This is a genomic window from Pontibacter sp. LHS1 (assembly GCF_058932855.1).
In genome coordinates, this window is record NZ_JBZYWF010000001.1 from 979,026 (window position 1) to 1,036,196 (window position 57,171).

Annotated in this window: 39 protein-coding genes; 26 read left to right on the top strand and 13 right to left on the bottom strand. The window is 51.1% G+C overall.

Annotation, left to right across the window (positions count from 1 at the left end; all coding sequences use genetic code 11):
- Positions 1-233: 233 nt before the first annotated feature.
- The 3 genes from AC5FXQ_RS04175 to AC5FXQ_RS04185 all read right to left on the bottom strand — a co-directional run bounded on the left by AC5FXQ_RS04175 (position 234) and on the right by AC5FXQ_RS04185 (position 3,375).
- Complete coding sequence (locus tag AC5FXQ_RS04175) at positions 234-995, bottom strand: YiaD family glycine zipper/OmpA-like lipoprotein (RefSeq protein WP_493601229.1); 762 nt, start codon at positions 993-995, stop codon at positions 234-236.
- 249 nt (positions 996-1,244) lie between these two features.
- Positions 1,245-2,144 (bottom strand): acetyl-CoA carboxylase, carboxyltransferase subunit beta, encoded by a 900-nt coding sequence (gene accD / locus AC5FXQ_RS04180; RefSeq protein WP_493601273.1) that lies wholly within the window; start codon positions 2,142-2,144, stop codon positions 1,245-1,247.
- 172 nt (positions 2,145-2,316) lie between these two features.
- Entirely contained in the window at positions 2,317-3,375 is a 1,059-nt protein-coding gene (locus AC5FXQ_RS04185) for a class I fructose-bisphosphate aldolase (protein WP_299987808.1), read from the bottom strand.
- A 293-nt stretch (positions 3,376-3,668) separates the two neighbouring features.
- Between AC5FXQ_RS04185 and AC5FXQ_RS04190 the strand changes: the two genes are divergently transcribed.
- On the top strand, positions 3,669-4,334 hold the full coding sequence (locus tag AC5FXQ_RS04190; RefSeq protein WP_493601230.1) for a hypothetical protein: 666 nt from the start codon (positions 3,669-3,671) through the stop codon (positions 4,332-4,334).
- A 47-nt stretch (positions 4,335-4,381) separates the two neighbouring features.
- Here AC5FXQ_RS04190 and AC5FXQ_RS04195 read toward each other — a convergent pair whose 3' ends face one another.
- The 3 genes from AC5FXQ_RS04195 to AC5FXQ_RS04205 form a co-directional block, all read right to left on the bottom strand.
- Positions 4,382-5,395, bottom strand: coding sequence for a M28 family peptidase (locus AC5FXQ_RS04195; RefSeq protein WP_493601231.1), 1,014 nt, complete (start codon positions 5,393-5,395; stop codon positions 4,382-4,384).
- Positions 5,385-6,875, bottom strand: a complete 1,491-nt coding sequence (gene cysS / locus AC5FXQ_RS04200) for a cysteine--tRNA ligase (protein ID WP_493601232.1) — start codon at positions 6,873-6,875, stop codon at positions 5,385-5,387. Before cysS ends, AC5FXQ_RS04195 begins: the two co-directional genes overlap by 11 nt.
- A gap of 114 nt (positions 6,876-6,989) precedes the next feature.
- A complete protein-coding gene (locus AC5FXQ_RS04205; protein WP_493601233.1) occupies positions 6,990-8,120 on the bottom strand; it encodes an endonuclease/exonuclease/phosphatase family protein in 1,131 nt (376 codons plus the stop codon).
- A gap of 308 nt (positions 8,121-8,428) precedes the next feature.
- Between AC5FXQ_RS04205 and rimP the strand changes: the two genes are divergently transcribed.
- The 3 genes from rimP (at position 8,429) to infB (ending at position 13,366) form a co-directional block, all read left to right on the top strand.
- A complete protein-coding gene (rimP, locus tag AC5FXQ_RS04210) occupies positions 8,429-8,902 on the top strand; it encodes a ribosome maturation factor RimP (RefSeq protein ID WP_237717832.1) in 474 nt (157 codons plus the stop codon).
- 7 nt (positions 8,903-8,909) lie between these two features.
- Complete coding sequence (nusA, locus tag AC5FXQ_RS04215) at positions 8,910-10,163, top strand: transcription termination factor NusA (RefSeq protein WP_007657162.1); 1,254 nt, start codon at positions 8,910-8,912, stop codon at positions 10,161-10,163.
- Between the two features lie 119 nt (positions 10,164-10,282).
- On the top strand, positions 10,283-13,366 hold the full coding sequence (infB, locus tag AC5FXQ_RS04220) for a translation initiation factor IF-2 (RefSeq protein WP_493601234.1): 3,084 nt from the start codon (positions 10,283-10,285) through the stop codon (positions 13,364-13,366).
- Positions 13,367-13,683: 317 nt separating this feature from the next.
- On the opposite strand, the gene AC5FXQ_RS04225 is transcribed toward infB, so the two are convergent.
- Positions 13,684-14,028 carry a hypothetical protein gene (locus AC5FXQ_RS04225; RefSeq protein ID WP_493601235.1) on the bottom strand — a complete coding sequence of 115 codons (345 nt, stop codon included), beginning with the start codon at positions 14,026-14,028 and terminating at the stop codon, positions 13,684-13,686.
- Between the two features lie 93 nt (positions 14,029-14,121).
- Positions 14,122-15,081, bottom strand: a complete 960-nt coding sequence (locus AC5FXQ_RS04230) for a DUF3078 domain-containing protein (RefSeq protein ID WP_493601236.1) — start codon at positions 15,079-15,081, stop codon at positions 14,122-14,124.
- Positions 15,082-15,281: 200 nt separating this feature from the next.
- Here AC5FXQ_RS04230 and AC5FXQ_RS04235 point away from each other — a divergent pair, with 200 nt between their 5' ends.
- From AC5FXQ_RS04235 to AC5FXQ_RS04315, 17 genes are all read left to right on the top strand, one after another.
- Positions 15,282-16,064, top strand: coding sequence for an enoyl-CoA hydratase/isomerase family protein (locus AC5FXQ_RS04235; protein ID WP_493601237.1), 783 nt, complete (start codon positions 15,282-15,284; stop codon positions 16,062-16,064).
- A 102-nt stretch (positions 16,065-16,166) separates the two neighbouring features.
- The gene (locus tag AC5FXQ_RS04240) at positions 16,167-17,660 is read left to right on the top strand and encodes a lipopolysaccharide biosynthesis protein (protein WP_493601238.1); all 1,494 of its coding nucleotides are present in this window, start codon (positions 16,167-16,169) and stop codon (positions 17,658-17,660) included.
- Between the two features lie 16 nt (positions 17,661-17,676).
- The gene (gene dut, locus AC5FXQ_RS04245) at positions 17,677-18,126 is read left to right on the top strand and encodes a dUTP diphosphatase (RefSeq protein WP_196117097.1); all 450 of its coding nucleotides are present in this window, start codon (positions 17,677-17,679) and stop codon (positions 18,124-18,126) included.
- Between the two features lie 142 nt (positions 18,127-18,268).
- Positions 18,269-19,276: a sugar phosphate nucleotidyltransferase gene (locus tag AC5FXQ_RS04250; RefSeq protein ID WP_493601239.1), complete on the top strand. Its 1,008-nt coding sequence runs from the start codon at positions 18,269-18,271 to the stop codon at positions 19,274-19,276.
- Positions 19,277-19,288: 12 nt separating this feature from the next.
- The gene (locus AC5FXQ_RS04255) at positions 19,289-21,058 is read left to right on the top strand and encodes a tetratricopeptide repeat protein (protein WP_493601240.1); all 1,770 of its coding nucleotides are present in this window, start codon (positions 19,289-19,291) and stop codon (positions 21,056-21,058) included.
- Entirely contained in the window at positions 21,051-21,794 is a 744-nt protein-coding gene (gene lolB1 / locus AC5FXQ_RS04260) for a lipoprotein insertase outer membrane protein LolB1 (protein ID WP_493601241.1), read from the top strand. The genes AC5FXQ_RS04255 and lolB1 overlap by 8 nt, the downstream gene beginning before the upstream one ends.
- A gap of 83 nt (positions 21,795-21,877) precedes the next feature.
- On the top strand, positions 21,878-23,113 hold the full coding sequence (locus AC5FXQ_RS04265) for a murein hydrolase activator EnvC family protein (RefSeq protein ID WP_493601242.1): 1,236 nt from the start codon (positions 21,878-21,880) through the stop codon (positions 23,111-23,113).
- 730 nt (positions 23,114-23,843) lie between these two features.
- Positions 23,844-24,053: a Sec-independent protein translocase subunit TatA/TatB gene (locus AC5FXQ_RS04270; RefSeq protein ID WP_007654419.1), complete on the top strand. Its 210-nt coding sequence runs from the start codon at positions 23,844-23,846 to the stop codon at positions 24,051-24,053.
- 18 nt (positions 24,054-24,071) lie between these two features.
- The gene (locus tag AC5FXQ_RS04275; RefSeq protein ID WP_007654420.1) at positions 24,072-24,284 is read left to right on the top strand and encodes a twin-arginine translocase TatA/TatE family subunit; all 213 of its coding nucleotides are present in this window, start codon (positions 24,072-24,074) and stop codon (positions 24,282-24,284) included.
- A 1-nt stretch (position 24,285) separates the two neighbouring features.
- Positions 24,286-25,722 (top strand): Asp-tRNA(Asn)/Glu-tRNA(Gln) amidotransferase subunit GatA, encoded by a 1,437-nt coding sequence (gatA, locus tag AC5FXQ_RS04280; protein WP_493601243.1) that lies wholly within the window; start codon positions 24,286-24,288, stop codon positions 25,720-25,722.
- Positions 25,723-25,728: 6 nt separating this feature from the next.
- Positions 25,729-27,234: a lytic transglycosylase domain-containing protein gene (locus AC5FXQ_RS04285; RefSeq protein ID WP_493601244.1), complete on the top strand. Its 1,506-nt coding sequence runs from the start codon at positions 25,729-25,731 to the stop codon at positions 27,232-27,234.
- A 295-nt stretch (positions 27,235-27,529) separates the two neighbouring features.
- Positions 27,530-29,803, top strand: coding sequence for an NADP-dependent malic enzyme (locus AC5FXQ_RS04290; RefSeq protein WP_493601245.1), 2,274 nt, complete (start codon positions 27,530-27,532; stop codon positions 29,801-29,803).
- Positions 29,804-30,397: a Holliday junction branch migration protein RuvA gene (gene ruvA / locus AC5FXQ_RS04295; RefSeq protein ID WP_493601246.1), complete on the top strand. Its 594-nt coding sequence runs from the start codon at positions 29,804-29,806 to the stop codon at positions 30,395-30,397.
- A gap of 72 nt (positions 30,398-30,469) precedes the next feature.
- The gene (gene sov, locus AC5FXQ_RS04300) at positions 30,470-37,600 is read left to right on the top strand and encodes a T9SS outer membrane translocon Sov/SprA (RefSeq protein ID WP_493601247.1); all 7,131 of its coding nucleotides are present in this window, start codon (positions 30,470-30,472) and stop codon (positions 37,598-37,600) included.
- Positions 37,601-37,658: 58 nt separating this feature from the next.
- Positions 37,659-38,039: a glycine cleavage system protein GcvH gene (gene gcvH, locus AC5FXQ_RS04305; RefSeq protein ID WP_007655448.1), complete on the top strand. Its 381-nt coding sequence runs from the start codon at positions 37,659-37,661 to the stop codon at positions 38,037-38,039.
- Positions 38,040-38,109: 70 nt separating this feature from the next.
- Positions 38,110-38,436, top strand: a complete 327-nt coding sequence (locus AC5FXQ_RS04310; protein ID WP_493601248.1) for a VanZ family protein — start codon at positions 38,110-38,112, stop codon at positions 38,434-38,436.
- Between the two features lie 369 nt (positions 38,437-38,805).
- On the top strand, positions 38,806-41,457 hold the full coding sequence (locus AC5FXQ_RS04315) for a S8 family serine peptidase (RefSeq protein ID WP_493601249.1): 2,652 nt from the start codon (positions 38,806-38,808) through the stop codon (positions 41,455-41,457).
- Between the two features lie 204 nt (positions 41,458-41,661).
- On the opposite strand, the gene AC5FXQ_RS04320 is transcribed toward AC5FXQ_RS04315, so the two are convergent.
- The 5 genes from AC5FXQ_RS04320 to AC5FXQ_RS04340 form a co-directional block, all read right to left on the bottom strand.
- Positions 41,662-42,465, bottom strand: coding sequence for a M57 family metalloprotease (locus AC5FXQ_RS04320; RefSeq protein WP_493601250.1), 804 nt, complete (start codon positions 42,463-42,465; stop codon positions 41,662-41,664).
- Positions 42,466-42,822: 357 nt separating this feature from the next.
- Positions 42,823-43,704, bottom strand: coding sequence for a YicC/YloC family endoribonuclease (locus tag AC5FXQ_RS04325; RefSeq protein WP_493601251.1), 882 nt, complete (start codon positions 43,702-43,704; stop codon positions 42,823-42,825).
- 156 nt (positions 43,705-43,860) lie between these two features.
- Complete coding sequence (locus AC5FXQ_RS04330) at positions 43,861-45,012, bottom strand: serine hydrolase domain-containing protein (RefSeq protein ID WP_493601252.1); 1,152 nt, start codon at positions 45,010-45,012, stop codon at positions 43,861-43,863.
- A gap of 7 nt (positions 45,013-45,019) precedes the next feature.
- The gene (locus AC5FXQ_RS04335; RefSeq protein WP_493601253.1) at positions 45,020-48,163 is read right to left on the bottom strand and encodes a hypothetical protein; all 3,144 of its coding nucleotides are present in this window, start codon (positions 48,161-48,163) and stop codon (positions 45,020-45,022) included.
- 67 nt (positions 48,164-48,230) lie between these two features.
- Positions 48,231-49,322, bottom strand: coding sequence for an NAD(P)/FAD-dependent oxidoreductase (locus AC5FXQ_RS04340; RefSeq protein WP_493601254.1), 1,092 nt, complete (start codon positions 49,320-49,322; stop codon positions 48,231-48,233).
- Positions 49,323-49,380: 58 nt separating this feature from the next.
- Here AC5FXQ_RS04340 and AC5FXQ_RS04345 point away from each other — a divergent pair, with 58 nt between their 5' ends.
- The 5 genes from AC5FXQ_RS04345 (at position 49,381) to AC5FXQ_RS04365 (ending at position 56,990) form a co-directional block, all read left to right on the top strand.
- The gene (locus AC5FXQ_RS04345) at positions 49,381-50,043 is read left to right on the top strand and encodes an MBL fold metallo-hydrolase (RefSeq protein WP_493601255.1); all 663 of its coding nucleotides are present in this window, start codon (positions 49,381-49,383) and stop codon (positions 50,041-50,043) included.
- 9 nt (positions 50,044-50,052) lie between these two features.
- Positions 50,053-50,757 carry a CDP-diacylglycerol--serine O-phosphatidyltransferase gene (gene pssA / locus AC5FXQ_RS04350; RefSeq protein WP_493601256.1) on the top strand — a complete coding sequence of 235 codons (705 nt, stop codon included), beginning with the start codon at positions 50,053-50,055 and terminating at the stop codon, positions 50,755-50,757.
- A gap of 208 nt (positions 50,758-50,965) precedes the next feature.
- Positions 50,966-54,520 carry a type IX secretion system sortase PorU gene (porU, locus tag AC5FXQ_RS04355; protein WP_493601257.1) on the top strand — a complete coding sequence of 1,185 codons (3,555 nt, stop codon included), beginning with the start codon at positions 50,966-50,968 and terminating at the stop codon, positions 54,518-54,520.
- A 49-nt stretch (positions 54,521-54,569) separates the two neighbouring features.
- Complete coding sequence (gene porV, locus AC5FXQ_RS04360) at positions 54,570-55,694, top strand: type IX secretion system outer membrane channel protein PorV (RefSeq protein WP_493601258.1); 1,125 nt, start codon at positions 54,570-54,572, stop codon at positions 55,692-55,694.
- A 15-nt stretch (positions 55,695-55,709) separates the two neighbouring features.
- The gene (locus AC5FXQ_RS04365) at positions 55,710-56,990 is read left to right on the top strand and encodes a M16 family metallopeptidase (protein WP_493601259.1); all 1,281 of its coding nucleotides are present in this window, start codon (positions 55,710-55,712) and stop codon (positions 56,988-56,990) included.
- The last annotated feature ends 181 nt before the right edge of the window (positions 56,991-57,171 follow it).

Here is a 57,171-nt window from a genome sequence, read left to right on the forward strand (position 1 = left end):
AGTTGAACGGGCTATCTATTACAAGACACTACAGATCAACACGTTGCTAACGCCTCTTAACTAACTACATTAGACAAACTATATACGTAAACCAACCGGAGAATATTCAAAAGTCGCCTGCAGGTGGCGCTGGCAACCTGCATAGCGTGTTTTTAGTTAAAACATACTGCACAAAAAAGCGCCTGTCAGGTATACCCGACAGGCGCTTCAGTACAGGTACTATATCTTATACCTTATTTTATTTCACCGCTTTCGGCAGCTTTCTTCAGCTCCTCGCTGGCAATGATGATGATCTCTACACGGCGGTTCTGCGCACGGCCTTCAGCTGTCGTGTTGTCAGCAATCGGCTGGTCAAAGGCATAGCCTTTTGCCTGCATGCGCGATGCGTCTACTCCACGGGTGCGGGCATAGTTGGCAACAGCCTGCGCACGACGCTCTGACAGTCCCTGGTTCAGCTCACGGCTACCGGTGTTGTCTGTGTGGCCTTCGATGATGATGTTGGTGCCTTCGTATTTCTGCAATGTGTTTACCAGGCCGTCAATGTCTTTCTTAGCACTGGCGCTCAGTTCAGCAGAGTTCACGGCGAACAGGATGCCCGAGTCAAAGTTGATACGGATAGCCTCGCCCACACGCTCGATCTTGGCGTTTTCCATACTCTTCTCCAGTTCCTCGGCCTGCTTATCCATACGGCGACCGATAACGGCGCCTGTGGCTCCACCCACGGCAGCACCTATAATGGCACCCGCCGCTGTGTTACCCATGCGGTTACCAATAATACCACCTACTACAGCGCCGGAGCCAGCTCCGATGATACCGCCCTTAGTGGTTTTATTCATACCTGTCTTCTCTTCGCCGGTAGTGGAAGTTTCGGTTCTGTTACCTGTCGTAGTTGAAGTGTCGCCTGTACCAGAAGTAGTCGGACGCGTAGTCTGGCAGGAAGTGAACAGCATGGTTACAGCCAGCATAGATGTCAACGATAGTTTTACTAGTTTCATAGTCTTAATAAATTTGAAAAATGGTTTTTGGTTGATAGTAGTATTAATTATACTTAGTATTTGTGCTTTCGCAATACTAATGCCAAACTTAGGCACAATATTGTGCTTTACCCAAACTATTACTTTCCTGAGCTGAAAAAGTTTGTTTGCACCCGCTCAGCTTATATTTTGTCGTGTTTGAGTGCCACCAAAAAAGCCTGTCAGCGACACTAACAGGCTTTTCTGCTCTATTATTTTAGTCCAATCCGCTTATGCCGATTTGGCTGCTTTCTGCGTTTTGGTTGTTCCGTTTTTTTCCTCTGTGGCAGGCATGATCATACCCAGCAGGTCTACCAGGCGCTGCTTCAGTTCCTTGCGGTCCACGATGAAGTCCAGGAAGCCATGCTCCAGTACGAACTCCGCACTCTGGAAGCCTTTCGGCAGGTCCTTCCCGATCGTTTCTTTGATTACACGCGGTCCGGCAAAACCAATCAGTGCTCCCGGCTCGGCAATGTTGAAGTCGCCCAGCATGGCATAAGATGCCGTTACACCACCCGTTGTAGGGTCAGTGAGCATCGAAATATAAGGTAGCTTTTCCTCCGAAAGAAGTGCCAGTTTAGCAGAAGTTTTGGCCATCTGCATCAGCGAGAAGCCAGCCTCCATCATACGGGCACCACCTGACTTAGAGATCATCATGAAAGGCGTGCGTGTCTTGCGGGCATGGTCGATAGCGCGGGCAATCTTCTCGCCCACCACAGAACCCATAGAGCCACCAATGTAGGCAAAGTCCATACAGGCGATGGTGATGTCCCTGCCACCTGACTTACCATAGGCAGTGCGCACGGCGTCCTTGAGACCGGTCTTGCGCTGTGTCTCAGCAGTGCGCTGCGGGTATGGCTTGGAGTCCACGAAGTTGAGCGGATCGCCCGAGGTCATATCCTCGTCCATCTCCGTAAACTTGTTGTCGTCGAACAGGATGGCGAAATATTCCTTTGAACCAACACGGTCGTGGTAGTTGCACTTCACGCAGGTCTTCAGGTTTTTGCGGTGCTCGGACATGCTAGTCACTGTCTTGCAATCCGGGCACTTAAACCACAAGCCGTCAGGAGTTTCTTTTTTCTCCTCTGTCGGTGTGATAATTCCTTTTTCTACTCGTTTAAACCAAGGCATCATAATCGTATCGGTCGTGCGTACCGCACATTAAATGGTTGTTCTGCCATACTCTTCTTTACCAACTCTGGGCAGATTTGAGCACAAATATAGCCTGCTTCGGATTACTCACAAAGGAGCGACTCCAAAGCAGGCTGTAAAATTAGTTAATAATCAGCAGTTCTGCTACAGATTAGGCAAGTGTAATATCGTTGGCCAGGTATACGTCCTGAATCGCGTTCAGCAGCTCCACACCAACTTTCATGTCTTTCTGGAACGCTTTACGGCCAGAGATCAGGCCCATACCGCCTGCACGCTTGTTAATTACGGCTGTGCGCACGGCATCCGCCAGATCCGACTCACCCTTAGACTCGCCTCCGGAGTTGATCAAACCGGCACGGCCCATGTAGCAGTTTGCCACCTGGTAGCGGGCCAGGTCAATTGGGTTGTCAGAAGAAAGCTCAGAATACATCTTCTCGTGTGTCTTGCCGAAGCCGATCGCTTTGAAGCCACCGTTGTTCTCAGGAAGTTTCTGCTTGATGATGTCCGCTTGAATCGTTACGCCCAGGTGGTTCGCCTGTGCTGTCAGGTCAGCTGCTACGTGGTAGTCAGTACCGTCCTTCTTAAAGGCGTTGTTGCGGGTATAGCACCACAGGATCGTGGCCATACCAAGCTGGTGCGCTCTTTCGAAAGCCTCGGCCACCTCAATGATCTGGCGCGAAGACTCCTCTGAGCCGAAGTAGATGGTAGCCCCCACGGCAGTAGCGCCCAGGTTCCAGGCTTCGTCCACAGAGCCGAACATGATCTGGTCATATTTGTTCGGGTAGGTCATCAGCTCGTTGTGGTTGATCTTCACCACAAACGGAATCTTGTGCGCATACTTTCTGGACATCATCGCCAGGTTACCAAAGGTTGTCGCCACAGCGTTGCAGCCACCTTCGATTGCCAGCTTGATGATGTTCTCAGGGTCAAAGTAAATAGGGTTTGGAGCAAAAGAAGCACCTGCGGTGTGCTCGATGCCCTGGTCAACAGGCAGAATGGACAGGTAACCCGTACCTGCCAGGCGGCCATGATTGAAAAGCTGCTGCAGGCTGCGCAATACCTGCGGGTTACGGTTTGACTGGGAGAACACACGGTCTACAAAGTCAGGGCCCGGTGCATGGATCAGGTCCTTAGAGATTGTTTTGCTTTCATACTGAAGCAGATTTTCCGCTTCAGAACCAAGTAAGGAAACGATGTTATCGTACGACATTTTTTAAATAGTTTTTAATAAAAGGGACGTATTGAATTGCAGGACAAATATATAATGCTTTTTGAATACTTCAGAAAATATCATGGCTGCTCATGCAAGTGGTGCGTTGCTGCCTCCACATACCGTTTCCGCCCTCAAAATGTTGCTCTAATTTCAGCACTAAATTCACCTGCCTTATACCTCCAAACTACCCCTGCACCAGCTGCTCCAGGTATAGATGAGATCTTAAACCTAACCGAGGCCGCTACTCGTTATACAATAAACTAGGTATAAGCAGATTAAGCATCAAGAACATGGAACACAAACTTATTAGGAACGCCTGGCTGCCACTCCTGCTACTGTTGGCAGGTATAGCGGCATGCTCGTCTTCCACTCAGATCATGGGGTCCTGGAAGAGCCCCGAAATTGAAGCGCAGAATTATCAGCGGGTAGTGGTGGCTGCCCTTACCGATAACGTCCTGGCCCGGCAGGAAGTGGAGAACGACCTGCAGACGCAGTTGCAGATGAGAGGTATTCAGGCAACCCGCAGTATCGATTTGTTCCCGCCATCTGCTACCGCTAAAGCTGGACCGGATGTAAACCTGCTCATAGAGCGCATCAGGGAAGATGGCCATGACGCCATCCTGACAGCCACTCTGGTAGACGAGCAAACTGAAACCCGCTACGTGCCAGGCAATATGGGGTACCGCCCGATGTCGCGCTTTGTATGGTATGGCAGCTTCAGGGGTTATTACAACTACTGGTACCCTACATTATACGACCCCGGCTACTACACCGAAGACAAAGTATACTACCTCGAAACAAATCTATACGACGTCAACTCTGACCGACTGGTATGGTCAGCTCAGTCTAAGTCGCACAGCCCCCGCAGCCTGCGCAAAGCCGCCAGCCAGTTTGCTGAGCTCACCGTCCAAAAGATGGCTGAAGACAATGTACTTCCCTCTGTTGTAAGGCAATAAAAAAGGCGCTTCATGGAGCGCCTTTTTTATGTCAGCCAGGTATAGCTTTATTCGTTGTACAGCACGTGTAGCACCGTTTGGCCCACGGCCTTCAGGGTGTTCTTGCTGATGATGTCCATTGTGTCGGTGTGGCGGTGGTGATACGGACCGAAGTAATCATCCTGATCTGCCAAGTTGTACTCGATGATGTCGATCATGCGGATGCCGGCCACTGTGTTCACGTAATAGTGGTCGTCGGTAATGGCCGGGGCGTTCACATACTTAAAGTAATCGGAGTAGCCGAGGCGATTGCCGGCACGCCATACCTTGTCCACGATGTTGCGGGCATACTGCATGGAGGTGCCTTCGCGGGCAAACTTGGCGTTCTCGGCTCCCACCATGTCGAGCAGTATACCGTAGTTCGCCTTGTAATTCGGCTTATGTTTGTTCTTGCTCCAATACTGTGACCCCAGACACCAGTCGTCCTGCATGTATGGATGCTCACTGTCATCAGGACGGCCATAATCTTCTCCGTCAAAGAAAATGATGTCAATGCCTACATCTGGCTTCTGCTCTGCCGCCTGTATGGCACGGGCGATCTCGAGCAGCACGCCTACACCGCTGGCTCCATCGTTGGCACCGTCAATCGGCTTGTTCTGATTTTGCTCGTCTTTGTCGGCAAAGGGGCGCGTATCCCAATGCGCAGCCAGCAGTACACGCTTAGTTGCATTCGGGTTGATGGTACCGATGATGTTGCGCAGGTTCAGCATCGTACCGTCAAAGGCACGCATCTGAAAGGCCTGCACCTGCACCTCGGCGCCATAGCTGCGCAGCGTTTCAATCAGCCACTCCCCCGTTTTGTAATGCGCTGCCGTGTTCGGCACACGCGGTCCGAAAGCCACCTGACGATCCACAAAATAGTAAGCAGAATCCGCGTTGAACTCAGGTGCCTGCACCACAGCTTCTTCCACCTCTGTCGTTTCTACACGATCGGTATTGCTTCCGTTTTCAGAAGAGTCGCAGCTGTTAAGCCCCATGGCGCTCAGCAACAAGACGGCCAGTAGCTTCATATTATTCTTCATAAGCCCAGTCAATTCCGGTTTTCAGGTCCTTGATCACGATACCCTGCTTCTTCAGCTCGGCACGGATGGCATCTACCTTATCATAAGCCTTATTCTCTTTTGCCTCTTTGTAAAAGCCGAGCACCAGCTCCAGCATCTTTTCCATGTCAGCAGTCGGTTCATCTTTCAGCCCAAGCACGTCGCTCACCAGTTCGGTATAGGTCGTGCGGATGGTATCGAAGGTGCCACGTGTCAGCGCCCCGATCTGCAGCTGCCCCAGGTATAGACTGTTGATCTTCTTGAGCAGGTTGAAGAGCGAAGCGATCGTGCGGGCCGTGTTCAGGTCGTCGTTCAGGCCGCGGAAGCAATCCTCTGTCAGCTTCAGCAGGTCCTCGTTCAGCTTTTCGTCCGGTGTAGCCGGTTGCTCTGGGTATACCAGTTTCTCGAGCACGCGCATCCCGTTCATCAGCTTTCTATACCCTTTCTGGGCGGCCTGTAGCGCCTCGTTGCTAAAGTCGAGGGTACTGCGGTAGTGCGCCTGCAAGATAAAAAAGCGGATGGTCATCGGGCTGTAAGCCTGCTCCAGCATTTTGTGCTTGCCGCTGAAGAGCTCGCTCAGGTTGATGAAGTTGCCCAGTGACTTGCCCATCTTCTGCCCGTTCACGGTAATCATGTTATTATGCACCCAATAGCGGGCGGCGTCGCTGTGGCTGTGGCTGGCCTGGCTCTGCGCAATCTCGCACTCGTGGTGCGGGAACATCAGGTCAAGTCCGCCACCGTGAATGTCGAAGGTCTCCCCCAGGTACTTGCGGCTCATGGCCGAGCACTCGAGGTGCCAGCCCGGGAAGCCGTCGCTCCAGGGCGAAGGCCAGCGCATGATGTGCTGTGGTGATGCTTTCTTCCAAAGCGCAAAGTCGAGCGGCGAACGCTTTTCCTCCTGCCCTTCAGTGTCGCGGGTATTACTCAACAGGTCCTCAATGATGCGACCCGACAGCTTGCCGTAGTTGTTGTTTTTGTGATACGCCGGCACATCAAAGTATACCGATCCGTTCACCTCATAGGCCATGCCGTTCTCGAGTATCTCCTGTATCATCTGAATCTGCTCGATGATGTGGCCCGAAGCACGCGGCTCTATATCCGGCGACTTGGCATTGAGCGTAGCCATGTCCTGCTGGTACACATTGGTATAGTGCTGCACTACTTCCATCGGCTCCAGGTGCTCCAGCTTTGCTCTTTTCTGGATTTTGTCTTCGCCTTCGTCGGCATCGTTTTCAAGGTGGCCCACGTCGGTGATGTTCCGCACGTAGCGTACTTTATACCCCAGGTATTTCAGGTAGCGGTACAGTACATCGAAGGTAACGGCACTGCGGGCATGGCCCAGGTGCGGCTCGCCGTATACGGTCGGCCCGCAGACATACATCCCCACAAAGGGTGCGTGCAGCGGTTCGAACAGTTCTCTTTTGCGCGTGAGCGTGTTATACAGGTTCAGTTTGTGTTGCATGGTATCGGTATGCATAGCATGCGCAAAGGGCATGCCTTCTGTTTATACTTGATTATCCTGGTGAGCCCTAAGGCCAACCAAAGTTCAAAACTAAAAAATTATACCTTCAGTCTCTTACTCCTCTTTCGGCTTGATGACATAGGTTGCCGAGATCGGAAAGTGGTCGGAGAGCGGCATTTCGTAATGTGTTTTAAAATCGTAAGCCTCCAGCCCTTCGCTGAAGAACTGATTATCAATACGCAGGAATGGCAAAGGCCCGTTGTAAGTGGCGCCTACTCCATTACCGGCTTTCTCAAATGAATTATTCAATTCGCCCACCAGTTGACTGTAGGTATAGCTGAACGGAATGTCGTTGAAGTCACCTGTGACAATAACCGGATAAGGCGAAGTCTTCACATGGTCGAGCAGCTGCTGTACCTGCATGGCCCTGGCCCTAAAGCCCATTCGCAAACGGCGGGCCAGGTTGCGGCTTTCCTTCCGGAAGCTTTCTTCATCGCCAATTGCCGAATACGTATTTTCAATATCCTCCGCCTTAATACTCATTGATTGAAGATGTACGGCGTATACCCTGACAGTATCTCCTTTCACATTGATATCGACCCAGGCGGCCCGGTTGGCGCTGCGCTCCGGCGTGTTCGGGAAGCGGATGGTGTTGCCCCTGACGATCGGGTATTTTGAGAAAATGGCTATACCTAAATCGGCTTTCACACGATCGCCCTGGTAAGTAGAGGCAAACATATGCCGGTTGTAGCGCTTCCCGATCCGGTTGAAATTGTTATATTCTGTCGAGTTGACCCGGCTGTAAAACTCCTGCAGACAGAACACATCGGCAGGGTGTGTGGCTACCCAGTCTACCATCTCTTCCGACACGCGCGGCACGCCTTCCACTATCTTTTCGTAGGCGTTAAAAATATGCACGTTGAAGCTGAGCACCTCCAAAGTCTTGGCTCCTGTAGGTGGCTCTTTGTCCCAGGTGATAGATACAAGCCGGCCATAGTGATTCCAGCCAAGGCCGATGACGGCAAGCGGCAGAAACACATACCAAGAGCGCTTCAACAGCCAGTAGATAAAGAACAGAAAATTAAGCACCAGTGCGCCGGGAAGTGAAAAGGCAACAAAGCCGGCAGGCCAGAATTCGTAGGGTGGCACACGCATGCTCAGCACCCCCAGCAGTAGCCAAAGCACCACCAGGATGTTCAGGATCAGCCAGATTCTCCGGCGTATTTGTTTGAATGTACCTGCCACGGTGGCAAACTTACAAATTATGCTTGTAGGAATATCAAGCCACGGTTCAGAATATATTCAGTGCGGTGGCAATAATGATTTTAATCTGCAGAACTTTTCCAGCACTTGTGCTTGTTACAGAACCGAAGCCCCTCCGGCAGCTGGCATTGGCCACAAAAATGCCGCCCGAAATCTCCAGAAACCATATAATTACAGCGCACTTAAACACATATTGTTGTTTATATAATGTTTTTATAGTAAATTTGTGACATTATTTCCAAGGAGATGAGGGGACGCGAGGTCCCCTTCTTTATTTTCTTTAAATAAATATGGCAATAACGGCACAAAGTATTCGCGCTATGGCGGAAGCCAGCCTTCCGGAAAATGATCTGTTCATCGTGGATGTGGCAGTGTCTGATTCGGCAGTGCGCCCTAAGATAACCGTGCTGGCTGACGGCGAGCAGGGCATCACCATTGACCAGTGCGCTACCATCAGCCGCCGCGTCAATTCAAAGATCGCAGAGACGTATGGCGAGGAAGTATCTTATGTGCTGGAGGTAAGTTCACCGGGAGTGGATTTTCCGCTCACGCAGCCGCAGCAGTTTAAGAGAAATATCGGCCGTAACCTGAAGCTGAAAATGCAGGACGGTACTGAGAGAACCGGTAAGCTGGAAGAGGTAACCGAGACAGGTATAAACCTGACAGAAGAAATCAAACAAAAAGGCAAAAAGGCAACGTATGAGCCTGTGCAAATACCTTTCGGGGAGATTGTAAAAGCAAATGTTGTAATATCTTTTAAATGATAAAATAATGAACAGTTCAGTCCTGATCGAGTCGTTCGCTGAATTTGCGAAATTCAAGAACATAGACCGCCCGACGATGATGCGCATCCTGGAGGATGTATTCCGCACTATGATCCGCAAAAAGTGGGGTACCGACGAGAACTTTGACATCATCCTGAACGTGGAGAAGGGTGACCTGGAGATCTGGCGCAACCGCGAAATCGTGGACGACAACTCGGAGGACATCTGGGACCATGACAAGATCAGCCTTACGGAGGCCCGCAAGATAGAGCCTGACTTTGAAGTAGGCGAAGAGGTATCAGAAGAAATACAGCTCGAGGACTTCGGTCGCCGCGCCGTGTTGACTGCCCGCCAGACCCTGATCCAGCGTATCAAAGACATGGAGAAAGAACTCCTGTTCCAGAAGTACAAGGACCTTGTTGGCGAGATCATCTCAGGTGAGGTATACCAGGTATGGAACCGCGAAGTACTGTTGCTTGATCAGGAAGAAAACGAACTGCTGATCCCGAAAGGCGAGCAGATCCCGAAAGATCGCTACCGCAAAGGCGACGTAGTGCGTGCTGTGGTACAGCGTGTTGAGATCGTGAATGGTAATCCGAAGATCATTCTTTCCCGTACATCTCCAGCATTCCTGGAGCGTTTGTTTGAGAACGAAGTTCCGGAAATATACGATGGCCTGATCGCGATCAAAAAAATCGTGCGTGAGCCCGGCGAGCGTGCTAAAGTAGCCGTAGAATCGTTTGACGACCGTATTGACCCGGTAGGTGCCTGTGTGGGCATGAAAGGTTCCCGTATCCACAGCATCGTGCGCGAGCTGGAGAACGAAAACATTGACGTGATCAACTACACCGACAACCTGGAGCTATACATCCAGCGTGCCCTTAGCCCGGCTAAGATCACGAGCATGAAAATAGACAACGAAAACGGTAGAGTATCGGTGTTCCTGAAGCCAGACCAGGTGTCGCTTGCGATCGGTAAAGGCGGCCAGAACATCAAGCTTGCCAGCAAACTGGTTGACATGGAGATCGACGTGTTCAGAGAGTCTGAGGTATACGAAGAAGACATCAGCCTGGAAGAATTTACAGACGAAATCGAAGACTGGGTGATCGCAGAACTGCGCCGCATCGGCTTGGATACAGCCAAGAGCGTACTGGCAGTTTCGAAAGAAGACCTGCTTCGCAGAACAGAGCTGGAAGAGGAAACGATCGAAAGCGTACTCTCTATCCTGCGCGAAGAGTTGGAAGAAGAAGACAATCAATAGTTGTGAGTTGAGCTTCGTTCCTGTAATTTTGAAAGAAATTCGGAACGAAGCTCAGTTCTATACCTTGCAAGGCAACTATAGCATATTAACAGAATAAATTAAAGACAGCATATCAGAACATGGCAGAAGACAAAATCAGGAGGCTCAAACAGGTTGCAACTACTTTAAACATTGGTACAGCTACCATTGTGGATTACCTCTCTGCTAAAGGCTTTGACGTGGAAAACAAACCCACTACCAAAATCACGGCAGAGCAGTTCAGTATGCTGGCTAAGGAGTTCGCTTCTTCAATGCAAGACAAGATTGAAGCGGAAGAACTCAACATCGGCAAGAAACCACAAAGCAACCAAGTAGTGGAATCGGAGCCGCACCACGAGCCCAAGAAAACAACAGAGCCTGAGCAGGAAATCCTGATCAAGAGCGTGCACCAGCCGAAAGCTGAAACACCTGAGGCCAAGCCTAAAACAGAAGAGCCAAAAGCGCCTGCACAGCCAGCCGCGGCACCAGTTGAGGCAAAGCTGCCAGGTATAAAAGTGCTCGGTAAAATAGACCTGGACGCAAAAGGCCGCCCTATACCAAAGGCAGCACCTAAAGCTGAAGAGCCGAAGGCACCTGCAGCAGAGCAGCCAAAAGCTCCGGAAGCGAAAGCACCAGAGCAACCTGCCGCTCCAGCCCCTGCACCTACTCCTGCGCCAGTTGAGCAACCAGCTGCTGAGCAGAAGCCTGCAGCAGCTGAACAAGCACCTGCGACGCCAAAAGCAGAAGCTCCGAAACCGGAGACTCCTAAAACTGAAGAAAAGCCACAGCAGCCGGCAACGCCTCCTGCCCCTGCTGCGGAACAAAAGACAATAGAAACAGAAAAAGCTCCTGCGCAAGCAGCGGCACCACAGGCTCCGGATCAACCGGCTGCAACGCCTGTCGAAAAAGGAACAGAACCAATAGAAACAATTACAGCAAAAGCCGACCAGCTGAAAGGCCTTACGGTACTGGGCAAGATTGAACTGCCAGACAGCACACGTAGAAAAGGTACTAAGCCGGTAGCGTCTTCCGATGACAGGAAGGCCGGTAAAAAGAAAAAGCGCAAGCGCATTATTGTGGCCGGCACTGAACAAGGCGGCGGCACACAGGGACAACAACAAGGCACTACTGCTAACCCGCAGTCACGCCCGATCCAGCACACTGGCGGCACAGGTGGTGGCTACCAGGGCAATCGTCCGGGACAACGTCCTGGCGGCGGACCTGGAGGTCGTGGGCCACGCAATGCTCCATCTCCTCGCGCAGAAAAAGCAGAGGTAACTGATAAGGAAATTCAGGAGCAGATCAAGGCTACGCTGGCGAAGCTAAGCGGCGGCAAAGGTGGTGGTGGTAACCGCGCCAAGTACCGTCGTGAAAAACGCTCTGCTATTGCTGATGCAACAGAAGAGCGCCGTCTGATGGAGCAGGCAGAGTCTAAGACTCTGCGTGTGACAGAATTCGTGTCAGCCAATGACCTGGCAGCACTTATGAATGTGAGCGTGAACGAAGTCATCAAGGTATGTATGCAGTTGGGTATGTTCGTATCCATCAACCAGCGCCTTGACGCCGAAGCGATCACCATCATAGCGGACGAATTTGGCTACGCAGTTGAGTTCATCACATCCGAAGACGAGCAGGCGCTTGAGGTAACCATTGAAGAAAACGAAGAGGACCTGGTAGATCGTGCTCCGATTGTGACAATCATGGGTCACGTTGACCACGGTAAAACCTCCCTCCTTGACTATATCCGAAACGCCAATGTAACAGCTGGCGAGGCGGGTGGTATCACGCAGCACATTGGTGCCTACAGCGTGAAAACTGAAGGCGGACGTACCGTTACCTTCCTCGATACTCCTGGTCACGAAGCCTTTACGGCCATGCGTGCCCGTGGTGCCAAGGTAACAGACGTTGTTATCATCGTGGTAGCAGCCGACGACTCAGTGATGCCACAGACAAAAGAAGCGATCAACCACGCACAAGCTGCTGGCTCGCCGATCATCATCGCTCTGAACAAAATTGACAAGCCAGGAGCTAACCCGGACAAGGTACGTGAGGAACTTGCCCAGATGAACATCCTGGTGGAAGAGTGGGGTGGTAAATACCAGTCACAGGAAGTATCAGCCAAAACTGGCCAAGGTATACCTGAACTGCTGGAGAAAGTATTGCTGGAAGCAGAACTACTTGAGCTGAAGGCCAATCCAGACAGAAAAGCGGTAGGTACGGTGATCGAAGCCTCTCTTGACAAAGGCCGTGGCTACGTAGCCACTGTACTGGTTCAGACAGGTACACTGAATATTGGAGATGTTGTGCTAGCCGGCTCTCACTATGGTAGAGTAAAGGCTATGACAGACCACCGCGGTCGCAAGATGAAAGAAGCAGGCCCTTCTACTCCGGTACAGCTGCTCGGTCTTGACGGTGCACCACAGGCTGGTGACAAGTTCCAGGTAATGGAATCTGAGCGTGAAGCACGTGAGATCGCAAGCAACCGCGCTCAGCTGCAGCGTGAGCAAAGCCTGCGCACACGTAAGCACATCACCCTGGACGAGATTGGTCGTCGACTGGCGATCGGTACATTCAAGGAGCTTAACGTGATTGTGAAAGGTGACGTGGACGGTTCAGTAGAAGCACTTTCTGACTCCCTGTTGAAGCTGTCAACTGCCGAAGTGCAGGTGAACATCATCAGCAAAGGCGTAGGCGCTATCTCCGAATCCGATGTATTGCTTGCTTCGGCTTCTGATGCAATCATCATCGGCTTCCAGGTGCGTCCTTCTCAGAATGCACGCAGACTGGCAGAGCAGGAGCAGATCGACGTTCGTCTGTACTCTATCATCTACGATGCGATCAACGAGGTGAAAGATGCGATGGAAGGTATGCTTGCTCCTACCCTGAAGGAGGAGATCACAGGTAATGCTGAAGTTCGCGATGTATTTAAGATCACAAAGGTTGGTACGATTGCTGGCTGTATGATCACAGACGGCTCTATCCAGCGTAACTCTAAAGTACGCCTGGTACGCGACGGCATCGTAGTGCACGACGGCGAGATCCTGGCACTCAAGCGTTTCAAAGACGATGTGTCAGAAGTACGCCAGGGCTACGAGTGCGGTATCAGCCTCAGAGGATACAACGAAATACAGGTTGGAGACGTGATCGAAGCTTACGTAGAAAAAGAAGTGAAACGCACGCTGTAATACAGCTGAATTACCCATCATAAGAAAGGCTCCTGCGAAAGCGGGAGCCTTTTGTTTTGCACCAATAGGAGGCGCGAAGATTTACCTGTCTGACAGGCGCTATACCTGATACAGTATACCTGTAACTACCAGTGTAGATTGGTCCTGGAGGAAAACTATACCTGCTAAACTGAAAGCCTGAAAGCAGCATAGCCTTTCAACTATTTCAGGAAATCCTGTACCTCCGGACTAATAAGCTGCTCCAGATTTGTGGGATACAAAAAAGCCCTGTCAAGTATATACCGGACAGGGCTTTTAAATGCTTTTGCAGTGACCAATTACAATGACATGCGGGCCAAGCGACGCTTATCGCGCTTATGCTTGCGATGCATCTCTTTCTCTTTTTTCAGAATGGCTTGCATGCGTTTGCTTCCTTTGATGCGGTCTTTGGTGAAGCGGGAACGGTTCGTGTTTTCATAGGCATTCCAACGTGTATCCATACCTGAAGCACGTGTCCCCACAGCATCAACGGTAGTACCTTTTTCCTGTACTTTGGCAGTACCCCAGAACTCATCTTTACCCGAGCTCAGGGAAGTGCTCGATGAACTTGAAGTCTGTGCCATCGCATCGGACACAAACAGGAAGAAAGCTAGAGAGAATAGTAACGATATGACTTTTTTCATAAATCCACTTTTGATAATGTATCTATACAACGTACATTATACGCTAAAGTATACATTTTTAGTGAATAACAAGAAGTGCAGGGCAAAAGTTTACTATTCAAATTTGTAAGAAAATCCTATTCCCATGGTTTCTTTGAGCTGTAAACGGGGCCCTTTTCCATCCAATGTACCATCCCCACTGCGGTCTACATCGATCATAATATCATCGTCATAAATCATGTGCAAAAAGAGGCTGGCTGACAGAAATTTGTTCACCTTAAAGTTCACCAGGTTCTCCCAGTTTACATCAATATTCTTGGCATTGCGCAGGTAGTTCGAAAACAGATCGGCTTTCGACTGCAGCGTTACATTTTTAAATATTTCGTTGCGAAAGCGGACATTCACAAAACCACCGAACTCTTCACGCAGACGCTCCCCTGTACCAGGTATGAGACGTCCCTCCAAGTCGCGCTGGGCAGGCTCTACACCAAACGCGCCATAGTCGGCCATGCGCTGGTTGAGCACCGCCGTGAACTTACCTGTAAAAGGTGAAATAAAAACTGAAAGCTTGGGATTAGGCTTGTAGTCCATACCAATGGAAGCCAGCACAAAAGCGGGCGCCATGAAGTTAGACATGACAGAGTCTCGCTCCGGGGTATAGGTTGGACTGATCTGTGTGCGGGTGTTAAGCTGCGCCGTGTAGAACCACTTGCTGGAGGCCTGCCGGCCATACTTCAGGTTAAGCTCAAGCCGGTCGTCGCTCTTGCGGAGGCGCTGTTCCTGCAGCTTTACAGTGCCATAAGTGATGTCCAGGGTATTGTTCCAGGTATGCTTCCCATTCTTGTAGTTGCCGTAGAGGTTCAGGATGCCCAGTGCTGACAGCGAGTTCTGTCCGCCGGCCGCCCAGTTGCTGAGGCTTACCTGGCTGAAGTTGACTGTGCCGGTTCCTCCGAAGTCCCAGATATTGCGAACGGCTACTGTATCGACGAGGGTGTCCTGTGCAGTGGCAGAAAATATGGAGATGTTAAGAATGAAAAGCGGAAGTAATAGAGTGCGCAATAAAGCCTTAAGCATGAAAATAAGGTGTAAAGTGAGCAGTATGCTAATTAAACCCCACAAAGATAACAAAACGATGTTGGAGCACCGAAACTATAAGGAAAGTTTAGCACAAGGCAAGTTGAACTGGGCCATTGCCAGATTGCATTTTAGGGATTTAAGCAAATCACTGCTATATTTGCTGCTGGTATCTATACATCTACTCAGAGATAAAAACTATGTCTATATACGAAAACCTGCTACTTAACCTTGAGAACGGAATCCTGGTGATCACCATCAACCGTGCCGACAAGCTTAATGCGCTCAACATCGATACGATCAAGGAGATTAAGGCTGCCATCCAGCAAGTTTACGACGACCCGGCTGTAAAGGGAGCTATCTTTACAGGTGCCGGAGAGAAAGCTTTTGTAGCGGGGGCTGATATCTCCGAGATCTCTGAACTGAGTGAAGTGAACGCCCGTGGTTTTGCAGAGCGCGGCCAGGAAGTTTTCAGCATGATTGAGCGTTGCACCAAACCTGTCATAGCAGCCGTAAATGGCTTTGCACTGGGCGGTGGTTGCGAACTGGCAATGGCCTGCCACATGCGTGTTGCCAGCGAAGGAGCCCGCTTTGGTCAGCCGGAAGTGAACCTGGGTCTTATCCCTGGTTACGGCGGCACACAGCGCCTGACGCAGCTGGTCGGCAAAGGCAAAGCGATGGAGCTGATGATGACCGCTGATATGATCGGTGCCGGAGAAGCCAAGGCACTTGGTCTGGTGAACCATGTGGTGCCTGCCGTAGAGCTAATACCGAAGGCAATGGAGATCATGAACAAGATCTTATCGAAAGCACCACTTGCCATTGGCCTGGTGATCGACTGCGTGAACGCCGTGTATGACAAAGACGAAGATGGCTACCAGACAGAGGCGAACTCTTTTGCCCGCTGCTGCTCTTCACAGGACTTTGTGGAAGGCACCAACGCTTTCCTGGAGAAGCGTAAGCCTGTATTCAAAGGCGCATAAGCCTATACCTCCAGAACGCGCTATACCTATCATAAAAAGCAGGTATAGCGCGTTCTGTGTTTTTCAGCTGATACCCATACCTACCTGCCCCAAAACAAACACATGAGCATAGCCAAGAAACTGGTCGGGCAAACCGCTGCCTACGGACTGAGCAGCATTGTGGGCCGCGCCCTCAACTACTTGCTCGTCCCGGTCTATACCCGTGTGTTCCTTCCTGAAGAGTATGGGGTGGTGTCGTACCTGTATGCTTTTGTGGCCTTCTTCAACATCGTGTATACCTATGGTATGGAGACGGCCTTCTTCCGCTTTGCCAACAAGCCTGAGCAAGACCCGAAGGCAGTTTATAACCGGGTATTAAGTGCTATTCTGGTCAGCAGCACAGCTCTTACGGGCATCCTGCTCCTCTTTTCTCAGGAAATTGCCAACTACATTGGCTACCCAGAGCACCGTGAGTACATCGTTTGGCTGGCGCTGGTACTGGCGATCGATGCGCTGGTGGCTATACCTTTCGCCTGGCTCCGGCATCAGAACAAAGCCATTAAGTTTGCGTCCATCAAACTGGCTAACATCCTGCTCACGGTTGGCGCAAATCTGTTCTTTCTGGTTCTGCTGCGGCATATTTATGAAGGTCAATACCTGCAAAGCCTGCAGCCGCTCGCCACATACCTGTATAATCCGGACTTTGGCGTAGGCTACATCTTCCTGATCAACCTGGTGGCCAATGCCTTGCTTATACCTATGCTGTGGAAAGAGCTGCGCATCTTCCGCTTCAAACTAGATGTGGAGCAGCTTAAGCCTATGCTGCGCTACGCCTGGCCGCTCCTGTTTATGGGCCTGGCAGGTATGGTAAATGAGGTGATCGACCGTATTCTGCTGGAGCGTTATCTCCCCGAAGGCTTTTATCCGGGTACCAGCAACATGGCGGCTGTAGGTATATACAGTGCCTGCTACAAGCTGGCCATTTTCATGACGCTCACCATACAGGCTTTCCGCTATGCCGCTGAGCCATTCTTTTTCTCGCAAGCTAAAGAAAAGGAATCCCCACAAGCCTTTGCCTTGGTCATGAAATGGTTTGTGATCGCCTGCGCCTTCATCTACCTGTTTATCTCCACTAACCTCGAAGACTTTGCCCTGCTCATAGGACCTGAGTACCATGATGGCCTGATGGTCGTGCCGGTGCTCCTGCTGGCTAACCTGTTCCTGGGCATTTATTACAACCTGACCGTGTGGTTTAAGCTGACAGACAAAACGCACTTCGGCACTTACATCAGTTTTGGTGGTGCGGCTATTACTATTGCCTTCAACCTGCTGCTTATACCTGTGCTGGGCTATATGGGCTCTGCCATTGCCACGCTCATCTGCTATGTAGGTATGGCCCTGGCTACTTACCTGCTCGGCAATGTGCACTACCCGATCCCCTACCCTGTCAAGACCATTTTAGGGTACATCTTGTTTGCCACGGCACTTGTGCTGGCCGCCTTCCTGGTGCCTATCGAGAACTTCTGGCTGCGCCACGCATACCACCTGTCGCTTTCGGGCGTTTTCCTGGTGGTGGTTTGGCTCAGGGAGCGGGCCTACTTCCTATCTAAAAAATAATCTTTATCTTTAATAGATGAACACGACGAACTTACCGGTTAAAGTCATTAACCAATCGAAGCATGCGCTCCCTTCTTACCAGACGGAGCACTCGGCAGGTATGGACCTGCGCGCGAACCTGGAAGCACCTGTTACGCTAAAGCCACTGCAGCGTGCGCTTATACCTACCGGCCTGTTTATTGAGCTGCCCGAAGGACACGAGGCGCAGATCAGACCCCGCAGCGGACTTGCCTACAAATATGGCATCTCTATCGTGAACAGCCCTGGCACTATCGACGCAGACTATCGCGGCGAGATCAAAGTGCTGCTGGTAAATTTGTCGGATCAGGACTTTGTGGTGGAAGACGGGGAACGTGTAGCCCAGATGATCGTTGCCCGATACGAGCGTGTGGCATGGGCCGAAGCTGAGGTCCTGACAGATACTGAGCGCGGCGCCGGTGGCTATGGCAGCACGGGTACCAAGTAGCCTGCCCACCACAGGTATAGCTCGCCTTTTTCTTCTTTTTGAAGCGCGCTAAAACCAAACATTCAAAATACAGTATTAATCAAAACCAATAGTGGCCAGGCAACACGTCTGGCTACATTTTTCAATCCATAAACTAATAGCTATGAGGATTATTGTACCTATGGCAGGTATGGGCAAGCGTATGCGCCCACACACACTTACTGTTCCTAAACCACTTATACCTATCGCAGGCAAGCCGATCGTGCAGCGCCTGGTAGAAGATATCGCTAAAGTATGTCACGAGCCGATCGAGGAAGTGGCATTTATTATCGGTCATTTCGGCGAAGAGGTAGAGCGCGACCTGAAGGCCATTGCCACCTCAGTGGGTGCTAAGGGCAGTATTTATTACCAGGAAGAAGCCTTGGGCACTGCGCATGCCATCCTGTGCGCGCAGGACTCGCTGGAGGGCAAGGTAGTCGTGGCCTTTGCCGATACCCTGTTCAAAGCAGACTTCCAGCTCGACACGAACGCCGACGGCACTATCTGGGTGCAGCGCGTAGAGGACCCGCGTCCTTACGGAGTGATCAAACTCAATGAAAACAACGAAATCACCGACTTTGTAGAGAAGCCGCAGGAGTTTGTATCGGACATGGCCATCATCGGCATCTACTACTTCAAAGACGGTGCATACCTGCGCAACGAGCTACAGTACCTGCTTGACAACGACATCAAAGACAAGGGAGAATACCAGCTGACGAATGCGTTGGAGAACATGAAGAACAAAGGCACGAAATTTATTCCTGCCGTTATCTCAGAATGGCTCGATTGTGGCAATAAAAATGCAACAGTTTTCACCAATCAACGCTATTTAGAATATATCAAGGATGAGAAGGGTTTGGTAGCCGCGTCGGCTGATATCCAGAATTCTGTGATCATCCCCCCCGTGTATATCGGAGAGAATGCCGTGATCCACAATTCAGTGGTAGGCCCGCACGTTTCTATTGGAGACAACACCAGCGTATTGGAGTCTGTACTGAGTAATTCCATCGTTCAGAAGGAGTCAACCATCAAAAACGGGAACATAGCAAACTCAATGATAGGTAATTTTGTTTCCTATGAAGGACGCCAGTCAGACCTGAGTATTGGCGACTACAATACGCTTAAAGATTAGCATACCCATTTTATGACCCGATTCAGAAACATTGTGCTCGCTACTTGCTGCCTTGCACTGGTCGCGACCGGCGAAAGCCAGGCCCAGTCTAAGAAAAAAAAGAAGGGTAAGGAGAAGAGCGAAACAGCACAGGTAGCCATACCTGCGCCGCAGCCCGAACCCAGCGAGCAGGAAAAGCTGCTGAGCGAGGCATTGTTTCTGGAGGGCATGAAATATTTTATGCTGGAGGACTACAAGCAGGCGCTGAGTCAGTTTCAGAAGGCATATGCCGTAACGCCAAGCAATGCGGCGCTCAATTATAAGCTGGCCGAAACCTACATGTTGATGGAAAACCCGAAAGCGGGCGTTTCATTTGCTCAGGCCGCCATCGCCAACGATAATCAAAACCCTTACTACTACCTGTTGCTCGCCCAGCTGTATACCGAACAGAAGCAATACACCGAGGCAGCTCAGGCTTACAACGACCTGCTGCGCAATGTGCCTGACCAGGAACAGTATCTCTTCAGCTTAGCTGAGCTATACCTGGCTCAGTCCAAGTATGACGATGCGCTTAAGACCTATGACCGCATAGAGAAAAAGTACGGTGCGCTGGAGCAGCTTTCCATGAACCGCCAGCAGATATACCTACGCCAGAAAAACATTGGGAAGGCCTTAGCTGAAGGTGAAAAACTAATTGCGGCCAACCCAACTGAAATCCGGTACCTGCTGGCACAGGCTGAGCTTTACAATGCCAGCAAAAAGCCGGACATAGCCATCGAGACGCTCAACCGTGCCCTACGCATCGAGCCGAACAACCCCTTTGCGCACCTGATGCTCTCTGACCTGCACCGCCAGAAAGGAGATTTACAGGAGTCTGAGAACCAGGTGAAGATCGCATTCGCCAGCACTGACCTCGACATTGACACCAAAGTACGCATCCTGGTAGATTTCATCAGACAACTGCCTAATCCAGCTATTGAAGGTATAGCCCTGGAGTTGGCTGACCTCACCATAGAGTCGCATCCTGAGGAGGCGAAAGCTTATGCTGTGGCGGGTGACCTGCAGACGATCATCGGCAAAAAAGAATCTGCCCGGGGCAATTATATCAAGGCTGTAAAGCTGGATGACTCCCACTTTAAGATTTGGCAACAGATCGTATTGCTTGATGCTGAGTTGGGCGAATCAGGAGAATTGGTGCAGCACTCCGAACAGGCACTGGAGCTATTCCCGAATCAGGCTGTGTTCTGGTTCTACAACGGCACCGGCCACCTGATTGAGAAAAACTTTGACCGTGCTGCTAAGTCCCTGGAACATGGCAAGCGCCTTTCAGCGAGCGAGCCTGAGCTGGTGGCGCAGTTCAATGCCCAGTTAGGGGATGCCTACAACTCCATGAAAGCCTACAAGAAGTCAGACGAGGCGTATGAGGCTGTTCTTTCGCACGATCCTGACAATGAGCATGTGCTCAATAACTACAGTTACTTTTTGTCGCTGCGCGGGGAGCAACTGCCCAAAGCCAAAGCCATGGCTGGCCGGCTGGTAGAGAAACATCCCGCTAATCCCACCTACCTGGATACCTACGCCTGGGTGCTGTACAAGATGGAAGACTATGAGGGCGCCCTGAAATACCTGGAGCAGGCCATCGCCTATTCCGAGGACGCTACCATTGTAGAGCATTACGGCGATGTGCTGTTCAAACTCGGCAAGCGTGACGAGGCTGTCAGGCAGTGGGAAAAAGCCAAGCTAAAGGGAGAAGCCTCCGCTTTCCTTGACAGAAAGATAAAAGAAAAGAAACTCTATGAATAAACAGCTCCTGCTATGCCTGCTGAGCATAGTCCTGTTTTCCGCCTGCAAAAAAGAAACGATCCCTTCTGCCGCAACCGTCGCCACTGAAACAGTTGGCAATGTCACTGTCCAAAATCTGGAATTCACTTACCTGAATGCCCGTGGCCAGCTTAAGTTTGATGACAAAGGCCAGAGTACTTCGTCAGGTTATGCCCTGCGTATGCAGAAAGACAGCGTGATCTGGATCTCGGTGCTGCCGGGGCTAGGTATAGAAGCTGCCCGCATCAAGCTGACACCTGACTCCGTGTACATGATGAACCGCATCCAGCGCGAGTACGCCGCCACTGATTATGCTTTCCTTAGCAAGCGCTTTAACGTAGCACTCGACTTTCAGGTAGTGCAGGCCATCCTGCTGGGCAACTACCAGGCCAACGGCTCCGAAAAAGCCACCAATCAGGGGCAGATGCAGCATGTGCAGCAGCTGCGCCAGAACCTGCTCTTTGATTACTTCATTAGTTCCGAAAATCTGAAGCTGCAGCAGCTTAACGTAAAAGACCAGCTTTCCGGCAATAGCATTGTGGTACAGTATGAGGGCTTTCAGCCTTTGGGTAAAGTCCCTTTTGCATACAATATGCTGGCCCAGATCCTGCAGTCAGGGCAAATTTCCGATTTCAATATGAACCACAGCAAAGTCACCGTTTCTGACGAAGTGCTGGAGTTTCCCTTTAGCGTTCCTTCTGGTTACAAGCGCCTTTAGCCGAATAAAATCTTCGGGGTTCTGGTTCGGGCCATTTAGTTTTGCCATATTTGTAAGCTAAGTGTAGTATACCCCTATTTCTGATGAAGGCCCTTTACAAATCAGCCTTTTTCTTTCTTGTCCTGCTGTTGCCGCTGATTACCCAAGCCCAGAAACAAAAGTCGAAGGCGCAGCTCGAAAAAGAGAAAAAGGAAAACCTAAACCGTATTAAAGAAGCGAACCGCATTCTGCAGCAGACCAAGGTGCAGAAGGAAGCTTCTATTGGCCAGCTTAATGCCATTCAGGAAAAAATCTCTGTACAGAAGGGAGTTATCAATACCATTTCACGCGAAATAAAACTGCTGGAATCGGGTATGAAGGAAACGGAAGGTATAGTAGGTGAACTTCAGGCCGACCTCGAAAGCCTGAAGGCCGAGTATGCCACCATGGTATACGCTGCCTCTAAAACTGCCAACAGCTACAACAAGCTCATGTTTGTGTTTGCCGCCGACTCTTTTAACCAAATGGTACGCCGACTGCGTTATCTGCAGCAGTACTCTAAGGCCCGCAAGAAACAGGTAGAGCAAATCAACAAGGTACAGATTGCCCTCACCGGCCAGTTGCGCACACTGGAATCACAGCGCGAAGAGAAACGCAGTCTGCTTGACAAGCAGATGGTAGAAAATAAGAATCTACTGTCGCTACGCACACAGCAGGATGGCATGATCCAGAAGCTCAGCAAGCAGGAAGAGCAACTCAAGAAAGAGGTAGCCCAGCGCCAGCAGGCAGTTAAAAAGCTCGATAACCTGATCGCTGATATTGTGAAGGAAGAAATGGCGCGTGCCGCCAGAGCCGCCCGTGAAGAAGGACGTGCCACCAGCGGAAGTGCCAGCAAGATCACGCTCACCCCGGAAGCGGCGCTTATCTCATCATCGTTCGCTGGCAACAAGGGACGTCTCGCATGGCCAGTAGACCGAGGTTTTATATCCCAGAAATTCGGTCGCCACAACCACCCGGTGCTGAAGGGTGTGGTCACTCAAAACAATGGCATCGACATACAAACCAGCCAGGGAGAACCTGCGCGTGCTATATTTGAAGGCAAAGTATTAACAGTAGCCAGCGTACCAGGCATGAACAACATTGTGATGGTGCAGCACGGAGAGTACTTTGTGGTATATGCCAAGCTACGTACAGTCAGTGTTAAAGAGGGACAGGATGTCAAGCCGAAAGATGTAATCGGCACGGTGTACACGGATGCCAATGGCACAACTGAACTTCAATTCCAGCTTTGGAAAAACAACACCAATCTGAACCCTGAAAGCTGGATCAGACCAAAGTAGACCTCCTGTTATACCTGACACAAAAAAAGCGCAGCGGATTACCATTTAAGGTGTCCGCTGCGCTTTTTTGCTTCTAATTACTTTGCAAGTTCACTTTCTATACCCCCTATAAAGAAAAAACACCCTACAAAGCAGGGTGCCTTTCCAAGCTATGAAAACAAACTTAAAATTATATTTAGACACTTTCTCCCAGTATGGAAGTACGGTGTTAAATTTCTAGGATTAATTTACAACCTTTAAATTACACTTGCAAACAGAAGATTAAAAAAACTTAATATTTTGTTTTTTTCTTAGATTGCGGCTTCATTTCTACCCCGGTTGGGTGATTCAGTGCAATTCGGCTGCGTAAGGCATATTACAAGTAGCTTGCCAAAAATACCAAAAGCACCAACTAATTGATTATCAGCCTTAAGATCTGTGTCACAGGATCACATTTTTCCCTCTACAGGAAATCATTTTTCCATTTTGGGAAAAAGACATGCCAAAATAGCTCAAGAACATTGTTCCTGCAGAAAAATCTGAAATTTATTTGCCAATCTATACGCCTCCTGCTGTGTGAAGTTGCAACCTACCTGCAAAGAGCCCGATAACATTATTATTGTCCCCGTTAATGCACCTCCATCGCGAATTTCAAGATATTGACATGCTGGTAAACTAATGTAGCCAAATGTGGGTTTAATTAAAATATAAGCTTTATTTTTGCAGCAATTCATCTTAAAATTTTAAGACTATGGTACTTACCAACACACTAGCATTTATCCAGAACATTGGGGGCGGTTCGCTGATCCTGATCCTTGTGGTGATTCTGCTTCTTTTTGGAGCAAAGCGCATTCCAGAGCTTGCAAGAGGTCTGGGCCGTGGTATCCGCGAGTTTAGAGATGCGACCAAAGAGATCAAAGACGATCTGGAAAACTCAACAAAGGATACTCCTGTAAAGTAATTTCCGGCATAACGCTTTATGATACTTAGTGCAATTCTCCTCTTCCTGGCAGACCTGGGAGGAGGAGAAATACTTGTTGTACTAACCGCAGTACTCCTGCTTTTTGGCGCCGATAAACTTCCAGGCATGGCACGTTCTGCCGGCCGCGGTCTCCGTAGCTTTAACGATGCCAAAAACGAAATCCAGAACGAGCTTGAACGCTCCATCAAGGACATAAAAAAGCCTGAATAGTTTGAAACCATACCACTCACTTCGTGACATTCGCAGCGACATTGCCAACGGGCAAATTTCGTGCAGACAGCTGGTAGAGCACTACCTTCATAATATTAAGCAGAAGCCTGAGCTAAACGCCTTCCTGGAGATATTCGAGGAGGAGGCGTTTGCCCAGGCTGACGCCGTAGACAAGAAAATCGCTTCAGGCCATGCCGGCAAGCTGGCAGGTATGGTAATCGGCCTAAAGGACGTACTGGCTTACGAAGGTCACTCCCTGCAGGCATCCAGCCAGATTCTCGACGGCTTTAAGTCACTCTACACGGCTACGGCTGTGCAGCGCCTGCTTGCAGAAGATGCCATTATCATCGGTCGCCAGAACTGTGACGAATTCGCGATGGGGGCCTCTAACGAGAACTCTTCATTCGGCCCTGCCCTGAATGCCGACGATACAACCCGCGTACCGGGTGGCTCGTCCGGTGGATCAGCCGTAGCGGTGCAGGCAGACCTATGCCTGGCTTCGATCGGTTCTGACACAGGTGGCTCTGTTCGCCAGCCAGCTTCTTTCTGCGGCGTGGTGGGCCTAAAACCTACTTACTCGCGCATTTCCCGCTATGGCCTGATCGCCTATGCCTCTTCGTTCGACCAGATCGGTATCATTTCGAAGAGTGTAGAAGACGCTGCTTTGCTACTGGAAGTAATGGCTGGTAGCGACGAGTATGACAGCACAGTAAGCCACCGCCCGGTGCCGGCTTACAGCCAGATGCTGGATTCAGACAAAAAGTACAAGATTGGCTATATCCGCGACTGCTTCGAAAGCGAAGGTCTGGACGCCGAGGTAAAAGAAAGCATCCTGGGCGTGAAAGATATGCTCAAAGACGCAGGTCACCAGGTAGAAGCCGTAGAGTTCCCATACCTGGACTTCATGGTGCCAACTTACTATATCCTCACCACAGCAGAAGCCAGCTCAAACCTGGGTCGCTTTGATGGGGTAAAGTATGGCTACCGCAGCGAGAACGCAACCGATCTTACCTCCCTTTACAAAAAAACGCGTGCCGAGGGCTTTGGTCCGGAGGTACAGCGCCGCATCATGCTGGGCACCTTTGTGCTGAGCGCCGACTACTACGACGCCTACTATACCAAGGCACAGCGTGTGCGTCGTCTCATAAAAGAGAAGACGGACGAGTTGCTGCAAAATTATGATTTTCTTATATTGCCTACCGCTCCTACTACAGCCTTCAGGCTAGAGGAGAATACGGCGAATCCGTTGGCCATGTATTTGGCTGACATCTTTACGGTTCAGGCCTCGCTAGCTGGTGTTCCTGCCATTTCTATTCCGGTAGGTCGCGATGCCAATGGCCTTTCCATCGGGTTGCAATTAATGACCCGCTCATTTGAGGAGCCGCAACTGCTTGCTTTCTCGAATTACATACTGGACAAGCTAACCGTTGAAGCATAAAATATAATGATGCAGTTTAGACTCTTTACAGTACTTGCAGCACTGGCTGGAAGTATATGGGCTCTCCATGCCCAGGCTTCTGGCTATACGATCAGGTTCGAAAGGCACACAGCAGAGGATTCTTTAAGAAAACTAAAAGCAGATACCACCTTCCTTTCTGAAGAGGAAATGGCCCTGCTCGTGGAGTACATCCCGTATGAGCCCGACGAAGTGATACAGGACAGGCTGAGCTGTATTGAGGCTGACATTCCGCTGGTGTTTAATAAATTTGTGCGCAACCACATCGACTACTTCACTGTCCGTAACAGAAAGTATACGCGCACCATGATTTCCCGCGAAAATGTGTATTTCCCTATCTATGAGAAGTACCTGAAGAAGTACAACATGCCGCAGGACATCAAGTACCTTTCTATTGTAGAGTCTGGTCTGAACCCGAAAGCCGCCTCATGGGCAGGTGCGGTTGGCCCCTGGCAGTTCATTAAATCTACCGGTAAAGAGTACGGTCTGGACCAGGACCAGTACATTGACGAGCGCATGGACATAGAGAAGTCTACGGATGCGGCGATGCGTTTCCTGAGCAGACTCTACCGCACGTATGGAGACTGGGAACTAGCCATGGCTGCCTACAACTGTGGTCAAGGCAATGTAAACAAAGCGATCAGAAGAGCAGGCGGTGGTAAAAAGACGTTCTGGGAAATCTTCCCATACCTGCCAAAGGAAACACGCAGCTACGTACCTTCCATGACAGCCGTGATCTACGCCATGAAGTATGCGCCGGAGCATAATATCTTCTCTGACTCCATCCTCTATGCACCTGACTACACCTACCTGGAAGTAAACCAGGCGCTGGACTTGAAAAAACTGGCTACCGAACTTCATGTAGACTCAATGGCTTTGGTGGCTTTAAACCCCGAGCTAAAGCAGACGACGCTTCCTGCCTCTATGCGCAATTACAAGTTGCGTATTCCTGCACAGGCTGCCAAGTTACTGGCTGCTGAACAAAGCTGTATTTTAATGGCTGCAGCCCCAACGCCTCCTCCTGCAAGGCAGACCATGCCAACTGAAGCTCCAGTGATGCTCGCCGCAGCAATCCCGGTAGCGCAAAAGGATAGCCTGGTACAAGCTACCTATGTTGTGCAGCGTGGCGACAACCTGTATGCTATTGCCCGCAAACATGGTGTCACGATAGAAGACCTGAAGGAGTGGAACCAATTGGATGGCACAGCTATCAGAGTGCAGGACAAGCTACTGGTATGGAAGCCTGCTCCGGAAGCAACTCCAGCTTTGTTAGCATCTGCCGGAGACAATACTAACAAGGCAACCAGCGCACCAGCTAAAGCTAAGCCAGCTCAAAGTAAAACTCAACAAGAGCGCGTTTATCATGTACAGCCAGGCGACACACTCTGGACTATTTCCCAACGTCACGAAGGGGTGACGGTCGAAAAAATAAAGAAACTGAATAAACTCAAAAACAGCGCAATCAAGCCTGGGCAACAACTGATTCTTGGTTAAGTTGACAGGTATAAATCCAACGAGACACTCTTCCAACTGAAGGGTGTTTCGTCGTTTATAGCCTGCCTGTATTATCAATTTATTGCAATATGCCACAGTTGCCAGCTTCCGATTCTCAGCTGTCTGATAAAAAACACAATATTCTGCTAGATGAAGATTTTTCAGGACGTATCTTTGTCGATTACAGCTTTGATAAACCATAAAATCTTATCAAATTGGCTTTTAGCTCCAGCCTCATTGGCATAAGCTAAAAGTGTGAGGGAACAAAACACGAGATAACACAACAACGCATACCATGATCAAAGTAAACAAAGAGGACGCGCTAAACTATCACATGCAGGGGCAGCCCGGCAAAATAGAAGTAGTGCCGACTAAAATGCTGAGCACGCAGCATGACCTGGCTCTGGCTTACTCTCCTGGGGTAGCTGAGCCCTGTAAAGAAATAGCCGCTGACAAAGAGAACGTTTATAAATATACCGCCAAAGGAAACCTGGTAGGGGTAATCTCGAACGGTACTGCAGTACTGGGCCTGGGAAATATTGGTCCCGATGCCTCTAAGCCCGTAATGGAAGGAAAAGGCGTATTGTTCAAAAAATTTGCAGGTATAGATGTATTCGACATTGAGATCGACTGCACCGACCCTGAGGAATTCATCCGCATCGTAAAGTCACTGGAGCCAACCTTCGGCGGCATTAACCTGGAGGATATCAAAGCGCCAGAGAGCTTCAAGATTGAGAATGCACTGAAGGAGCAGATGAACATTCCGCTCATGCACGATGACCAGCATGGTACGGCCATCATTTCGGCGGCTGCTTTGCTGAACGCACTGGAGCTGGCTGGCAAAAGAATCGAAGAGGTACAGATTGTGATGAACGGAGCGGGTGCCGCCGCCATTGCCTGTGCCAAGCTATACGTAGCCCTGGGCGCTAAGCTCGATAACATCGTAATGTTTGACAAGGACGGCATCATCCGTCCGGAGCGTAACGACCTGGATATTTACCGTGCCCAGTTCGTGACGCTGCGCAAGATCAACACCCTGGCCGAGGCCATGGAAGGTGCTGACGTGTTTATCGGTCTTTCTGCTGGTAATGTGCTGGCTCCTGAGCTGGTGAAACTGATGGCGGAGGACCCGATCATATTCGCACTGGCTAACCCGGATCCGGAGATTCCCTACGCCGTGGCCATGGAAACCCGCGAAGACCTGATCATGGCAACTGGTCGTTCAGACCATCCGAACCAGGTAAACAACGTACTTGGTTTCCCATACATCTTTAGAGGCGCCCTGGATGTACGTGCCACTGAGATCAATGAAGCCATGAAACTGGCCGCTGTGCGCGCCCTGGCAGACCTCGCCAAAGAGCCTGTCCCGGAATTAGTGCACAAGGCCTATGGTGACAACACGATTTCTTTTGGTCGTACTTACCTTATACCTAAGCCGCTCGACCCACGCCTGATTACCACGGTATCGCCGGCGGTGGCAAAGGCCGCCATAGAAAGTGGTGTAGCCAAGCACCCGATCACCAATTGGGAGGCATACGAGACAGAACTGCAGGAGCGCATCGGCATCGACCAGAAGCTGATGACCCGTATTACGAACCAGGCGAAGAAAGATCCGAAGACGGTGGTATTTGCGGAAGCAGACCACTACAAGATCCTGAAGGCAGCCCAGATCGTAAAGGAGCAGCGCATTGCCAACCCGATCCTGCTGGGCAACAAAGCCCGCATCGCTGCTATCATAGAGGAAACCAACCTAGACCTGCACGACTGTGTGATCATCGACCCTTATGAGGAAGACGAGAAACGTGAGGAGTTTGCCCAGTTGTTGTACCAGAAGCGGCAGCGCAAAGGCCTAACCTTGTTTGACAGCCGTCGCCAGATGCGTGACCGCAACTACTTCGGCAGTATGATGCTGGAGACAGGCGAAGCGGATGCACTTATCTCTGGTCTCACCCGGGACTACTCTAAGACTATTCTCCCTTCGCTGCAGATCATTGGAGTGGAAGAAGGCATTAACAAGGTAGCGGGCATGTACATCATCCTGAACAAAAAAGAGCCGTACTTCTTCGCCGACACCACCGTGAACGTGAACCCAACTGCCGACGAACTGGTGGACATCATTGGCCTGACTGCCCGTGCTGTTCGTTTCTTCGACACCGAGCCGCGTATGGCTGTCTTGTCATACTCTAACTTCGGTTCGGTACAGGGTGATATACCTAACAAAGGCGCCGAGGCGGTGCGCAAAGCAAAGCAGCGCTACCCGGACCTGCTGATAGATGGTGAAATGCAGGCGAACACGGCTATGAACCGCCACCTGCTAAAAGAGCATTATCCATTTAGCGAACTGGCTGATAAAGGAGCGAATACACTTATTTTCCCGACCCTGACATCAGGCAACATTGCCTATAAACTGCTACAGGAAATAGGTGGTGCTGAGGCAATTGGACCAGTGCTGATGGGTATGCGCAAACCTGTGCATATTCTACAATTGGGCAGCTCCATCCGTGAAATCGTTAACATGGTGTCCATTGCTGTCGTAGATGCTCAAAACTATAATAATAAACATATATAGATGATTGCGTACATTGACGGTAAGCTTGCTGTGAAAGATCCGACCTATGTCATCGTAGATGTCAATGGCATAGGCTACCAGATCAAGATCTCCCTTAGCACGTACTCTTCACTGCCTGAGGGAGAGCGCTGCAAGCTGCATACCTACCTGCACATCAAAGAGGATGCCCATACCTTGTATGGCTTCACGACGGCTGCCGAAAAGGATACTTTCCTGCACCTGATCTCTATTTCGGGTGTAGGTCCCAACACAGGCCTGATGATTTTGTCCTCACTTTCGGTAGACGAGGTGCAGCAGGCCATTGTGCGGGAGGATGTGCGCACGATCCAGCATGTGAAGGGTATCGGGGCTAAAACCGCGCAGCGCATCATATTGGAATTAAAAGATAAAATAAAGAAAGAAACCATGCTGGCTGGTAGCACAGCAGTTCCGGCTTCTGCACACAATACAGTACGTGCAGAAGCGTTATCAGCTTTAGTTACACTAGGCTTTGCCAAAAACGTGGCAGAGAAAACGCTCGATGCAATCATCAAGCGCGAAGACAGAAGCCTGAGCGTAGAGGAACTAATAAAATTTGCCTTAAAGTCTTCTTAATCGGTAGAGCCCAACTTGATCTGGAAAAGTAAAAAAAACAGCCTGCTGTTTGCTACGGTTGCTGCTATCACTATGCTGGCATGGTGGTCGCAGGCCGCAGCATTGCGCTCACACAGCAGGTTTCAAACCCTTATTTTTTCAGATTTTTTCCAACAGGATACCATTCCGCAGGACTCTGCCCGGCTCCAACCTTACATCCCAAGCCGCCGCCCGACTTTTACGCCGAGCGATCGGCTTGGGAATCCTTTTGGTACCCGACCAAGCTCCTCGCCCCTGCTGCTGGGCCAGCCGTCCAACATTGAGCTTGAGATACAGCTTGACGATAGCCTGCAGCAGTACAACATCAACGAGCGCATGGGCGAACTGGATTACCGTCTGCCCTCCACCATGTCGTGGGAGGAGTACTCACGCTACCAGCGCCAACAGGCCATCCGCGACTACTGGCGCAGCAAGTCCGCTGGGCTGGATGGTGAAAGCGTAGTAAGCGGTCGCCGCCTGGTACCCAAGATCTACATCAGCCCGGTGTTTGACCGTGTGTTCGGAGGCAATTTTGTGGACATTCAGCCGAACGGTAACGTCAACCTGAAGTTTGGAGCACGCTTTAACCGCAACGAGAACCCGTCTATACCCCTTCGTCAGCAGCGTACCGGTGACTTTGATTTCGACCAGAACATCTCGCTCAACCTGGTGGGTAAGATCGGTGAGAAAATGCGCCTGAACTTCAACTGGGATAACAACGCCAACTTCGAGTTTGAGAACAACATGAAGCTGGACTATACCGGTTTTGAGGAGGAGATCATCCGCAAGATAGAGGCCGGTAACGTGAGTCTGCCGCTCAACAACTCGCTGATCACCGGTGCCCAGAACCTGTTCGGTCTAAAAACACAGCTGCAGTTCGGCCGATTGGGCGTAACCACCATCGCCGCCAACGTGCGCGGACGCAACGACGAGGTGGTGATTCAGAACGGAGCGCAAAATAAGCCATTCGAGATCAGGGCAGACAATTACGACCGTGATCGTCACTTCTTCCTGTCACAGTTCTTCCGGGGCCGCTACGACCGCACGTTGCAGAACCTGCCATTGGTGAACTCCGGCATTGTGATCCGCCGCCTGGAGCTGTACGTGACCAACAACAACCGCAGCACCGAAAACCTGCGTAACATGGTCGCTTACATGGACCTGGGCGAGGCTGACCCTTTCAGAGATCAGTTTGAACGAAACCCACTGGCTCCGGCCGCTAACAATGCGAACGCCCTGTATGGCCTGATCTCCAACAACCCCAGCGCCCGTAACAACGACCAGGTAGACGCATACCTGAGGAGCCTGGGTCTGCAGAAAGCCATTGACTTTGAGCATGTGCGTGCCCGCAGGCTGGACCCGCGAGAGTACAAGTTCAACCCGCAGTTAGGTTACATCTCGCTTACCACCGCCCTACTGCCTGACCAGGTGCTGGGTGTAGCCTTTGAGTATACCTACAACGGCCAGACCTACAAGGTAGGTGAGTTGATGGAAGACTACCAGAACCTGCGCGATGACCAGGTGATCCACATGAAGTTGCTGAAGGCGACCAACCCGGCGCTGGAGTATCCGACCTGGGACCTGATGATGAAGAACGTCTACAGCCTGGATGCGACACAGGTGAACCGCCAGAACTTCCAGCTACAGATCGTTTACAAAGATGACGAGACGGGCGTTGATATCACCAGCTTAAAAGAGCCGAGCCCGATCCAGAACACACCGCTGATCGAGGTGTTCAACCTCGACAATGTGAACACGAACAATGACAAACCCCGCGACGGCAATTTTGACTTCCTGGAAGGTATAACGATTGACCCCGAGACAGGGCGCATCATCTTCCCTGTCGTGGAGCCGTTTGGCTCATACCTGGCCAGCCAATTTGAAGGGCGGCAGGATCTGATCGAACGTTACGTATTCCAGGAACTCTATGAACAAACCCAAACTGATGCGCAGCAGAACACACTGAAGGCGAAGTTCTTCCTCAAAGGTCGTTTCCAGGCCAGCTCTACAGATGAGATCATGCTGCCAGGCTTCCGCATTGCCGAGGGTTCGGTGGCGGTATACTCGGGTGGTACACGCCTCGAGGAAGGCACCGATTACCAGGTGTTCTATGACCTGGGCCGCATCAAGATCCTGAACCCAAGCTACATGGCATCGGCCAGTGACCTGCGCGTGACTTACGAGAAGGCCGAACTGCTCAACATACAACCCCGCACCTTGCTGGGCGCCCGCTTCGACTACCGCGTGAACAACGACCTGAACCTGGGTGGTACGGTGCTACACCTGAACGAAAGGCCTTACATCAACCGCGTAAGCATCGGCGACGAGCCAACCAACAACACGATCTATGGTCTGGATGTGAACTTCAACAGAGAGTCACGCTTCCTGACAAAGATGACGGACATGATACCGTTCATCCAGACCAAAGTGCCGTCGAGCGTGACCTTCAGCGGTGAGTTTGCGCACCTGGTGCCATCTCCGTCCAAGTCGCCGGTGAACGAGGACGGCACCTCATACCTGGATGACTTTGAAGGAGCCGAAACGCCATTCAGTTTGGGCGGCTTCAACAACACAACCTGGCGATTAGCAGCCACTCCTGCCCCCTTGGCGCAAGGCGACGACCTGAGCTACGGCTACAACCGTGCCCGTGTGGCCTGGTATACCATCGACCAGATTTTTTACCGCGACAGCGAAGGCCTGCGGCCAAGTAATATCAACGACGAGGAACTAAGGAACCATTACGTGCGCCCTGTGCCTCGCTATGAGGTATTCCCGGGCCGTGACCGTGAGATTGCCAACGCCTACGAGTATACCTTCGACATGGCCTACTACCCACGGGAACGCGGGCAGTACAACTACAACCCGAACCTGGACGCACAGGGCAGGCTGCAGGGCGACCCACGCAAAAACTGGGGCGGTATAAGCCGTGAGATCACATTCGACACAGACTTTGACAATGCCAACGTGGAGTATGTGGAGTTCTGGTTGATGGATCCCTTCCTGACAGGACCGAACGGACGAAAAGATGCGAACGGCAACCCGATCGTGAGCAACGAAGGCGGTGAACTTGTCATCAACTTAGGTAATGTGTCGGAGGATATCCTGAAAGACAACCGCTACTCCTTTGAAAACGGCCTGCCAACCTCCGCTACCGATAACCAAAACCTGCAAACCACCGAATGGGGTCGTGTAACAACGCAGCAGTTCCTGACAGATGCATTTTCGGCTGTGCCTGGAGCCCGTGCCTTCCAGGATATAGGGCTGGATGGTTTAGGTGATAACGCAGAGCGTGAATTTTTTCAGAACACTTTCCTGGGTCGTATACCTGGCGGAGCACCGCAGAATGTCCTCTCCGACCCTTCTGCCGACAACTTCCTGCATCACCTTGATGAAAGCTACGACCAGCAGAACGCCGGCATTCTGGAGCGTTACAAGCGCTTTAACGGCATGGAGGGCAACTCACCGGAGCAGAGTCGCTTCTCTAACTATGCTTTCCCGGACAAGGAAGACCTGAACCGCGACAACGTGATCAGCGACCTGGAGCAGTACTACGAGTATAAGATCCGACTGCAGCCGGGTGAAATGAACGTGGGCCAGAACTACATCGTGGACAAGATCGTGGAGCCCAGAACGGGTGACAATGTAACCTGGTACCAGTTCCGCGTGCCGGTACGTCAGCCAACGGGCAATGTGGGTAATATCAGCGGCTTTAAGTCGATCCGCTTCATGCGTATGTACATGACCGAGTTTGCCGACCCGGTGGTGCTTCGCTTTGTGCAGTTCCAGTTTGTGGCGAACCAGTGGCGTACCTTCCTGCAGCCGATCACCGATGGTAATCCTTGCCTGAATTGTACGGACGATGCCCGCTCGTTTACAGTATCGACAGTGAACGTGGAGGAGAATGGTGAAACCGCAAATGACGAAACGATCATCCCTTATGTGATGCCGCCAGGCATAGAGCGTCTGCGCGACTATGCCGCGACCAACAACCGCCGCCAGAATGAGCAGGCCATGCAATTATGCGTGGAGGACCTGAAAGACTCTTTCTCCAAGGCCGTGTACAAGAACCTGTCCATCGACATGTTGATCTACAAGCGCCTCAAGCTGTTCCTGCATGCCCAGACCCGCGACCCGAATACCCGTGATGATGATGTGCAGGCCTTTGTGCGAATTGGTACAGACTATACTCAGAACTACTACGAGTACGTGGTGCCGCTTAAGCTCACGCCGCTTGGCACCACCAGTCGCGAAGGTATTTGGCTTGCTGAAAATGAGATTGATGTTGCCCTGGAAGACTTTGTAAACGCAAAGGTAGAGCGCAACAGAACTATCGGTGGCTGGGACAACCGACGTCCTTTCGAAGTAATGCTCGAAGGCGGCAAGATGATCCGTGTGGTAGGTAACCCGGATTTCAGTGAAGTGCAGAGTGTGATGATCGGTGTGCGTAACCCTACTGTACCGGGCGAAGATGCGCGTCCGCAATCGGTCTGCATTTGGGTGAACGAGCTGCGTGTGACGGACTTCCGGAACAACTCAGGCTGGGCTGCGAACGCCCGCCTCAACACCAAACTGGCCGACTTTGCCAACATCACGGCAACCGGTAGCTACACCACCATCGGTTTTGGAGCCCTGCAGCAGAAGATCGCCCAGCGAGCCCGCGAAAACACCGCCGTATTTGACGTAAGTGCCAACATTGTGGCAGACAAATTCCTGCCAGAAAAGCTGGGTATAAAAGTACCGGTATCGGTGCAGTACGGCACTATGAACAGTGCCCCGCAGTTTGACCCGCTCGACAAAGATGTGCCGCTGGAGCAGTCGCTGACCAGGTATGAGACAGACGAAGCGCAGCGCGAGTACAGGCGGGAAGTGAGCACCAGAGAGACCCGGAAAAGTGTGAGCTTGCTGAATGTCCGAAAAGAACGGACGAATCCGGAGGCCAAGGTGCGTCCGTACGACGTGGAGAACCTGTCCTTCTCCTACTCCTACGCTGAGCGCTTGTTCACCAACATTGAGACGGATCGCGACTTTACCCGCACCTATACAGGAGCGGTGGCCTATACCTATACCAACACACCGCGCAACTACGAGTTCTTCGCCAAAAGCGAACGACTGAAATCGCCGTACATGCGCCTGATCAAAGACCTGAACTTTACGCCGCTACCAAGCCGCTTTGCCTTCCGCGCCGACCTCGACCGTAGGTATAACGAGACCTTCCTGCAGCGCCGCGATCCGGGTTCCGGCCTGATCACCTCCAGAGGTATAGAGCCAGTGTTCCAGAAATACTTCTTCTTCAACCGCATCTACGACCTGAAGTGGGACATCAGCAAGAGCCTGTCACTGGACTACACTGCTACCAACCGTGCCGTGGTAGACGAACCGGATTATCGTATCAACCGCGATGTGGACTCGCTGCGCTACAAGAACAAAGTGATTTGGGACAACCTGCGCAACTTCGGCCGTAACACGAACTTCAACCAGCTGGTAGCCGCCAACTACAAGGTGCCTTTCGAGAAATTCCCGCTCACCGATTGGCTGGGTGCCGAAACCCGCTATGCCGTTACGTACATCTGGACGGCAGGCTCTACAGCCCTGAACCAGGACGCGCCTTTCCGACTGGGTAACACGGCTGAGAACAACACCGAGTTTAGCGTGAACGGCCGCTTTGATATGGTGAAGCTCTACAACAAGGTGAAGTTCCTGAAAGACGTAAACAGCCCGACGCCGCAGCAAGGCAGACCACCTGTACCGGCACCAGGCGATACAGCTGTCCGTAAGCAATCGGAGATGAAGTTTGCTAAGGGACTGGCCCGCTTCCTGATGATGACCCGCTCGGTGAACTTCACATACCTGCAAAACCAGGGCACCATGATGCCCGGCTATCTGCCGCGTACCAAAATGTTTGGCTTTGACGATGGCTTTGATGCGCCAGGCCTACCGTTTGTACTCGGTCGCCAGTATGACCTGGATGAATTGTATAACCGTGCCTTCACTAACGGTTGGTATACCGACAGTAGTCAGTACCTGAACACGCCTTTCAGCGGCATCAATACTGAGACGCTGACGGCCAGAGCTAACATGGAGCCGTTCCGCAACTTTAACCTGCAGCTCGACGCACGGCGCAACATGTCCGAAATACAGGAGGTGTTTTACCGCAAGCAGTTTGATGATTTCGGCAACATTGGCACTGTGAACGAGCGCCAGAACCCGATCAACACCGGTTCATTCAGTACTTCCTTCTTAGCACTGGGCACTATGTTCGAGTCTACTGCGGGGGGCACTTCGGCTGCTTTTGACAACTTTATCCGTAACCGCTACGAGATACGTGAGCGCCTCACCAATGCCAATGCGGCAGCCGGTGACTCAGGCTATACCCTGAACTCGCAGGACGTGCTCCTGCAGTCGTTCCTGTACGCTTACCAGGGGCGTGATGCCAGTGGTTTCCAGGCCAAAGGCGGCAATCCTGTCAAGCGGATGCCTATACCTAACTGGCGCATCGATTACAATGGCCTGTCGCAGCTTGCCTTCTTCAAACGCTGGTTCAGCCAGGTCAACCTGACGCACTCGTATAACTCCACTTACAACGTGACCAGCTTCACCACTTCGCTGGCTTACGAGAACAGTCCGGGTGACTACCCAACCCGTACCAACGAGTTTGGGCAGCTGATTCCGTACTATATCGTAAACCAACTCACAGTACAGGAGCGACTGGAGTTGCTAGGCGTGAACTTCCGTACCAACACCAACCTGACCGGTCGCATCGGGTATAGACTGGAGCGTAACCTGTCGCTTAACCTCACCAACGCCCAGGTAACCGAGACTAACGTGAAGGACTATACCTTCGGCTTCGGGTATAGCACCACGAACTTCCGTATACCTTTCCGGATCGGTGGTGAGCGACGCACGCTGGAGAATGAACTAACCGTGCGCATGGACATGTCGGTGCGTGACAACCAGACCGTACAGCGGGCCATTGCGCAGGACGATCAGGGCAACGAGATCAGCCAGAACCAGATCACAAATGGTACCCGCCAGGTGCAGCTGCGGCCAACCGTGGATTATGTCCTGAGCCAGCGCGTGAACATCCAGTTCTACCTGCTGCGCACCGTGTCCGACCCTAAAATTTCTACTTCGTTCCGTAACAGTGTGTCGGAAGGTGGAGTACAGCTACGTGTTAGTCTGCAATAATTTTTGGCATTGCGAAAAAGACCGTATTTTTGGACATCATTAACCCAAAGCGATAAAAATGAATTTACCTGACAACCTAAAGTATACCAAAGACCACGAGTGGGTGCGCGTAGAAGGCGACGTAGCTTACGTAGGCATCACGGATTTCGCACAGAGCGAGCTGGGCGACATCGTTTATGTTGACATCGACACGGTGGACAAGCAGATTGGTCAGAACGATGTGTTCGGTACAGTTGAGGCCGTGAAGACGGTATCTGACCTGTTCAGCCCACTGAGCGGCACTGTGCTGGAGTTCAACGACAAGTTGGACGGTAGCCCTGAACTGGTGAACTCTGACCCTTACGGCGACGGCTGGATCATCAAAATGTCTATCGACGACGCTAGCGAAGTAGAAGGCCTGTTGACGGTTGAAGGCTACCGCGAAGTAATCGGTCAGTAATCTTGAACGTATAGAAGCAGGTTTGATCCTAAGGTATAATTTCTTTACCATTATTTGGGCAGCAGTGATCATGGTTTTGACGCTGCTGCCCTCCTCTTCTATGCCCTCCCTTTCGATCTGGGAGATCTTTTCTTTTGATTCATTTGCGCACGCCTTCATGTTTGCCGTACTCACTTACCTGATGACAGTGGGTCTGAAAAAACAGTTTACTTTCCCGCGTGTGCAGCACTATGCCATCCGCACAGCCTTTTTTGTGAGCTCCATGTTCGGCATCGCGATCGAGCTGCTGCAGCACTTCCTTATACCTGGCCGCCAGGGCGACATCATCGACGTACTCAGTAACACCATCGGCTGCATAATCGGCATCCTGCTCTTCAAGTGGATCTACAAAATGTAGATTACGCCAGTATATTCTCCCTGCGTCCCCCTTCCCAGCCAAGAGTGTTAAGTTCTACTTTGTAGTATTCCCTTGAGGGGATTATAGGGGTGTGAGTTCGGTGCTAAAATGCTAATCATGGCCAATTTGAAATTTACCTGCTCCAATTAACACCCCTCTGAGAGCTACGCTCGCTACCTTCGAACTCACGTTCTCGGTAGTCCTCAAGGGGAGAATTTGCTAGAACTTAACAGCCCTGCCTCTTCCCTGGTATAGTCCTGATTTTCAACAAATCCAGCTTTATTAGCTATTGCCTATATGGCAGCTATTGATTAGCTTTAGTGCTACTCTACCAAGATAGAAACTGAGCTTTACTCTTACGTCTGCTCTATGCCACCACGCTACAAACTTAAACAAACATTTTGGGTACCAGTGCTTTGCCTGCTGGCGCTTCTCCCGCTCCACCTCCAGGCACAACAAGCAGAACCATCACTTCCCATACAGGCAGTCCGCAAACTGGCGCCTCACCTGCAACAGCTCTCCAGAGAACTTCCAAGTGCTTCTTACCGCATCAGAGTATCGGACAAAGAGCGGTTCTATACCTGGCTGAAGCAGCAGCGACTAGACGCAACGGTATCCGAGCAAGGCGAGCGCCCCAACACTTTGCTGATAAGCGGCCTCAACCCAGCTCAATTACTGCAGCTGGCTGACTCCCCTGAAGTACTGTACATAGACAAGCCCAACCGCCAGGCCATAGAGGAGCTGGAGCTGCGAGACGCTGACTTCGTGGTGAACAACATCTATGCGGCTCAGGCCGAATTTCCAGAGCTGACCGGGCAAGGCATGGCGGTGTCGGTAAAGGAATACGCCTTTGATCCGGACGACATTGATCTGCAAGGTCGTGTTATTGACCCAGAGTCAATGGAGGGCAACCGCAGTCCGCACGCTACGACTATGGCCACCCTGATAGCAGGCGCCGGCAATACCGGTCCGAATGGTAAAGGTGTGACGCAGCATACCCTTATCGCGCACTCAAGCTTCGAGGAGCTGTTCCCTGACGAGAGCGAGACACTGCTGACTCAAGGTATAAGCGTGCAAAATCACTCCTATGGTGTGGGTGTGGAGAACTACTATGGCCTGGAGGCGCAGGCCTATGACCAACTGAGCTATCAGCATCCTGAGTTGCTTCACGTATTTTCGTCGGGCAACAGTGGTGACAAATCTGAAACAAGCGGTACCTATGCCAACCTACCAGGTATAGCCAACCTGACAGGGCAGTTCAAGACCTCCAAAAACACGCTGAGCGTAGGAGCATTAGACCCGGATGGGCAGGTCGGTATGCTCAGTTCCAGAGGTCCTGCTTATGACGGCCGCATCAAACCTGAACTGGTAGCGCATGGTGCCGGGGGCACTTCACAGGCCGCCGCTGTGGTTTCAGGTATAGCCTTGCTAGTGCAGCAGTCTTACAAGGCACAGTATGGCAGTCTGCCACCAGCCTCACTGGTGAAAGCAGCTTTGATCAACAGTGCCGATGAAGTAGGCAGCCCAGGACCTGATTTTGTATCAGGATTTGGCAATGCCGATGCACTCGGGGCGCTTCGAACCATACAAGCGCAGCATTTCAAATTGGATGCTGTAGCAACAGGTCAATCCCGCAGCATACAGCTGAAAGTACCCGCAGGGGTACGCCAGCTGAAGGCAACCCTGGTATGGCACGACCCTGAAGCGGATCCTAATGCCGAACGTGCGCTTATAAACGACCTGGATCTGGTGCTGCGCCATACCTCCTCGGGCAAGAACTGGCGGCCCTGGGTACTGAGCACTTACCCACATCCCGACTCGCTGCACCGACCAGCACGGCGAAGCATCGACCGCCTGAACAACGTAGAACAGATCACACTGGAAGCACCAGCAGCCGGCACCTATACCTTGCAAGTGACCGGCTATAAAGTACCACTGGGACCGCAGGAGTTCAGCCTGGTGTATGAACTGGAGCAGGGCATGGAATGGCTATACCCTGTTACCGCCTCTACCCTCACAGCCGGACACCCCAACCGCCTTGCCTGGCATGCTGGCACAACTACTGCTGGAACAGGCACACTGCAGTACCGCCTACAGGCTTCTGATACCTGGTATACTATAGCCGAAGGTGTAGATCTGGGGCAGGGCAGCTATACCTGGCAAACCCCGGACACAGCAGCATTAGCACAGCTCCGCATGCTCAGCAAAGGTATAGACCTGCAAACAGATGAGTTCATCCTGGCCCGGCCAGCAGATCTACGGATCGGCTTTAACTGCGAGGAACAGGTGATGCTGCACTGGTCCAGACAATCCAATGCCCAGGAGTATCAGCTATTCCAGTTAGGTGCTACCCATCTGGAACCGCTTCTGAAGACAACTGACACCCTTGCTATAGTAGACAGAAGCTTACTCCAAGGCAGTTACCTGGCAATGGCACCGCTCATTCAGGGCATCCAGGCCACCTACAGCCGAAGCATCACTGCCGAGGCTGAGACATCCCCCTGCTACATCAGTAACTTTCAGCCCCGCCAGTTAGTGACTCCTGATGTGGCACGCTTCTCCCTAAGCCTCAGCACCACGCACCAGTTGGCATACCTGCGCCTGGAGCGCTTAGAAAAAGACGGATTTAAGACTATTCACGCCGGTACCCCGTCATCCAGCCTACGCTACCAGTTCATAGACGAAAGTCCTATCCCTGGCCGCAATGTGTACCGGGCAAGTGTCACCACAACCGATGGCAAAATGATATATAGCCAGGAGGAGAAGGTAATTCATACTCCGAAGAACTTTGTACAGGTATACCCTAATCCGGCAACAGCAGGCGAGACTGTGTTTGTAGCTGTGGAAAGCGAAACGGTAAAAGTTCAGGTCTTTGATCGCCTGGGCAGATTTGTACAGGAATCGCAGGAAACAGGGATGCTGAAGGAATTGCAGACGAAAGGCCTTCCCCCCGGGCTCTACATCATCCGCCTTACCAATGAAAAAGGGAAAGTCCTGTCGAGTAAAATGGTGTTGCAGTAAGCTCTGAAATTGCAGGGCTTAACAGTCCTGATCAGGTAAATCCCAGCATCGACCGGATTCCCAGCCATCCTTATCAAACCGCATACCTATACCTATACCTATACCTATACCTATACCTCGCTGCTGTGCTTGAGAATAGGCACAAAAAAAGCACAGCTCCCTGCCGGGAACTGTGCTTCTCAGACCATAGTTGAACGCTCCGGATTACTGATACAGGTATCTCAGAGCTGTTCTGTCGTTGGAGTTGAAGTAGCGGTTCACGCCAGTGCCGATGCAGGCCAGCATCCAGGAGTTAGGATCAGCTCCTGTCGGTGTGCCCGGGATGTGCACAGCACCCACTGTAGAGGCACCCTCGTTGTAGTACGAACCGCCGCAGCTGTAGGCTCTGTTCATGTAGTCGGTGTGGCGGAAGCCGATCGTGTGGCCTATCTCGTGCGCGAGGATCGTGGCCAGGTAGTTGGTGCCCGGATTAGAGCCCAGGTAGTCGGAGTTCACGCGGATGGCGTTGTAGGGGTTGCCACCGGAAGGGAAACCGGCAGAGGCTAGGTAAGAAGAGCCGCTTGGCGCCTTCGACACCAGGATGTTGTAGCCCGAGGACACGCGGCGGAACTTCAGTCGCAGGTTCTCAGCGTTGAAGCGGCGGATGGCCTCGTCGAGCGCCGTCACATAGGAAGAAGGCAGGCTGGTGGTGATCGCCACGTTGATGGTGCGACTGGAGCCCACGCTTACCAGGTTGTTGGTGCGGTACTGCTCCTCCTCACCCACGCGCAGGGCAGTGGTTTCAGGAGAGGTCTGCAGGTCGCTGTCAGAGAAGAAGATGTCACCCTCCACAATGTAGCCGCCCTCGGTGCGCTGCACATTGTCGGTGTTGAAACCCATCTCTGAGATTTTAGCCATGGTGAGGGGTGAGATCTCATTGGCTGTTACTTCTGCCTCTTCTTTCTGGCAAGAGGAGAAACCAAACATGACCGCTAGGGCCAGGAGCGAAAGTAAGCGTGTTGTTTTCATTAAAATATATTTTTATAGTTAAACATGACGAAATATAGATGAAAACAACCAGCCATGCAACAGGCTAATCATTCTGAAAATCAGCGTTTTAACAGCATTTTTAACCCTCTGGAAAAGTTTCGGAAATAATAAACATTAAATATAAATTATATAAGAATTTAAGGATGCTTATGAAACTGGGTTGCAATAACAATGTGTATCCGGAACTGAAAAAAATTTCAAAAAAATTATCCGCCGCTTCTTTTTGTTAGCGAGTGTTCAAACACTAACCCTCTGCCAAGCTACCTCAACTACTGATCACAAAAAAGCAGCTACCTGTGTGGGCAGCTGCTTTAAGTTAGCTCGGTAGCAGGTTTGCTACAGAATATTGTTGATTTGCTCTTTTATCTTTTCCAGTTCTTCTTTCATTTCCACGACTTGGTGCTGTATGGCCGCGTCGTTGGCTTTGGAACCGATCGTATTGATTTCCCGGCCGATCTCCTGCGAAATGAAACCTAGCTTCTTGCCAGTAGGCTCCGGCAGGTAAACCGTTTCCGTGAAGTAATGCAGGTGGTTGATCAGGCGAACTTTCTCTTCCGCTATATCAAGCTTTTCCATGTAGTAGATCATCTCCTGCTCGTAGCGGTTCTGGTCGTAGTGGTCTGAGGTTGATATTTCAGTGATATGGTTTTTGATGCGGTTGCGGATGTGCTCCATGCGCACCGGGTCTTGTTTTTCGACCTCAGCCAGCAGTATCCGGATGCGATCGATGTAGGACATGATCTCCGCAGTGAGTGCCTTGCCTTCATCAGCCCGGAATGCGTTGATGCTCTCGATCGCCTGCTGCACCAGCGGCTGTACTGTATCCCAGTCGGCTTCGCCTTCCTCGTCTTCGCCCTGGTCCTGTTGCAGCACATCTGGCATGTGCAGGGCTAACCGGAAAAGGTCGTTTTTAGATCCGCCCACCATATCGGCAGCCGCATTCAGCTCCTCGTAGTATGCTTTGAGCAGGTCTTTATTGATGTTGCTCTTGGCTTTCTGCGCTTTGTTTCTGGCGTAGTCAACACAGATGCTCACTTTGCCTCGCACAAGTGCTTTTGTAAGCATGGTGCGGATCTCGTACTCACGCTCCGACAGGAAGCGTGGCAGGCGCACGGACAGGTCCATACCCTTGGAGTTGAGCGATCTGATTTCGACGTTAATGGAATACTGGTCAGTATCGAGGCGGGCACTGCCATAGCCTGTCATGGACTGCAACATAAGCACTATATAAGATGATGTTCCGGCAAATTAGCTATAATTCCTCACTTATACGCAGACGGAAAGTTAAAAGCTCAAAACCGGTCAGGCAGCGGGGTCCTGACATGGCGATGGAATTCCGGTCCTAGCCTTCTCTTTTTTGAGTGGATTTTATACTTAAGGTACCATTTGATTTACCGCATCGATCATACCCATGACCTCAGCAGGATGCCGGTCGATGCGCTCGCCCCTTTTCTTGCCAAGTCGCACAATCACAAGCTCTTTCTCAGGTATAACGATAATGTACTGCCCCAGTATGCCTCGTGCGTAGAAGATGGATTGGCCTTTGTAGTCTGGCAGTAACCACCACTGGTAGCCATAGTGCCTGGTAGGATCACCGGTATTGGCATCCGTCAGGCCGCTTGGGGTAAGCGAAGCCTGCACGTACTCCGGCGATACAAGGGTATCACCTTGCCAGCCCCCCTTTTGCAGGTATAGCTGCCCGATGCGGGCGAAATCGCGGGCATTGGAAAAGAAGCAGCAATAGGCTTTCTCGTTTCCAAGGGGATGGTCGATGCTCCACTCGGCCTTCTGCTCGGCTCCAAGTGGACGCCACAGTTTCTCTTCGGCATAGTCTGCCAGCCTTTGGCCGGTGGCCGCTTCCAGCACGAAAGCCAGTATCTGGGTATCACCGCTTTTATAAGAGAAGGCCTGCCCGGGTTCCTCCACCGCTTCCAGCCTTCGGATCACTTTCTTCAAGTCAGACCCATAGTAGGCCTCTGTAGTAACCGAAAAGGGGTTGCCATAAGACTCATCCCAGTTCAGACCGGAGCTCATCCAGAGCAGGTGCCGGAGCGTGATCTTCGCCTTAGCTCCTTCTCTGAACTCCGGCAAAAAGTCCCCTACCGGCTGGTCTATACTTTGGATCGCTCCCTCCTGCAGGGCTATACCTACCAGGATGCTCACGATACTTTTGGCCACCGAAAACGAGTTGCTCAGCGACTCTTCTGAATAGCCATCCCAGTACTGTTCATACAGAAGTGAGTCGCGGTGCACAACTACGAAGGCAACTGACTCTAGCTCCTTGTGAAGCTGCTGCAACTCCTGCGGCAGCGTAAGCTGATTGTAGTTAGTCGCAAGCGGCCAGGGCTGGGGCTCATCAGCAGCCTTGATCTTACGCTGGTGGAAGATCAGGTGATCATCAATATCAGCAAAGTTGTGGTACAAAGCTTTGTACACATAGTTTTTGTCGGCCATGTGCAGCCAGGCGGCTGCCAGACCGATCACCAGAATAAAGCCAATACCAAATCGTTTGGTTTTCCGGTTCATGCCTCTGTTAGAAGTCGTAACCTAAGGTGATGTAAAACTTAGGTCCTCTGCGGGAATTGTCCTCCTGGCTCCAGGCCATGTCAACCTTGCCGTATACCCCAAACAAAGTAGTTCGTGCGCCAACGCCATAGCCCAACAAGAACGGGTTACGGTAGTTGATCACCGTGATCTCGAACGGACTCGTGTTGGTCTGGTCTATACGGCCACCTATCACGCGGGTATTAATGGAGTTATTGCCCGTGAATGGGTTGGTTCCGTTGTAAGCTGAGCCAGCGTCACCAAATGCGATGAACTGCAGGTTGCGGAAGAAGCCCGATGGTATAGGTCCATCATAGAGATACTGCACAATAGGTACACGCAATTCCAGATTGGCCAGCAGCACTTTAGAACCCCGGCGCGCATTAAAATTGAAGCCACGAAGCGGAGTTGTGTAATCGAGGTAAAACAGGTCGGCTGGCGTTCTCACCACAACCGCATCACGTGGGTTGCCGTCGTCTTCTGATGCGAAGAGCCAGTTGTCCATGCCCCCGATCAGGAAGTTTTTGGGTGCATTGCCGAAGAAAGTGCCATAGTTGATGCGCCCTGCCAGCGTGATTTGCCGGTGAATTTTCTGGTAGTGGCGCACATCCAGGTAAAACTTACTGAAGTTCTCAGAACTGTGCTCAAAGTTTTTCAGGCTCATAATGCCTGCTTTCATGCGGGTGCCTTCCAGCATGTTCACACCCCGCACCACGGAGTTGTCAAATACCAGCTCCACACTACCGCCACCGAAGTAATCGATCCTGTCTGGTGTCACAAAACTGTTGATGTAGGTAAAGCGCGTGTTCACAAACCTGGGCTGCATGCGGATGCTGGTGCTGTAGCTGAGCGGGTATACCAGGGTAGGAGAGAACTCGTGTTTGCCGAAGCGCACCACAGAGCCCGGAAACTCCGGAGCCTGCCCCACGATCACATCACGTCGGTACTGTAAGCCGATGTCGAAACGGTTTTTGAGGTTCATGTACTCGGCAAACATGCGGCTGGTCTCGAGGTCGGTGCGGATAAAAGCGCTGCCCCGGATATGGTGATTCTCAAACAGGTCGCTCATGTTCACGCCAGCCACTATACCAAAGCCCAGCTGCGGATCAGCGTATACCGACGTAATCACTTCCTGCACACTAAAGCGCAAGTCATAATTTACAGGGCCTGCAATTGGTACGCCACCATCAGTTGTACGGGCACGCTGCGGTGCTGCGGCCTGTGTTTTGGCCTTTGCTTCGGTTTCCTGCTGCTCTTTGGCATCGCTCTCAAACTGGTAGTTTTCAATGTCTACCTCCCCCTGGCGTGGCGTTCTCTTCCGCGTAGTAGCGCCTTCCACTATTTTGCGTGTGGTAGCAGTTGTTGCCGCGGCGGCGCTTCGGGCGCGGGTTTCCAGTATGATCTGCCGTGAGGTCTTAGGGAGCGAGTCCTGGGTGGTAGGACTGAATGTCGGGAAAGCGTAAACAAAGCTACGGGCATTGTCTCTGGCCGTCAGCACCAGTGTATTTGCACTTCCTCCTACGTCATAGCTCTCGATATCCTGCAGGAAGTTGGTGATAGGACGGCTAGTACCCGTGGCAATATCATATCTATACAGGCTACGCACACCGGTCTCTTCGCTCAGGTATACCAGGTTGCCGTCATCTGTGGCGCGCGGACGAAGCTCACTTGCAATGGAGAAAGTGATTTGCCGGGCATTGCCCCCGTCACGCGACATCAGGAAGATGTCGTAATTGTTTACCACACTCGCAAAACTACCTGTGGCTGTCTGCCCTGTTGTGTCCACGAAGCGGTTAGAGCTGAAAGCGATGTTGTTGCTTCCTCCCTTCAGGAAGACCGGCTGTATGTCGTCGTAAATGTCGTTGGTGAGCTGCTGCTGCATACGCCCGCCGCTGGAGAGCAGGTATAGGTCTGTCTGTCCATCACGCACAGCGCTTATTAACAGGGTGCTGCCGTCTTCGGAGTAGCTCATGTCACGCACCTGCGAAAACTGGTTAAGCGTTACGGCAGGGGTGCGTATGTCGTCAAACACCGGAATACGGGAGCGCCGGCGGGTAGAGTTGATCTGCCGCAACACCATCTGGCCTCTCCTTGCTTCCACAAAACCAAGCTGGGTATTGGTACGCCAGGCCAGCACAGGCAACTTGTAGTCGATGCGCTGGTCAACGGTCTTATACCCGCTCTTCCACACCACACGGCTGCGGTTGCTTCCCACCTCCTTCACGATAATCTGATAGCTGCCATTCTCGTTTTCGGCATAAGCCATCAGCGTTCCGGCCGGGTTCAGCACAGGTTGGGTATAATGATTGTCTTTTTTGTTCTTCTGGAATACTTTATTCTCGGCAGGCAGGCTCACCAGCGGATTCTCGCCGCGGGTGTTGATCTGCATGTAGTAGTTGTGGCAGTCCTGCAGGAAACGCTTGTATGGAATGTTCAGGCTGCTGGTAATGCCCACCTCGGTATCGCGGGTAATGCGTGTCAGGTTCAGGATATTTTGAATGGAGGTATAGCCATAGCGTTCGGCAATGTAATTCCAGACAGCCTGGCCGCCCAACTCCTGGTCGCGGGCCAGTACGTCTTCCATGCGGGCTTTGCTGTTGACCATCAGCATGTCGCGCACATAGTTGTCCATGCGCAGGCTCCAGCCCTCGGCAGTATAAGCTGCTACGCCACTGATAAACCAGTCAGGCAGGCGCAGCAGGTAGCTGCTCTGCAGCGCCTCTTTCAGGCTGCCGCCATACATCATGTCGTTGAGCAGGAGCTCGGTCAGTTGATAACTCAGGTCACGCTTGAAGTCTGTTTGCGTACCATCGTAGGCCAGCTCCAGCTTGTTTTTGATAAAGAGCGTTTCGCCACCGGTCTGGAACTGGTCGCGCTGCATACCAATGTTGCTTTGCTTCAGGTCCGTCATCGAGTTATACACGATGAGTGTGATCTTGGAGTAAGGATAATAACCAATAAAACTGGTGATGCGCTTTAGTTCGCGCTCAGCATATTCCGCCGCATTGCGCGCCGACTGGTCGCCGCCGGCATAGAAGTATATGTTAAAGTTCTGGGTGCTGTAGAGCTTCCAGTCGAAGTTCTTATACTGAATTCGGCTCCGGCCAAAGGTCTGCACATTAGGCTGGGCCATAGCCACTTCGCCTGCAGCAACGCAGCACAGGAACAGTAACAATAACCTTATGGAGAAACGCATGCGCTTAGAGTTCTTGGTTATGGTGTTTTATGTAGTCGTAATATAACGAATAATATCTCGAAATGTGTACGTCTGGCAGTATTTCTACCCCTCCAATCAATGCCTTGGCAAATACATCAGCCAGGTAAGGCGCCATCAGCACACCTTTGGAGCCCATCCCATTGAACACGCTCAGCTGCGCATGTTCCGGGTGCCGGCCCATAAGCGGACGGCGGTCGCGCACGGCAGGTCTTATACCGGCCCAGTGCCTGCTCACCTGGTAAGATTGTGTGGTAATCTGCTCAAAGCGCTCGCTCAGTTCTTCCCTGCCTTCCGGGGTTGGCAGTTCGTCGGGTTGACGCCAGTTGTAGGTGGCCCCTATCTTGAAGCGGCCCTCTCCTACCGGAACAACGTAAACGGCTTTATTATAGATGCATTCCGGATTAAAATCCTGTGTTTGCACCTCCAGCACTTCGCCTTTAGTAGGCTGCAGCGGCAGCCATTTAAAGTACGGGTTCTGCACCACCTGCCAGCCTTCACAGAAAACCAGGTGCCTGGCCGTTATGTTTTTGTAAGCTACTCCCTGCTCTGTCAGTTGCAACTGATTCATTTTAAAACGCTCCTGCAACAGCGCATTCTCCTGCTGCAGCTCTTGAAGCAACAGGTCAAGCGTATCGGCTATGCGCAGGTAGCCGCCTTTCCTGATCATAATACCGCCAAATTGGTCCTGAACAGAAGACTCCTGGCCGGTGCTTTGGGTATAGGTGGCGCCAATGTATTCGCTCCAGTTTCCTTCGGCGCTTTTGGCCATCCAGTTGTTCTGCTCTTCTATGGTAGAGAATACTTTGTAGATGGGTTTGTGAATGTAGAGTTGCTGCTTGAATCGGGTCTCCAACTCACCGTAAAAGCTATCGGCATAAGGCAGCAGTGTGTCAACAAGCCAGGACTTGGCAAAGCGCTTACCAGCCACTGGGTTTACCAGGCCAGCGGCTACACGGGAGGCGGAGTTTGCTTTAGGTTCGTCGATCACCAGCACCTGCTGGCCCTGTTTGCGTAAGGTATAGGCAAGTGCGGCGCCGGCAATGCCATGCCCCACTACTATATAGTCATAATTCATACAGGCAATTTACGACTTACGCCTGAAGTTCGTAACTTAGAAGCCGAATTTGTGGGCTATGCGCCCTCTGAACGAGAACAACATGAACATCACCTGTCTTACATTTAACCCCTTCCAGGAAAACACTTACCTGCTGCACGACGACACCAAGGAATGCGTGGTAGTAGATCCTGGCTGCTATGAGCAAGCTGAACAGCAGGAACTGAAGCGCTACATTGAAGCAAACGACCTGAAAGTGGTGCGCCTGCTCAACACCCACTGCCACATCGACCATGTGCTGGGCAACAAGTTTGTAGCTGATACTTACAAGGTAGAGTTGGAGATAAACGAAAAAGAGCTGGAGATTCTGCGTGCTGTGCCGGTATATGCTCCGAACTACGGTTTTCAGATGTACAGCGGCATGGAAGCCTCGACTAATTACCTCAAGGAAGGCGACACGGTCAAATTTGGCAATACCGAGCTGCAGATTATTTTTGCGCCCGGCCACGCACCCGGCCATGTGGTGTTTTACAGTGAACCCGACAAGGTATGCATCGGAGGCGACGTATTGTTCAAAGGCAGCATTGGCCGTACCGACTTGCCTGGTGGTGACTTCGATACCTTGATCAACAGCATCAGAACAAAACTATTTACGCTGCCGGACGAAACAGTGGTATACCCAGGCCACGGACCTGAAACTACCATCGGTTACGAAAAAAAGTATAACCCATTCCTGCGCTAAGCCTTCCGGATGAAGAACTACATACCTAACGCCATCACCTGTCTTAACCTGTTTTGTGGGTGCCTGGCGCTGTACTTTGCGTTTAACTTTCGCCTGGAATATGCGGCCTACCTGATTGGTATAGCTGCTATTTTTGATTTTATGGATGGCATGCTGGCCCGCGTGCTCAAGGCTTACTCTGAGATAGGCAAGCAGCTGGACTCGCTGGCTGACATGGTTTCGTTTGGAGCCGTACCGGGTGCTATCATGTTTGCGCTGCTTTCACAAGCGGAGGCTACTGTGTTAGGTATACCTGCCGACATTCTGCCATTCTTCGGCTTCCTGATCACGATCTTCTCGGCACTGCGCCTGGCCAAGTTCAACATCGACACGCGGCAGGCGGAGTCTTTTATTGGCGTACCCACGCCGGCCTGCTCTATGTTTATCGGTTCGCTGCCGCTGATACTGGCCACCTCCGGCAACTTGTACCATAACGTTATCCTGAATCCTTACTTCCTGCTGGTGGTAACGGTGGTATTCTCATACCTACTGGTAGCGGAACTGCCGCTGTTTGCGCTCAAATTCAAGAACCTGACCTGGAAAGACAATGCTATCCGCTTCGTTTTCCTGGGTATCTCTGTCATCTTGCTGGCACTCGCCAAATTCGCAGCTATACCGCTGATCATCGTGCTGTATGTCGTGTTGTCCATCTTCAAGAAAGCCCCTACCACCTGAACCTTTCGCTGGGAACAATAGCGTGCTGCGTATGGGATTAAAGTCACCACAAGCTTAGCGCAAGGTATAGCGGTACCAGAAGATTAAGCTTTATGCAAATAAGGCAAACTTGCTGCGTAGTCGCAATTATCGATTATCTATTTAGCTGGAAGGATAATCTTCTGTAAATTTATACAGCTTCTTATCCATTCATTTACCTAAGTCTGCCATGCGGATTTCGTTGCTGCTGTATACCTGTCTGCTGTTTGGCCCCAGCCTGCTAGCGCCCCATGCAAGGGCACAGGAAAATACAGCGGCTACGCAGCAAGGGAAAACATATCGCAACGCCACCCAAAGCATTGAAGGTACCCAAGGCCAATTCGCCACTTCATCGGTGCTTAGCACAGGCAACTGGTATAAGATTGGCGTAACCGAGTCAGGTATACACCGCATCGACAGAGCGCTGCTGCAGTCACTTGGCATTAATGCACAGCAGCTGGACCCACGCACATTGCAGCTCTTTGGAAATGGAGGCGGTATGCTCCCGCAGCCCAACAGCGCACCTCGCCCTGACGATCTTGTGGAGAATGCCATCTGGATAGCAGGAGAAGCCGACGGCCGCTTCGACGAGGCAGACTATGTACTGTTTTATGCACACGGCCCTCATACCTGGCAAGCTACAGGTGTCAACCCCGCCTTTCACCACAGCCACAACATCTACTCCGATACTGCTTATTATTTTATTCGGGTGGGTGCAGGCAAAGGCCTCCGGGTAAGCGAGCGTGGTCAGGCAAGTGGTTCAGGCCAGACTATCACGAGCTATAACGAGCGCCTTTACCACGAGCGTGATCTGAAGAATATGGTGTACTCCGGCAGGGAATGGTATGGGGAGGACTTCAGCGCCTTTACAACCTCCCGCGAGATCAGCCTGCCTGTATCGGGTCTGGTGCCGGGATCTGAGGTAAGGCTCACGGCTTTCCTGATGGCAAACTCATCGGCTGAGAGCTCCTATACCTTGCGTCTGAACGGCCATACCCTGGGCACACAGACTATCAGTGGCCGCGGCACGTTTCCTTACCATCCGGAAGGCGTCAACAGCATCAGCACCTATACCTTAAACCAGCAGCTACTCGGGCAACCGACAGAGCTCAAGGTAGGGATCAATTTCAGCACAGGCAGCAACTCTACTGCCCTTGGTTTCCTGAATTACCTGACACTTAACTACGAACGCCAGCTCAGGCTTTACGGAGACCAAACCACTTTCCGCTCCGTGGCTAGTCTAACCAGCCCAGTGAGTACGTTCCGTCTGGCAGGTACGCCTGCTACCACCCAGGTATGGGATGTGACAGATCCGCTGCGGCCTATCGTGCAGCAAACAAACGTTTCCGGCTCAGACTTAACTTTTAGTGCTCCAACTGATGTGCTCAGGGAGTTTGTGGCATTCAGGAACAACACAGGCTTGAAACCAGCAGCTTTTGGGAGGGTGACCAACCAGGATCTGCACAGCCACAACCTCGATGGCAACCTCGATCTGGTTATCCTGACCCATCCCCGTTTTTTGCAGGAGGCTAATCGCCTGGCAGCGCACCGTCGGCAGCATAGTAACATGCAGGTTGCAGTTGTTACCACTACACAGGTATACAACGAGTTTTCCTCAGGAGCTCAGGATGTGACGGCCATACGCGACTACATGCGCATGCTCTACAACCGCAGCAGCAAGCAGGGCGACGATGTAATTTACCTGCTGCTCTTTGGAGATACGTCTTACGATTATAAAAACCGACTGACCAACAACACTAACTTTGTACCTGTATATCAGTCAAGGCAATCGCTGCACCCGATCAGCAGCTACTCTTCCGAAGACTATTATGGCTTTCTGGATGAGGACGAGGGCGAATGGGCCGAGAACAGCACCGGTGACCACCTGCTTGATATAGGTATAGGGCGACTACCTGTGAAGACCACGACAGAAGCTGCGACAATAGTTGACAAAATTATTGCTTACGACAGCCCGGGACACTTTGGGAAATGGCGCAGTCAGGTAACTTTTGTGGCTGACGACGGAGACTACAACGAGCACCTGAACGACGCCGAGTTCCTGAGCAGCTACCTGGAGCGCCAGCACATCAGTTACAATCCCAACAAGGTATACCTGGATTTATACCCGCAGGAAGCCGTTGCCAACGGCCAGCGTTCGCCCGAAGCCGTTGCTGCCATTGACAAAGCTGTAGAACAAGGCTCCCTGATCCTAAATTATACCGGACATGGCAACGAAGTCAGCTGGGCCTGGGAGCAGATCCTGACGGTGCCGCAAATAAACAACTGGAGAAACAAAGACCGATTGACTTTTCTGCTTACCGCCACCTGCGAATTCGGCCGCTACGATGACCCGAGGCGCTCCTCTGGTGCTGAACTTGCTTTGCTAAATTCACAAGGTGGTGCCATTGGCCTCCTTACCACAACGCGTCCCGTTTTCTCCAGCGACAACCGGGTACTCAATCGCAACTTCTATAGAGCGGCTTTCAGCCCGGTAAACGGTCGTATGCCTCGATTGGGTGATGTCATGCGCCTGACCAAAAACAGCAGCCTGACAGAAACAGGTGGATCAAGAGGTGTAAATAACCGAAACTTTACGCTGCTGGCTGATCCTTCGCAACAACTGGCCTATCCGCACTTGCAGGCACAAATCACACAGATCAATGGTAGGCAAGCCGTTTCTGATACGCTTGGGGCCCTGGGAAAGGTGAACATGAAAGGCGTGGTAACGGCTGCAGACGGCAGCATTGATACTGATTTTGATGGCTCTTTGCACATCACTGTTTTTGAGAAACCGATTACCCGCCGCACTCTGGGCGACAACACACCCGAACGCACAGGCGAACCAGCTATACCTGGCGGCAACCAGCCTTTACCAGTTCAGCTGCGCGAGAACATTGTGTATGACGGACAGGCCTCTGTTAAGTCAGGCGCTTTTGAGCTGAGCTTTGTTGTTCCCAAAGACATCGACTACCGTTATGGTACCGGCAAGATCAGCCTCTACGCCAGCAGTGCTGTCCACGACGCCATGGGAGCTGACACTGCAGTGGTCATTGGAGGCACTGCCTCAGGTATAGCCATGGACAACACGCCTCCGGTTATCAAGCTGTTCATGGATGACGAGTCTTTCGTATTTGGCGGCACGACAGGCCAGAACCCGGTACTACTGGCAAAGCTATTCGACGAGAACGGGCTGAACACGGCAGGTATAGGATCGGGCCACGAGATGATCGCCATATTGGATGAAGGCACCGACCAAGCCATTGTGCTCAATGACTACTACACCTCCGACCGCGACAGCTATCAGTCCGGCTCTATACGCTATCCATTCAAAGAACTGAAAGAAGGTCCGCATACCTTGTCGCTGAAAGCCTGGGACACGCATAACAATTCAGCAGAGGAGCGTCTGGAGTTTATCGTATCAAATAACGAAAAACTAACGATCACGCAGTTACTAAATTACCCGAACCCATTCTCCACGAATACAACTTTTCATTTTGACCATAACAGGGCGGGTGAAAATTTAGATATCCATATACAGATATTTACCGTATCAGGAAAACTGGTAAAAACGCTCCAAGGAACCAGTTACGCCAGCAAGTCGCACTTATCTGAAATAAACTGGAACGGTAGAGACGAATTTAACGACACATTAGCACGCGGCGTATACGTTTACCGAATCACTGTACGTTCTCTATATGATGGAGCTATGGCCACTAGATTTGAGAAACTTGTGCTCTTGAATTAGTAAAATCCTATAATATTTCTATATTTGATTTTGCAACAATACCCTCTATATGTATAAGAAAAATCTACTTGTAAAAGCCACTGCATTTGTGGCTGCATTCTTTTCAGTGCACTTTGCATCAGCACAAACATCTACTATTGGCCAGGACTCACGCACGGTAACTACTGCCGTTCCGATTTTGACCGTAGCTCCGGATGCACGCTCTGCTGCTTTAGGCGATGCGGGTGTTGCCATCAGCCCTGATGCGAACACACCACACTGGAATCCTGCCAAGCTGGGCTTTGTGCAGAACGACATGAGTGTAAGTTTTTCTTATTCTCCATGGCTGCGAAATATCGTGGACGACATGTCACTCAGCTACCTCTCGGGTTATAAGAAGCTCTCTGAAACATCCGCTATCTCTGCCTCGCTTCTGTATTTTGACCTTGGTGATATTCAGTTTATCGATGCCAACGGAAACGACATCACAGAATTCTCTCCTAAGGAGTATGCGCTATCAGTTGCTTACGGACAAGCTTTGAGTGAATACTTCAGCTTAGGTATAGGTGCCCGCTTTATTCGTTCGAACCTGGCTGGCAACGTGACAATTGGTGGTGGCGCTACGCCTTTTGAATCGCAGCCAGGCAACACTGCTGCTGTGGACGTGGGCGTATACTATAATCGCGATCTTTCTCAGAACCTGAACCTGGGCCTGGGAGCTAACATCTCCAACATCGGTGGTAAGATTGCCTATACCAATGGCGACCAAAAAGATTTTCTGCCTACTAACCTGAAACTAGGTACCGCTATTACGTATAACCTTGACCAGTACAACTCATTAACTTTTGTGCTTGATGCCAACAAACTGCTGGTACCATCACCAGGTGCTGACAGCACACAGACAGTGATCAGCGGTATCTTTACTTCGTTCGGTGATGCACCAGGTGGATTCAGTGAAGAACTAAAAGAAATCAACTTCTCCGGTGGTGTAGAGTATTGGTATAACAACCTGTTCGCTGCTCGTCTTGGTTATTTTTATGAAAACCCGGAGAAAGGTAACAGAAAATATATCTCAACTGGTGTAGGTTTGCGTTACCAGAAATTTGGCATTGACGCGGCTTACCTGATCCCAAGCGAAAGAGGTAATCCTCTTGCTGAAACCATACGCTTCAGCTTGTCGCTAAACTTAGATTAAAAAACTAATTACAGAATGCTTGATAGAACAAAAGCACCAGAAATACATGAAATAGAAGCAGTCACGCTACAAATCGCTGAGGTAAGTCACCTAAGCAACGGAGCGAGACTGCATTATATAAAAAGCGAAACCCAGCCTGTTATCAGGCTGGATTTTGTTTTTAAGGCGGGTAAGTGGTACGAAGACCAGCCCGGCCTAGCTGACCTGACGGGCAAGATGCTCTTTGAAGGCAGTATGAATTACACTGCCAAGCAGATTGCTGAGAAGGTAGCCTATTACGGAGCCTCTTTTGAAAATAACCATGGCTACGACCGATCGGAGTTCACGCTTTATTGCCTGAGCAAATATGTACCAGAGCTGCTGCCATTAGTGCTTGATGTCCTGCAAAACCCAATTTTCCCGACAGAGGAGTTTGAACTCCTTCGCAAGCGAAATCAGCAAAACCTGAAAGTGCAGCGCCAGAAGAATAACTATCTGGCAACCCACAGCTTCACAAAACTGGTTTATGGTGAAAAGCACCCCTATGTGTTTGGCCTCGATGAAAATGCATTAGATACTATAGCCAAAGAAGAGATAGCAAACTTCTATAAGAGCAGGTACAGCACGGACCAGCTAGAAGTATTTGCTTGCGGCGCTATCGATGAAGACCTGGAAAAACTGCTGGAAAAGGAGATATCAACTCTGCAGTTAGCAAAAGCAGCAAGTGACATAACTTCACCTACAATTGTGACTAACAAGCCTGAAGATTTTGTCTTGATGCCAGAAAGCCTACAGTCTTCTATACGCTTAGGCAAACAGTTTCCAATTATCGGGCATGAGGACTATCATAAGCTCGTAGTGCTCAATGAAATATTAGGTGGATATTTTGGATCAAGGCTAATGCGCAATATTCGGGAAGATAAAGGCTATACCTATGGTATCTATTCAGCCATATCGCCGAAAGAATATGACAGCTTATTTTTCATAGGCACCGACGTCAACTATCAAGTAACTGACAAAACAATAGAAGAAATCCGTAAAGAGGTTAAGCTACTGCAGGAAGAGTTGGTGCCTGAGGATGAGTTACAAACAGTAAAGAGCTACATGCTCGGCAAGTTCCTAAATGACATAGCTACTATATTTGAGCAATGTGACCGGTATAAGCGCATAGTACTGCATAAACTACCTTATGAGCATTACAATAACTACATCAGCACTATAAGAGGCGTAACAGCTGAGGAACTTCGAGATCTAGCAAACCAATACATTGCTTTAGATGGACTGAAGACTGCTATCGCCGGTAAAAGACCTGATTAGGCTAACTTGATAGTCCTTATCACATATAGATAAACAAAGAAGGCTGCCTTGTTGGGCAGCCTTCTTTGTTTATATTAAAAGCAATGACATTTAGAATAAAACTCTATGATAGAATCGAGTTCATACCTCTTCTAGAGGTCCTCCTATTCAATTCTGGCAAAGCAAAATATCAATACCAGAC

Excerpts from the sequence above, each read along its gene's own strand:
- AC5FXQ_RS04175 (WP_493601229.1), bottom strand. The coding sequence starts at position 995 with ATGAAACTAGTAAAACTATCGTTGACATCTATGCTGGCTGTAACCATG.
- accD (WP_493601273.1), bottom strand. The coding sequence starts at position 2,144 with ATGCCTTGGTTTAAACGAGTAGAAAAAGGAATTATCACACCGACAGAG.
- AC5FXQ_RS04185 (WP_299987808.1), bottom strand. The coding sequence starts at position 3,375 with ATGTCGTACGATAACATCGTTTCCTTACTTGGTTCTGAAGCGGAAAAT.
- AC5FXQ_RS04190 (WP_493601230.1), top strand. The coding sequence starts at position 3,669 with ATGGAACACAAACTTATTAGGAACGCCTGGCTGCCACTCCTGCTACTG.
- AC5FXQ_RS04195 (WP_493601231.1), bottom strand. The coding sequence starts at position 5,395 with ATGAAGAATAATATGAAGCTACTGGCCGTCTTGTTGCTGAGCGCCATG.
- cysS (WP_493601232.1), bottom strand. The coding sequence starts at position 6,875 with ATGCAACACAAACTGAACCTGTATAACACGCTCACGCGCAAAAGAGAA.
- rimP (WP_237717832.1), top strand. The coding sequence starts at position 8,429 with ATGGCAATAACGGCACAAAGTATTCGCGCTATGGCGGAAGCCAGCCTT.
- nusA (WP_007657162.1), top strand. The coding sequence starts at position 8,910 with ATGAACAGTTCAGTCCTGATCGAGTCGTTCGCTGAATTTGCGAAATTC.
- infB (WP_493601234.1), top strand. The coding sequence starts at position 10,283 with ATGGCAGAAGACAAAATCAGGAGGCTCAAACAGGTTGCAACTACTTTA.
- AC5FXQ_RS04225 (WP_493601235.1), bottom strand. The coding sequence starts at position 14,028 with ATGAAAAAAGTCATATCGTTACTATTCTCTCTAGCTTTCTTCCTGTTT.
- AC5FXQ_RS04230 (WP_493601236.1), bottom strand. The coding sequence starts at position 15,081 with ATGCTTAAGGCTTTATTGCGCACTCTATTACTTCCGCTTTTCATTCTT.
- AC5FXQ_RS04235 (WP_493601237.1), top strand. The coding sequence starts at position 15,282 with ATGTCTATATACGAAAACCTGCTACTTAACCTTGAGAACGGAATCCTG.
- AC5FXQ_RS04240 (WP_493601238.1), top strand. The coding sequence starts at position 16,167 with ATGAGCATAGCCAAGAAACTGGTCGGGCAAACCGCTGCCTACGGACTG.
- dut (WP_196117097.1), top strand. The coding sequence starts at position 17,677 with ATGAACACGACGAACTTACCGGTTAAAGTCATTAACCAATCGAAGCAT.
- AC5FXQ_RS04250 (WP_493601239.1), top strand. The coding sequence starts at position 18,269 with ATGAGGATTATTGTACCTATGGCAGGTATGGGCAAGCGTATGCGCCCA.
- AC5FXQ_RS04255 (WP_493601240.1), top strand. The coding sequence starts at position 19,289 with ATGACCCGATTCAGAAACATTGTGCTCGCTACTTGCTGCCTTGCACTG.
- lolB1 (WP_493601241.1), top strand. The coding sequence starts at position 21,051 with ATGAATAAACAGCTCCTGCTATGCCTGCTGAGCATAGTCCTGTTTTCC.
- AC5FXQ_RS04265 (WP_493601242.1), top strand. The coding sequence starts at position 21,878 with ATGAAGGCCCTTTACAAATCAGCCTTTTTCTTTCTTGTCCTGCTGTTG.
- AC5FXQ_RS04270 (WP_007654419.1), top strand. The coding sequence starts at position 23,844 with ATGGTACTTACCAACACACTAGCATTTATCCAGAACATTGGGGGCGGT.
- AC5FXQ_RS04275 (WP_007654420.1), top strand. The coding sequence starts at position 24,072 with ATGATACTTAGTGCAATTCTCCTCTTCCTGGCAGACCTGGGAGGAGGA.
- AC5FXQ_RS04285 (WP_493601244.1), top strand. The coding sequence starts at position 25,729 with ATGATGCAGTTTAGACTCTTTACAGTACTTGCAGCACTGGCTGGAAGT.
- AC5FXQ_RS04290 (WP_493601245.1), top strand. The coding sequence starts at position 27,530 with ATGATCAAAGTAAACAAAGAGGACGCGCTAAACTATCACATGCAGGGG.
- ruvA (WP_493601246.1), top strand. The coding sequence starts at position 29,804 with ATGATTGCGTACATTGACGGTAAGCTTGCTGTGAAAGATCCGACCTAT.
- sov (WP_493601247.1), top strand. The coding sequence starts at position 30,470 with ATGCTGGCATGGTGGTCGCAGGCCGCAGCATTGCGCTCACACAGCAGG.
- gcvH (WP_007655448.1), top strand. The coding sequence starts at position 37,659 with ATGAATTTACCTGACAACCTAAAGTATACCAAAGACCACGAGTGGGTG.
- AC5FXQ_RS04310 (WP_493601248.1), top strand. The coding sequence starts at position 38,110 with ATGGTTTTGACGCTGCTGCCCTCCTCTTCTATGCCCTCCCTTTCGATC.
- AC5FXQ_RS04315 (WP_493601249.1), top strand. The coding sequence starts at position 38,806 with ATGCCACCACGCTACAAACTTAAACAAACATTTTGGGTACCAGTGCTT.
- AC5FXQ_RS04320 (WP_493601250.1), bottom strand. The coding sequence starts at position 42,465 with ATGAAAACAACACGCTTACTTTCGCTCCTGGCCCTAGCGGTCATGTTT.
- AC5FXQ_RS04325 (WP_493601251.1), bottom strand. The coding sequence starts at position 43,704 with ATGTTGCAGTCCATGACAGGCTATGGCAGTGCCCGCCTCGATACTGAC.
- AC5FXQ_RS04330 (WP_493601252.1), bottom strand. The coding sequence starts at position 45,012 with ATGAACCGGAAAACCAAACGATTTGGTATTGGCTTTATTCTGGTGATC.
- AC5FXQ_RS04335 (WP_493601253.1), bottom strand. The coding sequence starts at position 48,163 with ATGGCCCAGCCTAATGTGCAGACCTTTGGCCGGAGCCGAATTCAGTAT.
- AC5FXQ_RS04340 (WP_493601254.1), bottom strand. The coding sequence starts at position 49,322 with ATGAATTATGACTATATAGTAGTGGGGCATGGCATTGCCGGCGCCGCA.
- AC5FXQ_RS04345 (WP_493601255.1), top strand. The coding sequence starts at position 49,381 with ATGCGCCCTCTGAACGAGAACAACATGAACATCACCTGTCTTACATTT.
- pssA (WP_493601256.1), top strand. The coding sequence starts at position 50,053 with ATGAAGAACTACATACCTAACGCCATCACCTGTCTTAACCTGTTTTGT.
- porU (WP_493601257.1), top strand. The coding sequence starts at position 50,966 with ATGCGGATTTCGTTGCTGCTGTATACCTGTCTGCTGTTTGGCCCCAGC.
- porV (WP_493601258.1), top strand. The coding sequence starts at position 54,570 with ATGTATAAGAAAAATCTACTTGTAAAAGCCACTGCATTTGTGGCTGCA.
- AC5FXQ_RS04365 (WP_493601259.1), top strand. The coding sequence starts at position 55,710 with ATGCTTGATAGAACAAAAGCACCAGAAATACATGAAATAGAAGCAGTC.